The organism is Serratia symbiotica (genome assembly GCF_000821185.2).
Classification (GTDB): domain Bacteria; phylum Pseudomonadota; class Gammaproteobacteria; order Enterobacterales; family Enterobacteriaceae; genus Serratia; species Serratia symbiotica.
This window is the reverse complement of record NZ_CP050855.1, coordinates 2,295,553-2,353,223: the sequence shown is the minus strand read 5'-3', so window position 1 is coordinate 2,353,223 and position 57,671 is coordinate 2,295,553. Positions and strand designations below refer to the sequence as shown.

Here is a 57,671-nt window from a genome sequence, read left to right as displayed (position 1 = left end):
TAAGGATGGTCGTTTAGATCAGGCGATGGAACGAGTCAATCAGCCTAACGCCAAGGGCGTGCTGGTCAACGCTCAGGATTACTTGAATCAGTTGCTGGAGATCAAGTATGCCGCCCCTGCGCTCTTTGAGCGCCACAATACGACTTACCAGGCGGTGCAAAATTGGCTATCAGCGGGTGCTGATACAGGTCAATTGAACCAGTATGGACTCAGCGCTGACCAGATGAAAGGTGTCGATAACTATGGCAACGTGCAGTTTACTGGCTATTATACACCAGTGTTGCAGGCGCGCTACACCCAACAGGGGGCGTTCCGCTACCCGCTCTACCGCATGCCGCCGAAAGGCAAAAAACCTTTGCCTAACCGTGCAAGCATCTATTCCGGTGCACTGGACGATCGCTACATCATCGCTTACACCAACTCGCTGATAGATAACTTTATGATGGAAGTTCAGGGTAGCGGCTATGTGGATTATGGCAATGGTCAGCCACTGGTCTTCTTCGGCTATGGGGGCAAAAATGGCCATGCCTACCGTAGCATTGGCAAGGTACTGATCGATCGCGGTGCAGTGGCTCAGGCGGATATGTCGTTGCAGGCGATCCATCAGTGGGCCGCTAGCCATAGCGCGGCGGAATTGCGCGAACTGCTTGAGCAGAATCCCTCTTTCGTATTTTTCCGTCCAGAAGCTTTCGCATCGGTGAAAGGTGCCAGCGCAGTGCCATTGATCGCTAAAGCTTCGGTGGCGTCTGATCGCTCGCTGATCCCGGCTGGCACCACATTGCTGGCTGAAGTACCGCTGCTGGACAATAAAGGTCAATTCACGGGAAAATATGAGATGCGCCTGATGGTTGCACTCGATGTCGGTGGTGCCATCAAGGGGCAGCATTTTGACCTGTATCAGGGCATCGGGCCGGCGGCTGGTCACTCGGCCGGTTACTATAACCACTATGGCCGCGTTTGGGTGTTGAGCGGCACTAGCGGCGCGCAGCTTTCAGTGCCAACCCGCACAGCGGTGGTGTCACTGCTTAACCGCTAAGCGCGTATTGAACGACAAGGGGCGGACTGTCCGCTTGCACTATAAAGGTAATTAAATCGTTATGAGTACAACGTATTCAGCAGCCTATTTACAACGTTTTGGCGGCACGGCACGGCTGTATGGCCATTCGGCGTTGGCGTTGTTTGCGCAGGCACACATCTGCGTGATTGGCATTGGTGGCGTGGGTTCCTGGGTGGCTGAGGCGCTGGCGCGCACTGGCATCGGTGCTATTACCTTGATCGACATGGATGATGTCTGTGTCACCAATACCAACCGTCAGATCCATGCATTGCGTCAGCATGTCGGCCAGTCGAAAACTGAAGTGATGGCGGAGCGTATTCTGGCAATCAACCCAGAATGCCAGGTAACCTGTATCGACGATTTTATTACCCCAGACAATGTCGCTGAGTTATTGGATCACAATTTCAGCTATGTGATCGATGCCATCGATAGCGTGCGTCCCAAGGCAGCGCTGCTGTCTTATTGCCGTCGCTACTCGATCCCGGTAGTGACCACTGGTGGTGCCGGCGGGCAAATTGACCCGACCAAGATAGAAGTGGCCGATCTGGCGAAAACCATCCAAGACCCGCTAGCAGCCAAGCTGCGCGCGCGGCTGAAGCATGATTTCAACGTGGTGAAAAATGGCAAGGGTAAGTTGGGTATCGACTGCGTATTCTCCAGCGAACCCTTGGTCTACCCACAGCCAGACGGTTCGGTATGCGCATCGCGTAGCACAGCCGATGGGCCAAAAAGAATGGATTGCAGCGCGGGGTTTGGCGCTGCGACTATGGTTACCGCCACTTTTGGTTTTGTGGCTGTGTCCCACGTGCTGAAAAAAATGCTGGCAAAAGTGGCGCGTCAGAGGTAGCGGGCAGCGATCGCCTGCACCCCAGCAGCCAACGCCGCTAACCCGCTGGCGCGGGTGGCGCTAAGCTGATGGCATAAAGCCAGGTGATCAAACAACGCCAGTGGTTCCAGTACGGCGAGTTGTTGCGGCGTTTTGCCCTCAACGGCGGTTAGCAATACTGCCAGCAGACCGCGCACGATGCGGCCTTCGCTGTCACCATAAAAATGCAGCGTGCCATCGGACAACCGCTGATGTCCCAGCCAGACCCGGTTCTCACATCCGCTCAACGCCATTTCCGTTTTCCGTAGCGCTTCCGGCAGTGGCGGTAGCCGTTTCGCCAGCATGATCAACTGGCGATAGCGGTCCTCCCATTGGTTTAGCGTGCTGAAGGTCTCGATCAACGCTGTGGTAGTAATCTCACGACCAAAGGGATGGGGAGCGAGCATAGCGTCTCTGGTGGTCAATTTAGTTGGCCAACAGGTCGATAGTGTTGATCAATGCGGACACCAGTGCATCGACATCCTGCGGAGAATTATAGGGCGCAAAGGAAGCGCGCAAAGTGCCGCTGACGCCTAACGCCGCCATCATCGGCTGGGCGCAGTGTTGGCCGTTGCGCAGTGCGATGCCATGTGCAGCCAACAGCGTAACAATGTCGCTGTGATGGATGCCCGCAATATCAAACGCCAGCAGGCTGGAGCCAGAACAGCGGAAACTGCGAAAGCCCGGCAATTGCGCCAGCCGTTGCTCAGCTTGGTCAGCCAAAGCGCGGCTGTAGCGTTCCGCCGCCGACCAATCCTGATCGTCCAGCCAGTTCAGCGCGGCGGCCAGCCCCAGTACGCCGGCAATATTCGGTGTACCCGCTTCAAAGCAATGCGGCGGTTTTTGAGGCGTGAAGCCGCCAAAGGATGCCTGGGTCAGCATTTTGCCGCCACCTTGCCAAGGCGGCATCTGCGCCAGCAGTTCGCTTTTACCATACAGTGCGCCGATGCCAGTCGGGCCATATAGTTTGTGGCCTGAGAAGGCGTAGAAATCGATATCAAGCTGCTGAACGTCGGCTGGGCAATGCACGATGCCTTGGGCACCGTCGATCATCACTCGCGCGCCTGCACTATGCGCCAGAGTGATGGCTTGCGCCAGATCCGGGCAGCCACCGGTGACGTTGGACATTTGCCCCAGTGCCAACAGGCGGGTTTTGTCGTTAAGCAAGGAGGGCAGGCGCGCCAGCTCGGGCAGACGATTGGTACCGATCGGTAGCTTGACAACCTGAGCACCCGTTTGTTCCGCCACCATCAGCCAGGGGATCAGGTTGGCGTGGTGCTCAGCTTCACTCACCAAAATTTCGTCACCCGGTAGCAAGCGCGGCCGGGCGTAGCTTTGTGCTACCAGGTTGATCGCCTCGGTGGTGCCGCGTGTCCAGATGATATCGTCGGCAGAAGGTGCGTTGATCAACGCTGCCACCAGGCTACGTGCCTGCTCAAAACGAGCGGTCAGATCTTGTGCTGCACGGTGCTGGCTGCGGTGCACGGTGGCGGTATCGTCACAGTAACATTGCTTCGTGGCTTCGATCACCGCCAGCGGTTTTAACGCGGTGGCGGCGCTGTCCAGATAAATTCCGCCCTGCGTGAGGGCGGGAAACTGCTGACGAAATATGCTGGGGTTAAAAGGTGTCATACCCTGATTATCATTGGTTTGAGTCAGTGCCTGATCCTGTCCTATTTTGCCAGTGGAAACAAGTTATCAAAACCAAAGGCGAACACCACACTGGCATGGGGCAGCGATCCCTCCATGACGTTGAGCAACGGATCAACCCTATTGAGCCGAAAGAAAAGGGATAAAAGTGACCCGTAAATTTCAGAAAAAAAGCCCAGAAAATCAAGCGATTCTGCATAAAATCACTGCGGAAGGACAGAATAAATATACAGGAAATGAAAAACAGTAAATGAGCTACCCTGACCAGATTACCGGACATGAGGCAAACACAACATCATAACCACAAGCCAAAAGTTCATTGATGTCCTCAACATCGAATCTCTTTTTGTTCCAGCTTAGGTAGTACCATCACTGTAGGTATTTGCTAGCGTATCCTCAACGGAAAAGTATAATGAATCGAATAAAAAATAATGGTAGTGGTTTGTTAGGTTCAACCCATGGCATCCTACACAGGGCTTACCGATTTACGACACCGCATTATTCAACTCATTGTTACATGAAAGTATCTAATTAATTTAATGCCAAAGCGTTTACCCCTCCCTTAATGCGTTGCGTGTGTTCAATGCGGCTGCTCGCCATCTGAGTTTTACCAAGATGCCAGAAGCGCTGTTTGTGACTTAAGCCGCAGGGAGCCACCAGATAAAGTCGCTGGAGGATTTTCTTGGCCTGAAGCTGTTCCGGCGGCGTAACCGCTTGTTGCTGCTGACGGAGGAAGGGCAGAGCTAATACCTTGACATCAAGGAAGCCTTCTCTTCGATCAATGAAGCTATACGCAAGTTGCAGGCGAGGGACACTGGCCGTCAGCCTGCCTCCCAGTTTTGCTATTCAGTGGTTGGTACCGCGTCTTTTCTGCTTTAACTCTGCTTACCCGGGCATCGATGTGCGCATTCAGGCGGTGGATAGTGAAGCAGACAAGCTGGCAGATGCTGTCGATGTGGCGATTTTCTAAGGCCGTAGTAACTGGCCGGGGCTACGTGCTGAATGTCTGTATGCGGAATATCTGCTGTTGGTATGTTCACCGAGTCTGCTGAGTGGCGACCATCCGCTAAAAGAGGCAGGCAATTTGGTTTATCATACCTTGCTACACGGTACTTCACGCTGCGACTGGTTGGTCTATACCCGCCAGTTGGAGTTGCAGCACATCAATATGCAGCAGGGGCCGATCTTCAGTCATAGTGCCATGGTGATACAGGATGCGGTGCATGGGTAGGGGGTGGCGCTAGTGAATAACGTGATGGCGCAAATCGAGATTGAGGCTGGGCGTTTGGTGTGTCCATTCAATGATGTGTTGGTCAGTAAAAATGCTTTTTATCTGGTCTGTCATGACAGCCAGGCAGAACTGGGTAAAATAGCCGCCTTTCGTCGATGGATCTTGGCGATGGCAGCCAGTGAGCAGGAGAAATTCCACTTTTGCTACGAATAACAAGGTCGGTTAGTGCTACATACAGCCGTCCGATTTTCTTTATAGGGTAAATGACGATGAGCAGTCGTTCCATGCTGGTTTTTGCCGCTATCAGCGGCTTGGTGTTTGTCGCGCTGGGCGCTCTCGGCGCACATGTATTGGGTGGTACGATCGGCCCTAATGAAATGGCTTGGGTTCGCACAGCTCTGGAATATCAGGGCTTCCACACGCTGACCATTCTGGCGTTGGCGGTAGTGATGCAATCCCGTGTGAGCCTGTGGTTTTACTGGTGTGGGGCGTTGTTGGCGCTCGGCACTGTTTTGTTCAGCGGCAGCCTGTACTGTTTGGCGCTGTTACACCTAAAGATTTGTGTCTACATCACGCCGGTTGGCGGCGTGTGCTTCTTGATTGGCTGGGTATTGATGTTGGTTGGCGCTTTGCGCCTGAGAACAGAGGCTGGATGCCATGAATAAGATCGTGTTGTATTGCCGCCCCGGCTTCGAGAAAGAGTGTGCCGCTGAAATGACCAATAAGGCGGCTCGGTTAGAGATTTTCGGCTTCGCCCGGCTAAAAGAGAACAGTGGCTATGTGTTGTTCGAATGCTATCAGCCGGATGATGCCGATCGTTTGGCGCGGGAAATCCCGTTACGCGAGCTGATTTTCGCCCGCCAAATGGTGGTGGTGGGAGAACTGCTACGTGATTTGCCGCCGGAAGATCGGGTGTCGCCGATTGTTGGCATGCTGATCGGCGTGATCGATCGCGGTGGTGAACTACGGGTAGAAGTGCCTGACACTAACGAAAGTAAAGAACTGATGAAGTTCTGCCGCAAGTTGACGGTGCCGCTGCGCATCGCCATGCGTGAGCAGAAAGTGCTGATGGCGCGTGAAAACGCGACGCGTCCGGTGGTGCATGTGTTTTTTATCGCCCCAGGTTGCTGCTATGTCGGCTACTCTTTCAGTCACAATAACTCGCCTTTTTATATGGGCATTCCGCGCCTGCGCTTCCCAGCCGATGCACCAAGCCGCTCTACGCTGAAGTTGGAAGAGGCGTTCCACGTCTTCATTCCCGCCGATGAGTGGGAAGAACGTCTGGCCAGCGGCATGCATGCGGTTGATCTGGGTGCTAGCCCAGGTGGCTGGAGCTATCAGTTGGTGAAGCGCAGCATGCTGGTGCATTCGGTGGATAACGGCCCGATGGCAGCAAGCCTGATGGAAACGGGTCAGGTCACTCATCACCGCGTTGACGGTTTTAAATTCGAACCGACCAGCAGCAAAATTTATTGGCTGGTATGCGATATGGTGGAGAAGCCAGCCAAGGTGACCAATTTGATGATCCAATGGCTGGTGAAGGGTTGGTGCCGTGAGGTGATTTTCAACCTAAAATTGCCGATGAAAAAACGTTACGAAGCCGTGTCGCAGAATATGCAAAATCTGCGTGAAACATTGGCGGCGGAGGGCATCAACGCACAGGTGTATGCCAAGCAGCTTTACCACGATCGTGAAGAGATCACTGTGCATGTGCGCCGCATATGGTCGGTTGTTCCCGGCCGCCGCGACGAGCGCGATTGATTATGGGGTAACGCCCTCAATGTATCGGCAAACGTAGTTGCTGCAAGTTACCGTCTAGTGTCAGGTCGGTGCTCAATGTTGCTACTCGTTTGCTGATATAAGCCAGTTCGCGGTGTTGCTGGAGCTTGCTGCGCCATTTCTCCGGCACCTGCTGTAACTGTCGATACAATTCGTCCAGACTTCCCATCTGCTGCAACAGCGACACCGCTGTTTTCGGTCCAATGCCAGCCACGCCGGGGATCTTGCTGCTGCTGATCCCCGCCAACCCCCAATAGTCCGGTAGTTGCTGCGGCGTCACACCAAATTCTTGTTGCACAAACGGCATGTCCAGCCATCGCTTCTGAAAATAATCACGGATCTGCACGCTCGGAGCCAGCAACTGGCAATAGCCTTTATCGGTGGAGATAATCGTGACCTGATGGCCGCCACTGGCGATTTTTGCCGTCAGTGTAGCCGCTAAATCGTCCGCTTCGTTGCCTGGAGAATGCCAACTGGCAACGCCTAGCTTGGCGAACGCCTGTTGCAGTTGCGGCATTTCCTGTCGCAGGTTTTCCGGCATCGGTGAGCGCCCGGCCTTGTAATTGGGTAGGATTTGGTGCCGCCAGCTTGTACTGCGGTCGTCTTCATCGAACACGGCTACCGCGTGCGTTGGCTGGCTGTGCTCAATAAGCTGTTGCAGAGCGAATCGGCAGGCGTGGATACAGGGGGAACCCTGTACGGCGTGAATGCGGCGAATCAGGTTAAGAGCGTCAACAATCAATAGGTGTATAAGCATGTCTCATCGTCTTTCAGGCTATAGCGTTGTCTTATTCGCCCCATTTCCAGGAGCTTGATGCCTTTGGTGTTAGCTCTACACAGGTTTTTTAACTGCAATTTGCAATGCATAGCGTGGCAAAGGTAACAAAGTCAAAAAATCGCGGGTCAGGCCATGATTTCATAGCAGGGCACATAGGCACTGTCCGGTAGTTTCATGCGCTGCTGGGTGATAAAACTTTGCAACAGGCTGTCCATGTATTTCATCACCTGTGGTTCGCCGTGCAGTTTGTAAGGCCCAAACTGTTCAATGGCCTGGATGCCCTTTTCCTTTACGTTGCCAGCTACGATGCCAGAGAATGCGCGGCGCAGCGCGGCGGTCAACTGTTCAACGGGTTGGTTCTGAGACAGGTTAAGGTGCGCCATGTTTTCATGGGTCGGCTCGAAGGGTAACTGCAAATCCGGTGCAATGCGGATCGACCAGTTAAAGCTGTAAGCATCGCCAGTGTTGCGGCGGTTTTCCTTCACCAATGGCATGGCTTCCTTCATTTGCCGCGCTACTTCTACCGGGTCATCAATGATGATGCTGTAGTGCTGGCGTGCTTCGTCTCCCAAGGTGTTCATGATGAATGCATCCAACACGCGGAAGTAGTCGGCGCTCTCTTTCGGCCCGGTAAGGATTAGCGGCAACACCTGCTCGTTGTTCTCAGGGTTTATCAGTATCCCCAGCAGATATAGTAGCTCTTCGGCCGTGCCGACACCGCCTGGGAAGATGATGATGCCGTGGGCGATACGCACGAAGGCTTCCAGGCGTTTTTCGATATCTGGCATGATCACCAGTTCGTTGACCAACGGGTTAGGTGGCTCGGCCGCAATGATCGAAGGTTCGGTTATGCCGATAAAGCGGCTGTTACGGTAGCGCTGTTGCGCATGCCCCACCGCCGCACCTTTCATCGGTGCTTCCATAGCGCCCGGCCCGCAGCCGGTACAGATATTCAACTCGCGCAAACCCAGTTGGCTGCCGACCTTACGTGCGTAGAGGTATTCATTCTCGTTGATCGAGTGGCCGCCCCAACACACCACCATATTGGGATCTTCATCCAGATGCAGCGTGTGTGCATTGCGCAGAATGGAGAATACCAAGTTGGTGATATGAGCCGGGTTTTCCAGATTCAGGTGCTGAGAATGCCCAACGCTGGCGATTTGACCGTATACGAACAGGATGTCGCGCAGCACGGCGAATAGGTTAGCCTGTAGTGAGCGGATAATACGGCCATCGACAAAGGCTTCTTCTGGCGGGTTGACCAGTTCCAGTTTTACTCCACGTTCTCGGCTTAGTACATTGATATCAAAGGTTTCATAGCGGGACAGGAGCTGTTTACTGTTGTCAGTCTGGCTACCGGAATTCAATACGGCCAGCGAACAGTTGCGGAACAAGCGGTACAGGTTGCTGCTGGCGGTACGCTTCAGCATGTTTACTTCCAACTGCGACAACAAATCCATAGAACCAAGCGGGCTGATGTGTGTAATCAAGGTTACTCCTTTTTCACCCAGTACGGGGCAGTAGTAGTCCATGCGCTAGCAGAATAGCATTTCGTTAGGGGTGATGCTCTGGTACTCCTGCATTCAACCTTACCGCTGCCTCTAAACTTTTACCAACACAAACTATTCGTCAGCTCAGTTGTTGAGCAATGCTTCGCACTTGTAGTGGTCAACTAAAACTGGCCACCGCGTTAGAGTTTTTCCAGTATCGGTTTTCCGATTCGTTTGGTGGTAACCCACCGTTATATTCATGCGGCCTGAGCGCGCTGTAATACCCAACGATATAGTCCGTTATTGCGTGGGCTGCATCGCTGAAGTTTATGTAACCCGTCACCGGTACCCATTCGTTCTTCAGACTCCTGAAGAAGCGCTCCATTGGGCTATTATCCCAGCAGTTTCCACGCCGACTCATACTCTGTCTGATCCGATACCTCCACAGTGACTGCCGGAACTGTCTGCTTGTGTAATGGCTGCCCTGATCGCTGTGGAACATCACTCCGGCTGGTTTTCCCCGGGCCTCCCACGCCATCTCCAGCGCTTTGATGGTCAGCCTGCTGTCCGGTGAGAACGACATTGCCCAGCCCACCGGTTTTCTCGCGAACAGGTCGAGAACAACGGCGAGGTAGGCCCAGCGCCTGCCTGTCCAGATATAGGTCACATCGCCACACCACACCTGATTAGGCTCTGTCACTGCGAACTGCCGCTCAAGGTGATTCGGGATAGCGATGTGTTCAAGGCCACCGCATTTATACCGATGAGTGGGCTGTTGACAACTGACCAGCCCCAGCTCTTTCATGAGCCTGCCGGCGAGCCATCGTCCCATCCTGAAGCCCTTCATGGTTGCCATAGTTGCGATACTCCTTGCGCCAGCAGAGCCATGGCTGACGCTATGCAGTTCCAGTACCTGGCTGCGTAATACAGCTCGTCTGCCATCTGGTTTTTCAGGACGGTTTTTCCAGTATTTGTAGCTGCTGCGATGAACCCCGAACACGTGGCAGAGTGTGACCACCGGATAATGCGCTCTGAGTTTCCCGATTATCGAGAACTGTTCAGGGAGTCTGACATCAAGAGCGCGGTAGCCTTTTTTAATATTTCGTTTTCCATTTCAATACGTTGTATTTTTTTCCTCAGCTCACGTATTTCAATTTGTTCAGGAGTAATGGGAGAGGCTTTAGGTATTTTTCCCTGCCGCTCATCACGCAACTGCTTCACCCATCGCGTCATTGTGGAAAGGCCGACATCCATAGCACTGGCTGCATCTGCCACGGTGTAGTTCTGGTCAACGACCAGTTGAGCGGATTCGCGTTTGAACTCTGCACTGAAATTTCTTTTTTTCATTGAAGCACCTGTAATGTCCTGAGGTGAGCATATCACCTCTGTTCAGGTGGCCAAATTCAGTGTGCCACTACAAGGAAAACGCAAGGATCACTCGGCCAGGATGAGCCACAGGAAAAGTTTTCAGGGATTGAGCAGGGAGCACACTGTGTAGCGGGATAGCTATAAAACGAACCGGGGGCACTGGTAACGCGGTGCCCCCAACTTTTATGCCTCGCTTCAAACTTTACGTATCTGTGCAGTCAAATGCCAAATGCCAAATGCCAAATGCCAAATGCCAAATGCCAAATGCCAAATGCCAAATGCCAAATGCCAAATGCCAAATGCCAAATGCCAAATGCCAAATGCCAAATGCCAAATGCCAAATGCCTATCACTGTGGACGTTGGCCCAGGCCGTATTTAGGCTATAAGATGCTACGCTTTGCTGTTAGCCCTATGGCTGAGTCCTATAATTAAAATAGATCGAGAATACAGATGAGTATACATAATCAGGTTCGCGACAATTTGCAGGCGATTGAACAGTCAATGCGTGATTTGGCCTTATGGCAGGCCGCTCCTCCGGAGCCTGAGGCATTTGCCAGCACCGAACCTTTCTGTGTTGACCGCATGCAGGCCGAAGAGTGGCTACAGTGGGTGTTTCTGCCGCGTATGTATGCTTTGCTGGAAGCCTATGCGCCGTTGCCCACGCAATTCGCTGTCACACCGTATTTAGAACTGGCGTTGAAGGGCAGAGAACCCAATTGCCTGCCGCTGCTGTTGGTGGTGCAAAGCCTGGACAACATGTTGAATAAAGAGCCATAAGTAGCCAGGTGGCTGATTTTAGTCAACGGGCAGAGGCCATGTATTCAGGGTAGATGTATTTCCTGAGTTTGCTGGGGTTGAGTTTAGGGCGGCTAACAGTCAGGATAGCTGACAATTTTTAAAAGTAGGAAGGGAGTAGGGGTGATGGCTCAGGTTGGCATCTTCGTGGGAACTGTCTACGGCAATTCGCTGCTGGTGGCGGAAGAGGCAGAAAATATCCTCAATGCGCAAGGTCATGAGGTCAAAGTGTTCGAAGAGGGCATGTTGGATGCCTGGCAGCTATACCGCCAGTATTATGTGTTGGTAATCACCTCTACTACCGGGCAAGGCGATCTACCGGACAGCATTGCACCGCTGTTCCATACTATCCGCGACCAGTTAGGCTATCAGCCGGAGCTGCGCTACGGGCTGATTGCGTTGGGCGACAGCAGCTACGATAATTTCTGCGGGGCCGGGCGCGCGTTCGACGCACTGTTACAGGAACATGGGGCGACCCGCGTAGGTGAAATGTTGGAAATCGACGCAACAGAACAGCCAGAACCGGAAGTGGTTTCCTGCCCGTGGGTCGAGCAATGGGGTCGGCTGTTGGAGTAGGGGTATTTATCCATTTTTCAATCATTTGAAATTAATAGAGTAAAAAAGTAAAAGCTTGTGAGCTGGGTGAACCGGCTCAAGGTTATTTACCACGAGTCAGTTTTTCCAGATCAGATTCGATTTCGGCAATCTTGTGTGACACCACGCCTTTCAGATGATGCAGGTCATCGAGGATTTTACGTTTCAGTTCCATTTCTATTTGATCGCGTTGGCACAGTTGATCCAGTTCGTCGATCACGTAACGTAGGTTTGGATTGATTTCGTGTATTTCCTTGTAACCTAGCCCGGCGTTATCTGCCACCACAGTTTTTCGCTGGCGCGGATATTTGAACTTCACGCTTTTGGCAAAGAACTCGCCTTTATCTTTGTGGAAATAAATCTTGAGAATGTCGTTATTGGCCTCCTGGCGCAGGCTATAGCGTGCGATATCCTCCGGTTGATTGATTCCCAAGCTTTTCAAGTTATCGTACATATTGCGCCCTCTGTTAGGTGATCACCACTGCGATTGTGGCGCAAAGCATGCCATGAGACTGTGATTGCCAACGAAAAGCAGACAAAAAAATAGTGGGTTTATCACCCACTATTATCGATTTTAGTCGATGGTGCGCAATAGTTCGTTAATGCCGACTTTACCGCGTGTCTTGGCGTCAACTTTCTTGACGATCACCGCACAGTATAGGCTGTAAGAGCCATCTTTCGACGGCAGGTTACCAGACACCACTACCGAACCGGCCGGTACGCGGCCGTAGTGCACTTTACCGGTTTCGCGGTCATAGATGCGGGTGCTTTGGCCGAGGTAAACGCCCATGGAAATCACCGAGCCTTCTTCCACCACCATGCCTTCAACCACTTCGGAACGTGCACCGATGAAGCAGTTATCTTCAATGATGGTTGGGTTGGCCTGTAGCGGTTCCAGTACACCACCGATGCCGACGCCGCCGGACAGATGAACGTTCTTGCCGATCTGCGCACATGAACCGACGGTGGCCCAGGTATCGACCATGGTACCTTCGTCAACGTAGGCACCGATGTTAACGTAAGATGGCATCAGTACGGTGTTACGGGCAATAAATGCCCCTTGGCGCACGCTGGCTGGTGGCACTACGCGGAACCCCTCTTTCTGGAAGCGTGCTTCGTCATAGCCAGCGAACTTCATCGGCACTTTGTCGTAATAGCGAGTTTCTGCGCCCTCCATCACCTTGTTGTCGTTGATGCGGAAAGAGAGTAGCACAGCCTTTTTCAGCCATTGATGTGTAACCCACTGACCGTCTCTCTTCTCGGCAACGCGCAGGGTACCGTTGTCCAACAGGCCGATCACCTGGTTTACCGCTTCGCGCGTTACGGTATCTACGTTCGCTGGGGTCATCTCTGCACGGCGTTCAAAGGCGCTTTCAATAACGTTTTGTAATTGCTGCATGCTGTTCTCTGTCCTGATGTTGTCGGTAAAAAAGTCACTTGCCCGGTCATACTTGAAGCTGTGTCTGTATTAGCTCTCCCCAGTCACTGACCTTGAGTCAACTCTTGGGGACTTACGCCCTGGCTACCTTGATACAATTTCAATTATTTAGGATATATCACATTTTATCGTTTGGATTGAGGGCTGCTGTCAACCGTTGTTCCAACTTTCTGCGTGTTCCCTGATCGAGGGCGCGTCGATCGCTGTCAGCCAGAATAAATAAATCTTCGACCCGTTCGCCGATAGTGGAAATACGTGCGCTGTGTAGCGATAGGCCGAGATCGGCGAACACTTCACCCACTTGTGCTAGCAGGCCCGGCTGGTCGAGTGCGCTCAGTTCCAGATAGCTGCGGTGGTCAGTGTGGGCCGACAGGAAGCTGACCTTGGTCGGCACGCTGAAATGGCGCAGTTTACGTGAGGGTTGTCGCCCCTGTGGTGGTTGGTATTCCTGCTGGGTGATGGCCTGCAATAGCGCGTGACGGATCGCCGCGTGGCGATCTTGCGCCAGCGGGCTGCCGTCCGGCTCCAGCACGATAAAGGTATCCATCGCCATGCCATCACGGTTGGTGACGATCTGTGCATCGTGCACGCTCAGGTTGCGCCGATCCATCTCATCGGCCACTGTGGCGAACAGGTAAGCGCGATCCGGGCACCAGATAAATATCTCGGTGCCGCCGCGTGTCGTCTGGCTGCTGACCAGCACCAATGGATGGGGTAAGTTGTGTGACAGCAGGTGGCGAGCGTGCCAAGCCAACTGGCTCGGTGAATGGCGCAGGAAATAATCGGCGCGGCAACGGTTCCAGATGCGGTGCAGCGCCTCTTCGTCGATATTATCCCTGCGCAACAACGCTAACGCTTGCAAACGGTGGTAGCGCACACGCTCGCGCAGATCCGGACTATGCTGCATGCCATGGCGTAGCTGTTTTTCGGTGGCGAAGTACAGCTCGTGCAGTAGGCTCTGCTTCCAGCTATTCCATAGGGTTTCGTTGGTGGCGCAGATGTCCGCTACTGTCAGGCACACCAGATAGCGCAAACGCGCTTCGTTCCGCACTTCGGTGCTGAACTGCTGGATCACCGTTGGATCATGAATGTCGCGGCGCTGGGCGGTGACCGACATCAGCAGGTGGTAGCGCACCAGCCAGGCCACCAGTTGCGCCTCGCGAGAATTGAGGCCGTGCTGCTCGGAGAACGCCAGCGCGTCCTGTGCGCCGAGGATCGAGTGATCACCGCTACGGCCTTTGGCGATATCGTGGAATAGCGCTGCTAATAGCAGCAGTTCCGGGTTAGCCAGACGTGGATACAGCGCTACGCACAACGGGTGGTGCGTGCGCGTCTGCGGATCGGCAAAGCTCTCCAGCTTTTGCAGCACGCGGATGCTGTGTTCGTCGACAGTGTAAGCATGGAATAGATCGAACTGCATCTGGCCGACGATTTTGCCCCATTGTGGCATATAAGCTGACAGCACACTGTGGCGGTGCATCGGCACCAGCGCGCGCGCGACTGCACCAGGGTGACGCAGAATAGCCATAAACAGATCGCGTGCTGCCGGGATGGTGCACAGCGGCTTTTCCAGGTGACGACGCGCATGGCGCAGTTGGCGCACGGTGGTGGAATAAATGCCTGTGATTTCGCGGTTGCATGCCATCAGGTAGAACATGTGTATGATGGCTTCTGGCTGGCGGATGAATAGCGTTTCGTCACGCAGGTCGATCAGATCGCCGCGCAGTTGGAAATCGTCATTCAGTTGGCGTGGTCTCTCGGTGGTGTCCAGTGCCAGTATTGCTTCGTCAAACAGTTGCAACAGCATGTGATTCAGCTCGCTGATGCACCGGGTGATGCGGTAGAAATCTTTCATCATGCGTTCGACCGGTTCGTTGCCTTTGCCTTCGTAACGCAACAAGCGCGCAACGTTAAGTTGGTGATCGAACAGCAACCGGTTGTCGTAGCGTGGCAGCACCAGGTGCAGTGTGAACCGAATGCGCCATAGGAAGCTTTGGCACGCGTTCAGCTCATCGCGTTCCGCTTGAGTGAGAAAGCCGAAGCTGACCATTTCATCTAGCGAGGTAGCGCCGAAGTGGCGGCGTGCTACCCACAGTAGGCTGTGGATATCGCGTAGGCCACCTGGGCTGCTCTTGATATCCGGTTCCAGGTTGTAGCTGGTGCCATGATAGCGTTGATGGCGTTCCTGCTGCTCGTTTAACTTGGCGTGGAAAAATTGGGGCGAGGGCCAGAAGCCGTCGCTGAAGATGTGTTTTTGCATCTGTAGGAACAGCGTGACATCGCCGCAGATCATCCGCGATTCAATCAGGTTGGTGGCCACGGTCAGATCCGCCAGCCCTTCCAACAAACACTCTTCCAGCGTGCGCACGCTGTGACCCACCTCCAACTTGAGATCCCATAGCAGGGTGATGAATTCGCCAATCTGCTGTGATTGCTGTTGGTTCAGCCTATGCTGGCTGAGCACCAACACGTCGATATCTGATAGCGGGTGCAGCTCGCTGCGGCCATAGCCACCGACTGCTACCAGCGCGCTTTCTGGTATCCCTTCAAAGCCGTAGAAAGTCCACAGGCGGCACAGCAGTCGATCGATAAAGTCGCTGCGCGCCGCTATCAGGCTCTCGACACTGGAGCCAGCGTTGAACGCCGCCGCCAACCATTGCTGGAACTGCTCCAGATGCTGCTTCAATGCGGGGCAATTAAGTTCTTCATCGCTATAGGCGTTGGGATCTTCAGGCTGCTCCAGCACGATGAGTGGGGTATCCTGCTGACGAAAATTTTCAAGCATTATATGCTGCTCATCAATTAAAAGGCCGACGAAAGCCGGCCTAAGATATATGCATTGCGGTGGTGAGCTACAACGCTTACACCTCGTGCGTAATGATCTTGGGGATGGTGTCATCCTTGCGCCATGTCATTATCTCACAGCCGTTATCCGTGACCACAATAGTATGCTCATACTGTGCCGACAAGCTGCGATCCTTGGTCTTTACCGTCCAGCCGTCTTTCATGATGCGGATGCGGTAATCACCAGCGTTGACCATTGGCTCAATGGTGAATGCCATGCCTGCTTGCAGTACTACGCCAGCGTCGTCGGCATCATAGTGCAGCACCTGCGGCTCTTCGTGGAATCCCTCGCCGATGCCGTGGCCGCAGTATTCGCGTACTACGGAGAACTTTTCGGCTTCGACAAATTTTTGGATCTCTTTGCCCAAGGTGCGTAGGCGGATGCCTGGCTTCACCATTTTCAGCGCCAGATACAGGCTTTCCTGAGTGATACGACACAGGCGCTCACCCAGGATGGTCGGTTTGCCGACGATGAACATTTTTGAAGTATCGCCGTGGAAGCCGTCTTTAATCACCGTCACATCGATATTGACGATATCGCCATCTTTCAGCATTTTGTCATCGCTTGGAATGCCATGGCACACCACTTCATTCACCGAGATACATACGGATTTCGGGAAGCCGTGGTAGCCGAGGCAGGCGGAGATGGCTTGCTGCTCGTGGGTGATGTGCGCGTGACAAATACGATCCAGCTCGCCGGTGGTCACGCCAGGTTTGACATGCGGCTCGATGATCTCCAGCACTTCGGCAGCCAGATGGCCGGCCACGCGCATTTTTTGGATGTCATCAGGTGTTTTGATTGAAATTGCCATGAAATTCGTCCGCAGGTGTCGTTGTCGTCGACAAAAAATAAGAAGCTGTGGCTTATGGTATCAGCCCGGCTGGGGGCTGCCAAATTTCATTTCCCGGCTATCGGCCAAATGCAACAAAAGTTGGTGTCTAAAGTGAGTTTGTGGTATAAAGCGCGCCGGCAGATCCGCTGTTCTGTGTCCTCGTGACGATGGCGAAAATGGCCGAAAATACTTTAACTGCACTCTCATTGTGTAAATAACACACACGTATCGGCACATCCGCCGGGGTGCTTTGCGGTGACCCGTCACCCCAAAGTCGGCGTTATGGGATACGTGGAGGCATAACCCCAACTAACTCTATAGAGGTTTAATCATGGCAACTGTTTCCATGCGCGATATGCTCAAGGCGGGTGTTCACTTCGGTCACCAGACCCGTTACTGGAACCCGAAAATGAAGCCTTTCATCTTCGGTGCGCGTAACAAGGTTCACATCATCAACCTTGAGCAGACTGTACCCATGTTCAACGCCGCTCTGGCTGAACTGACCAAGATCGCTTCTCGTAAAGGCAAGATCCTGTTCGTTGGTACCAAGCGCGCAGCAAGCGAAGCGGTAAAAGAAGCTGCGCACAACTGCGACCAGTACTTCGTCAACCATCGCTGGTTGGGCGGTATGCTGACTAACTGGAAGACGGTTCGTCAGTCGATCAAGCGTTTGAAGGATCTGGAAATCCAGTCTCAAGACGGCACCTTCGACAAGCTGACCAAGAAAGAGGCGCTGATGCGTACTCGCGAACTGGTCAAGCTGGAAAATTCTCTGGGTGGTATCAAGGATATGGGTGGGCTGCCTGACGCTTTGTTCGTAATCGATGCCGATCACGAACACATTGCGATTAAAGAAGCCAACAACCTGGGTATCCCGGTATTCTCCATCGTTGATACCAACTCTGATCCAGACGGCGTTGACTTCATTATCCCAGGTAATGACGATGCAATCCGTGCAGTTAACCTATACCTGACTGCTGTTGCTACTGCGGTCCGTGAAGGTCGTTCTCAAGATCTGGCCGTTCAGGCGGAAGAAAGCTTCGTAGAAGCTGAATAATAAGGCAAGCTCATCACCACTGAGCCCTTATTAACCAGTTATTGACATATGTTGGTTAGGGGGGCCTTTAGAGGCCCCCCTTTGCTTATCTGAATGAGACCTGTCTCTGTGCGAGATAACCGAGGAAAAAGAAATGGCTGATATTACCGCTGCTCTGGTAAAAGAACTACGCGAGCGTACCAGCGCTGGCATGATGGATTGTAAGAAAGCGTTGGTCGAAGCCAATGGTGACATCGAGCTGGCGATCGAAAATATGCGTAAATCTGGTGCGATCAAAGCGGCGAAAAAAGCAGGTAACGTTGCTGCTGACGGCGTGATCAAAACCAAGATCGAGGGCAACTATGGCATCATTCTGGAAGTTAACTGCCAGACTGACTTTGTCGCTAAAGATGCTGGTTTCCAAGCGTTCGCTGACAAAGTGCTGGATGCTGCTATGGCAGGCAAAATCACTGATGTTGACGTGCTAAAAGCACAGTTCGAAGAAGAACGCGTTGCGCTGGTGGCAAAAATCGGTGAGAACATCAACATTCGTCGCGTTGCTTCCTTGGAAGGCGACGTGCTGGGGAGTTATCTGCACGGCGCGCGCATCGGTGTTCTGATCGCCGCTAAAGGCGCTGATGAAGAACTGGTTAAGCAAATTGCCATGCATGTTGCGGCAAGCAAACCTGAGTTCGTCAAGCCTGAAGATGTCTCTGCTGACGTGGTAGAAAAAGAGTATCAGGTTCAGTTGGACATCGCCATGCAGTCTGGCAAGCCGAAAGAAATTGCAGAGAAAATGGTTGAAGGCCGTATGAAGAAATTCACTGGCGAAGTTTCTCTGACTGGTCAGCCTTTCGTTATCGATCCGAGCAAGACCGTTGGCCAGGTACTGAAAGAGCATCATGCTGATGTTACTCACTTCATCCGTTTCGAAGTGGGCGAAGGTATCGAAAAAGCTGAAACTGACTTTGCTGCTGAAGTGGCAGCAATGAGCAAACAGTCATAATGTTTGTTAATGGAACCGCCGTCTGGCGGTTCTCTATCATCTAGCCAAGTATTCACCGGTGACAAGCCCGATAGCGTAGTACTCAGCTCCGGCGTGTTTTATCGCCTTACCTATTGCCTCTTAGGAAGAACACCATGGCAACCAATGCAAAACCCGTATATCAACGTATCTTGCTCAAACTGAGTGGTGAAGCCCTGCAAGGTGCCGAAGGTTTTGGTATCGACGCTAGCGTTTTGGATCGCATGGCTCAGGAAGTTAAAGAGTTGGTCGAACTGGGAATTCAGGTCGGTGTAGTGATTGGCGGTGGCAACCTGTTCCGTGGCGCAGGTTTGGCACAGGCTGGTATGAACCGCGTAGTGGGCGATCACATGGGAATGTTGGCTACCGTGATGAACGGTTTGGCTATGCGTGATGCACTACACCGTGCTTATGTGAACGCCCGCCTGATGTCGGCAATTCCGCTGAACGGCGTGTGCGACAACTACAGTTGGGCGGAGGCGATCAGCCTGCTGCGCAATAACCGCGTGGTGATCTTCTCTGCCGGTACGGGCAACCCGTTTTTCACCACCGATTCCGCCGCTTGCCTACGTGGCATCGAGATCGAAGCAGACGTGGTGTTGAAAGCCACCAAAGTGGATGGTGTATACTCCGCTGATCCGGTTAAAAACTCGGATGCGACGTTGTATGAGCAATTAACCTATCAGGACGTGCTGGAGCGCGAACTGAAAGTGATGGATTTGGCGGCCTTTACGCTGGCGCGCGATCACAGCCTGCCGATCCGCGTATTTAACATGAACAAGCCCGGTGCGCTGCGCCGTGTGGTGATGGGTGAAAATGAAGGTACCTTGATCTGCAAATAAGTCGGCTAAAAGCCTATCCTAGTAGGCGTACATTGTTGTAGCCAGTTTGGACACCGACAGCGCGCCACAACCGCAGCGTACATGGCGTACGTGAGGAGGGTGAGCACTGCCCAGGGCCAAAAGGGCAAAAATATAGCCTAATGGGATAGGCTCTTATTACCCATTCGCGGGCGCAGATAAATGCCGAGTTGTTATCCGCGTCGCTTGAGTAGAATTCACGGGCGATATTGATGTATCGCCTGCCCAGTAACCAGCTTCCTAGGGTTAGAAACGTGATTAATGAAATCAGAAAAGATGCAGATATACGCATGGAAAAAAGCGTAGAAGCATTCAAAAACCAAATCAGTAAAGTTCGTACTGGCCGTGCTTCTCCAAGCATCCTGGATGGCATCATGGTGGAATACTATGGTGCAGCTACCCCACTGCGTCAGTTGGCCAGCGTTACCGTTGAAGATTCTCGCACCTTGGCGATCAACCTGTTTGACCGTTCTTTGGGTTCGGCAGTTGAAAAGGCTATCATGTCTTCCGACTTGGGTCTGAACCCAAACTCAGCGGGTAGCGTGATTCGCGTTCCGCTTCCTCCTTTGACTGAAGAGCGCCGTAGGGATCTGATCAAAGTGGTGCGCGCTGAAGCCGAGCAGGGGCGCGTGGCGGTACGTAACGTACGTCGTGATGCTAACGACAAAGTGAAAGCCTTGCTGAAAGACAAAGAAATCAGTGAAGATGCTGATCGCCGTTCTCAGGATGAAATTCAGAAAATGACCGATGCCTATATCAAGCTGCTTGATGCCGCGTTGGCAGACAAAGAAAAAGAGCTATTGGATTTCTAATCAATATAGCGTAGAAACAAAGCGTCGCTTGGGCGGCGCTTTGTTTTTTGTCATGTAGATCCCGTTTCCTAGTACTGAAAGATCATTAACAAGTGGTGGCTAAGGTTACACACTGAAACACCTTCGGTCTCAACAGACAGTTATTCAGAGTGGATTCATGAAGCAACTGACTATTCTTGGCTCGACCGGATCGGTAGGGATCAGCACCCTGGCTGTGGTCAAGGAAAATCCTGAGCGTTTTGCAATTAAAGCGTTGGTAGCTGGCCGTAATGTGGCGGTGATGGCGCAGCAGTGTATGGCGTTCCGCCCAGCTTATGCGGCGATGGCGGATGAAAGTGCTGCGCGCGAGCTACGCGTTATTCTGGCGGAAAATGGCCTAGCCACCGAGGTGCTGGCAGGTGAACAGGCTGCCTGTGAATTGGCGGCGTTAGGGGATGTCGATCAAGTGACAGCGGCGATCGTCGGTGCTGCCGGGCTACTGCCGACATTGGCAGCGATCCGAGCTGGCAAACAGGTGTTGCTGGCGAACAAAGAGTCGTTGGTGACCTGTGGTCGCCTATTTATGGAGGCGGTGCAAAAGAGTCAGGCACAGCTACTGCCACTGGACAGCGAGCATAATGCAATTTTTCAGAGTTTGCCTGAGAGCATTCAGCGCCAGTTGGGATACGCATCACTGGACGAGCATGGTGTCTCGCGCATCGTGCTTACCGGTTCTGGTGGCCCGTTCCGCACTATGCCGCTAGATCAGTTCGCCACAATAACGCCGGATCAAGCCTGCGCTCACCCTAACTGGTCGATGGGGCGCAAAATCTCGGTGGATTCCGCCACCATGATGAATAAAGGTCTGGAATATATTGAGGCACGCTGGTTGTTCAACGCCTCTGCCAAACAAATGGAAGTGATATTGCATCCGCAGTCGGTGATCCATTCGATGGTGCGCTACGCCGATGGCAGCGTGCTGGCTCAGTTGGGTACGCCAGACATGCGTACCCCTATTGCCCATGCGATAGCTTATCCGCAGCGGGTAAATTCCGGCGTGGAAGCGCTGGATTTCTGCCGTATTGGTTCGTTAACTTTTACTGAACCGGAGCGCGAGCGTTATCCCTGTCTGTATCTGGCGATCGAAGCTTTCGATACCGGGCAAGCGGCAACCACTGTGCTGAATGCCGCCAACGAGATCGCCGTGGCGGCGTTCTTGCACGAACAGATCCGCTTTACCGACATCGCCAAGGTTAACTGCAAAGTGCTAGAACGCCTGTCGTTGCAGGAGCCGTCCTGCATTGATGCGGTCTTAAAAATAGATTGTCAGGCGCGTGCGGTTGCCAGTGAAGTGGTCAAGTCAATGCGAGTTTGATAACAGGTATTACTCGATTTTATTGATGATTCGCACATGCTGCAGTGGGTCTGTTTGTTCATACCCTGCTGAGCTGTTATAGTTTGCACCAGTTGTTAGCGGTTATACGATTGAATATGTCCTGATTGGCATTTGCCGATGCCGATAGCGGTTCAGAAATTTCGGGTATCGCAGGGAGATATTACAGAACTGTATCGGGCACATGGATTTTTTTATAATAAAAACATGATTTTAAAGAAAAGCAGCTATATATTTCTATTGAGGAAATAAGTACCAGTTATGGTGTCCGCAAATCCACAAGAGGCTAATCCGTTCCACTTAGGGGCACGCCACGTTGCCATCATTATGGATGGTAACGGACGTTGGGCTAAACGTCAGGGCAAATTACGTGTCTTCGGTCATAAAGCAGGGGTGAAATCGGTACGCCGTGCAGTGAGTTTTGCCGCTAGCAACCGTTTAGAAGCGCTGACGCTTTATGCTTTCAGTAGCGAAAACTGGAACCGCTCGATACAGGAAGTTTCCGCGTTGATGGAGCTGTTTGTTCATGCCTTGGATAGTGAATTAATAAGTCTGCATAAGCATAATGTCAGGCTGCGAGTGATCGGTGACATCAGCCGTTTCAGCAAGCGTCTGCAGGAGCGCATTCATCGTTCTGAGCAACTGACGAAAAATAACAACGGCTTGACGCTTAACATTGCTGCCAATTACGGCGGCCGTTGGGATATCATTCAGGGAGTAAAGAAACTGGCTGAACAGGTACAAGGCGGCATGTTGCGCTCGGATCAGATCAGCGAAGAATTATTGAGCCAGTGTGTCTGTATGAGCGATTTGGCACCGGTAGATTTAGTTATTCGCACCGGCGGTGAACATCGCATCAGTAACTTCCTGCTGTGGCAAATCGCTTATGCCGAGCTTTACTTTACCGATGTTCTTTGGCCTGATTTTGATGAACATGTCTTTGAAGATGCGCTGAATGCATTTGCACAACGTGAGCGTCGCTTCGGGGGAACAACACCTATCGTATCGGCACCTATGCCTCTCGGGGGGAACATTTGCTGAAGTATCGCCTCATAACTGCTGTGATTTTAATTCCGCTGGTTATCGCAGTTCTGTTTTTGCTGCCGCCGTTGATTTTTGCCTTGATAACGCTGGTGGTGTGCATGTTAGCCGCTTGGGAATGGGGTCAATTGGCCGGTTTTACTTCCCGCCCGCAACGCATTTGGTTGGCGATAATGTGCGGCTTTCTGTTGGCGCTGATGATGCTCAGCGTTCCCACATATTCCCGTGCCGTTGACCTTCCGCTGATGGGCGGCTCGCTATGGTTGTCGTTGGCCTGGTGGCTGGCTGCACTACTGCTAGTGCTGTTTTATCCCCAGTCGGCAGCAGTCTGGCGTCATTCGCGTTCACTGCGCCTGCTTTTCGGCCTGCTGACCATCGTACCTTTCTTTTGGGGTATGCTGGCGCTACGTCAGTGTGGCTATGTAGAGAACCATTTTACCGGTGCTTGGTGGCTATTGTATGTGATGCTGCTGGTATGGGGCGTGGATTCCGGTGCTTACATGTTCGGTAAACTGTTCGGCAAGCATAAACTGGCACCGAAGGTTTCGCCGGGCAAGACTTGGGAAGGGCTGATTGGTGGGCTGATGACTTCAGCGTTGATCGCATGGCTGTTTGGCCGCTATGCACCACTGAATATAGTGCCGGTCACCCTGTTGGTTTGTTCGGTGATCGCCGCGTTAGCTTCGGTACTAGGTGATCTGGTCGAAAGCATGTTCAAACGTGAAGCAGGTATTAAAGACAGTGGGCGTCTGATACCGGGCCATGGCGGTATACTGGATCGTATCGACAGCCTGACCGCAGCAGTGCCTGTATTTGCCTGCATGATGCTGTTAGTGTTTTAATCCGTCAATGGCGGGGAGTGAAGGGATAATGTTTAGTATGCTCTGGAACCTGTTGGCGTTTTTGGTGGCGCTCGGTGTATTAGTCACCGTCCACGAGTTCGGGCATTTTTGGGTTGCCCGCCGATGTGGTGTGCGTGTAGAACGCTTCTGTATCGGATTTGGCCGTGCCCTGTGGTGCCGCACTGACCGTCAGGGTACGGAGTATGTTATCGCTCTTATCCCGTTGGGTGGCTATGTGAAGATGCTGGATGAGCGGGTGGAGGCAGTTGCGCCTGCACGCCGCCATCAGGCTTTCAACAATAAACCCATCTGGCAGCGCGCAGCGATCGTCAGCGCTGGTCCCATCGCCAACTTCTTATTTGCTATTCTGGCTTATTGGCTGGTGTTCATCATCGGTGTTCCTGCCTTCCGTCCAGTCGTCGGTGAAATCTCGCCGCAGTCCATCGCCGCAAAGGCCGAAATTTCGCCCGGAATGGAACTTAAGTCGGTTGATGGTATCGAAACGCCTGATTGGGAATCCGTTCGTCTGGCGTTAGTGGCGAAGATTGGTGACAGGCAAACTGAGGTGGGTATGGCACCGTTCGGTTCTTCGCAACAGGTGATCAAGACTTTGGATCTGCGCCAGTGGAACTTTGAACCAGATCAACAGGATCCCGTGGTGGCGCTGGGTATTATTCCACGCGGCCCACAGATAGAATCAGTGCTTGCCGAAGTGCAGCCGGATTCAGCGGCGCAAAAGGCAGGGTTACACGTAGGAGATAGGATCGTCAAAATCGATGATCAACGGCTGGATGGTTGGCAAACGTTGGTTAAGCGAATTCACGATAGCCCAGGCAAGCCGCTGGCTTTGGAGATCGAAAGAAACGGCCTCCCCTTGTTTTTGACGCTGATACCAGATACAAAAGCGATGGAAAAAGGCAAATCGGTAGGGTTTGCTGGCATCATTCCGAAAGTGCTGCCTCTGTCGGAAGAGTATAAGACGATTCATCAATATGGATGGCTCCCTGCGCTGTATCAGGCCAGTGACAAAACTTGGTATCTGATGCGGCTTACGGTCAGCATGCTGGGTAAATTGATAATCGGTGACGTAAAGCTGAGTAACCTGAGTGGCCCGATTTCAATTGCGCAGGGAGCAGGGGCGTCAGCCGGGAGCGGATTGGTGTATTATCTGATGTTCCTGGCGTTAATTAGTGTCAACCTAGGGATCATCAATCTGTTCCCTTTACCGGTGTTAGATGGTGGGCATCTCCTCTTCCTAGCGATAGAAAAGTTGAAGGGGAGGCCGGTTTCTGAGCGAGTACAGGATTACAGCTACCGCATGGGTTCGATCATGCTGGTATTGCTGATGGGTCTTGCACTTTTCAATGATTTTTCTCGCCTTTAGGGGCGGGGATAGGTTAGGAAGAACGCATAACAACGATGGCGATGAAAAAGTTGCTCATAGCGTCGCTGCTGTTTAGCAGCGCCACCGTATACGGTGCAGACGGGTTCGTAGTGAAGGACATTCATTTCGAAGGGCTGCAACGGGTCGCTGTCGGTGCGGCGTTGCTTAACATGCCGGTTCGCGTAGGCGATATCATCACTGACGATGATATCGGTAATACCATCCGTGCTTTGTTTGCCACCGGCAATTTCGAAGACGTTCGCGTGCTACGCGATGGTAATACGCTGATTGTTCAAGTTAAGGAACGTCCTACCATCGCCAGCATTACTTTCTCCGGCAACAAGTCGGTAAAAGATGATATGCTCAAGCAGAACCTGGAAGCCTCTGGCGTTCGGGTTGGCGAGGCCCTTGACCGCACCACGATTTCCAGCATTGAAAAAGGGTTGGAAGATTTCTACTACAGCGTCGGTAAATACAGTGCATCGGTGAAAGCCGTAGTGACACCGCTGCCGCGCAACCGTGTCGATCTGAAATTGGTTTTCACGGAAGGGGTCTCTGCCAAGATCCAACAAATCAACATCGTTGGTAACCATGCTTTCACCAATGATGAACTGATCTCACGTTTCCAACTGCGTGACGAAGTGCCGTGGTGGAACTTGGTCGGCGATCGCAAATATCAGAAACAGAAACTGTCGGGCGATCTCGAAAATCTGCGCAGCTTCTATCTAGATCGCGGTTACGCGCGCTTCAACATCGATTCTACCCAAGTTAGTTTGACGCCAGATAAAAAAGGCATCTACATCACCATCAACATGACTGAAGGCGAACAGTACAAACTGTCTGAGGTGGTAGTGAATGGCAACTTGGCGGGGCATTCGCAGGAAGCTGCCCAGTTAACTAAAATTGAACCGGGCGAACTGTATAACGGTGGTAAAGTGACCAACATGGAAGACAACATCAAGACGATGTTGGGCCGTTACGGTTACGCCTACCCGCGTGTCGCCACCCAGCCAGAAATTAACGACCAGGATAAAACCGTCAAACTCCATGTAAATGTTGATGCGGGCAACCGCTTCTACGTGCGTCGTATTAAGTTTGAAGGTAACGACACCAGTAAAGATTCCGTATTGCGCCGTGAAATGCGTCAGATGGAAGGAGCTTGGTTGGGCAACGTTCAGGTCGAACAGGGTAAAGAGCGCCTGAATCGTCTGGGTTATTTCGAGACGGTTGATGTGGAAACCCAGCGTGTGCCGAGTAGCACCGATCAGGTTGACGTCATCTACAAAGTGAAAGAACGTAACACCGGTAGTTTCAACTTCGGCATTGGCTATGGCACAGAAAGCGGTGTCAGCTTCAAAATGGGCATGCAGCAGGACAATTGGCTGGGTACCGGTTATTCCGTCGGCATCAATGGATCTAAGAACAATTACCAGACTTACACTGAACTGTCGGTCACTGACCCGTACTTCACTATGGATGGCGTGAGCTTGGGTGGTCGGGTTTTCTACAACAACTTTAAAGCGGATAACGCCGATCTTTCTGATTATACCAATAAGAGTTATGGGGTTGATGGCACCCTGGGTTTCCCGATCAACGAAAACAACTCGTTGCGTAGCGGTTTGGGCTATGTGCATAACGGTCTGTCGAACATGCAGCCTCAAATCGCCATGTGGCGCTACTTGAAGTCAGTGGGGATGGAGCCGAACACTGTCGATCGCGCCAGCTACTCAGCCGACGACTTTACCTTAAATCTGGGCTGGACTCACAATGATCTAGATCGCGGCTACTTCCCGACTTCGGGTAACCGCACCACGTTGAACGGCAAGGTCACCATTCCTGGCTCGGATAACAAATACTACAAAGTAACCTTGGATAGCGTGCAGTACGTGCCTATCAACAATGATCACACCTGGGTGTTGTTGGGGCGTGGCCGTCTGGGTTACGCCGATGGTCTGGGCGGCAAGGAAACACCGTTCTATGAGAATTTCTATGCCGGCGGTTCGAGCACCTTGCGCGGCTTCCAGTCCAACACCATTGGCCCGAAGGCGGTATACTATAATTCCCACTCGCATAGCTGTGCCGACAAGACAAAGATTTGTAATTCAGATGATGCCGTAGGCGGTAATGCCATGGCGGTCGCCAGCCTGGAATTGATTACCCCAACACCATTTATTAGTGAGAAATACGCCAAATCGGTGCGTACCTCTCTGTTCTTGGATACGGGTACGGTGTGGGATACCAAATGGCAGAATACCGCTGATACTCTCAAGTACGATGTGCCTGATTACAACAAGGTAAGCAATATTCGTGCTTCTTTCGGTGTCGCGTTGCAATGGATGTCACCGCTGGGGCCGTTGGTGTTCTCCTATGCTAAACCGCTAAAAAAACACGATGGCGACAAGTCTGAACAGTTCCAGTTTAACATTGGCAAAACCTGGTAAAGGGTTTCGCCTCAGGCCAAAAAAGAAGTTATACCCTAAATAATTCGAGTTGCAGGAGACAGCAACGCAGTGACAAATCGGTCGGGAACCGATTTAAACAGTGCTTGTGCTGGGCCGCAGGCTGAACCTCAGGAATGAGGTTCATTATTCACAGGCGTTTACACCAGTCAGTGACTGGGGTGAGCGAGGAAGGCTAACGCACAGGCAACGCGAAGTATGATAAGTATTTCAAGAATCGCAAATGCCAGGCATCCGTGAGCGGAGAGTTGCATCTCATTGTGTTTAGCAGGATAAGTCTGGCAGATTGTGTACTTCGGTGTCATATGACACAAATGGGTAGATGGTAAGGAGTCTATAGTGAAAAAGTGGTTGTGTGCCGCAGGCCTCGGTTTAGCAATGGCTGCTTCAGCGGGTGTTCAGGCAGCAGATAAAATCGCTGTCGTTAACGTCTCCAGCATTTTCCAACAGTTGCCAGCACGTGAGACCGTGGCTAAACAACTGGAAAATGAGTTTAAAGGCCGTGCGGGCGAACTCCAGAACATGGAGCATAGCCTTCAGACCAAAATGCAGCGTCTACAGCGGGATGGTGCTACTATGAAAGCCAGCGATCGCAGCAAGTTGGAAAAAGAAGTGATGACGCAGCGTGAGCAGTTCTCTCGGAAAGCACAGGCTTTCGAGCAGGATAACCGCCGCCGTCAGATGGAAGAACGTAACAAAATCCTTAGCCGTATTCAAGATGCGGTGAAATCTGTTGCCAGCAAAGAGGGCTATGACGTAGTGATCGACGCTAATGCCGTTGCCTACGTAAGTTCTTCTAAAGACATCACGGCTGACGTGCTGAAACAGGTTAAATAACAACATGTTTTCAATTCGACTGGCTGATTTAGCGCAGCAGTTGAATGCACAATTGCACGGTGATGGCGAACTCGTCATCATCGGCATTGCTTCAATGCATTCGGCACAGGCTGGCCAAATCACGTTTTTGTCAAACAGTCGCTATCAAGAGCAACTGGCCTCCTGCCAGGCGAGCGCTGTGGTGCTCACCGAGGCAGATTTACCCCACTGCCGTTCTGCGGCGCTGGTGGTTAAAAACCCTTACCTAACTTATGCGTACATGGCGCAGTTGATGGATACCACCCCACTTCCCGCACAGGAAATCGCGCCAAGCGCGGTGATTTCGCCTACAGCAACGCTGGGGCAGCATGTCGCCATTGGGGCGAATACGGTGATCGAACCAGGTGCAGTACTTGGCGATCACGTGGTCATCGGCCCAGGCTGCTTTATCGGCAAATGTGCACGTATCGGCGCGGGTACGCGTCTATGGGCTAACGTCACTATTTATCACGAGGTCGAGATCGGCCAGCATTGTTTGATCCAGTCCGGTACAGTGATCGGTGCTGATGGCTTTGGCTATGCCAACGAACACGGTAACTGGATCAAGATCCCGCAGTTGGGTACGGTGATTATTGGTGATCGTGTAGAGATTGGCGCTTGCACCACCATTGACCGAGGCGCGTTGGATAACACCCTGATTGGGAACGGTGTTATCATCGACAACCAATGCCAGATTGCACACAATGTGGTGATTGGCGACAATACTGCCGTTGCTGGCGGTGTGATCATGGCAGGCAGCTTGAAAATCGGCCGTTATTGCCAGATCGGCGGTGCCAGCGTGCTCAATGGTCACATGGCGATTGCTGATAAGGTAGTGGTCACCGGAATGGGAATGGTCATGCGACCTATCACTGAACCTGGGGTATACTCATCGGGCATTCCGTTACAACCCAACAAGGTGTGGCGTAAAACTGCTGCATTGGTGATGAATATCGATGAGATTAGCAAGCGCTTGAAAGCTGTCGAACGAAAAGTTGGAAAAGACGATACCTGATAAATGGTACGCTGCATTATGGCGGTAACTGAGCGACAAATCAGTCATAAAGCGGTTTGAATAGCGCAGGTGGAGCCTCAGAAAAGGCTCATAATCCCCTGGAGCATAGACTGCTATGTGACTGAGGTGAGCGAAGGCAGCTAACAAAAATGCAGTTTGTCAGATGAAGGGTCTAATCACCTACTCGCCCACCCTGCTGAGTACTAAACGAAGCGCGTTGGTCATGAGACCAAAAGTGTAAAGAGTTACTAATTTGCGGCCTGTACGATGATCTCTTCTGGGGTCAGCGCAGGCCGTGTTGTTAATGTCATCAGTTTTAAAGACAGGAAGAGTATTTTGATTACTGACACTCATACTCTGGATATTGCAGAAATTTTGGAATTGCTTCCTCACCGTTACCCGTTCTTACTGGTTGATCGCGTCCTCGATTTTGAGGAGCACAAGTTCCTCCGTGCGGTGAAGAACGTATCTGTGAATGAGCCGTTTTTCCAAGGACATTTCCCTGGAAAACCGATTTTCCCAGGTGTATTGATTTTGGAAGCCATGGCACAAGCCACCGGCATCTTGGCGTTTAAAAGCGTCGGTAAACTGGAGCCGGGCGAGCTGTACTATTTCGCCGGTATTGACGAAGCTCGCTTCAAGCGTCCGGTAGTGCCTGGCGATCAGATGATCATGGAAGTCACCTTTGAGAAAACCCGCCGTGGTTTGACGCGTTTTAAAGGCGTGGCGATGGTTGATGGTAAAATTGTCTGCGAAGCAACCATGATGTGTGCCCGCAGCCGGGAGGCTTAATCCGTGATTGACGAAACTGCCTTTATCCACCCCAGTGCGATAGTCGAGGAAGGCGCTGTTATTGGTGCCGGTGCATATATTGGTGCCTTCTGCTATGTCGGCTCTCAGGTGGAAATCGGCATTGGCACGGTACTGAAATCTCATGTTGTGGTGAACGGCATAACCAAAATTGGCCGCGATAACCAGATCTATCAGTTCGCCTCCATTGGTGAAGTGAATCAAGATTTGAAATACGCAGGTGAGCCAACGCGCGTTGAAGTGGGTGACCGCAATCGCATCCGCGAAAGCGTCACCATCCATCGCGGTACTGCGCAGGGAACTGGCCTGACTAAAGTAGGTAATGACAACCTGCTGATGGTTAACGTGCACATTGCACATGATTGTGTGGTCGGTAACGCCTGTGTGCTGGCTAACAACGCCACGTTGGCGGGGCATGTGGAGGTCGATGACTATGCCATTATCGGCGGTATGACGGCGATCCATCAATTCTGCATTATTGGCGCGCATGTGATGGTGGGGGGATGCTCCGGCGTTGCTCAGGATGTGCCTCCTTTCGTCATCGCCCAGGGTAACCATGCTACGCCGATCGGTGTTAACGCTATTGGCCTGAAACGCCGAGGTTTTGATAAGGATGAGATGCAGACGATCCGTAACGCTTACAAGATCCTTTATCGCCGTGAGAAAACGCTGGATCAAGCGAAGGCAGAAATCGAAGCTCTGGCTAAAGAGCAGCCAGTGGTACAGCAACTCCTCGATTTTTTCACCCGTTCAACCCGTGGTATCATTCGCTGACCTATGCCAAAGCGCCCACTGACCATTGGATTAGTCGTCGGAGAAACCTCCGGTGATATTCTCGGCACCGGATTAATCCGCGCGCTCAAGGCACGGGTACCCAACGCGCGTTTTGTTGGCGTCGCTGGCCCACTGATGCAGGCCGAAGGCTGTGAAGCCTGGTACGAAATGGAAGAACTGGCGGTAATGGGTGTGGTGGAAGTGCTGGAGTGTTTGCCACGCCTACTCAAGCTCCGCAAGGATTTGACCCGCCGCTTCAGCGACCTAAAGCCGGATGTGTTTGTCGGCATCGATGCGCCGGACTTCAACATCACGCTGGAAGGCCGTCTTAAGCAGCGCGGCATTCGCACTATCCACTATGTCAGCCCATCGGTCTGGGCTTGGCGTCAGAAGCGAGTTTTCAAAATTGGCAAAGCCACCGATTTGGTGCTGGCCTTTCTCCCTTTCGAAAAAGCGTTTTATGACCGTTTCAACGTTCCGTGCCGGTTTATCGGCCACACCATGGCGGATGCTATGCCACTACAGCCGGATCGATTGGCAGCGCGTGTTGCGTTGGGTATTGACCCACAGGTGCGTTGTCTGGCGCTGTTGCCCGGCAGCCGCAGCGCAGAAGTTGAGATGCTGAGCGCTGATTTCCTGAAAACCGCGCAACGGTTGCGTAGCCATTATCCAGATTTGGAAGTGGTGGTGCCGTTGGTCAATGCCAAGCGGCGCGAGCAGTTCGAACGCATCAAGGCCGAGGTGGCTCCGGAGCTGACTGTACATCTGCTGAACGGGCAGGGGCGCGAAGCGATGATAGCCAGCAACGCGGCGTTGTTGGCATCGGGCACTGCTGCGCTGGAGTGCATGTTGGCCAAGTGTCCGATGGTGGTGGGTTACCGCATGAAGTCGTTTACCTTTTGGCTGGCGCAACGGCTGGTGAAGACTCCTTATGTATCACTACCCAACCTGTTGGCGGGACGAGAAATTGTTACCGAGCTACTGCAAGATGATTGCGTGCCGGACAAGCTAGCAGCGGCGTTGATGCCGTTGCTGGAAGACAGCTCGCAGAGTGAAAAACTGAAGCAGACCTTCCTGAGCTTGCACCAAAGTATCCGCTGTGGTGCCGATGAACAGGCCGCTCAGGCGGTGTTGGAACGGGCGTTAGCATGATTAAACCTTTTATCTATCCCGCTGCACTGCTGATTGCCGGTGTAGATGAGGTGGGTCGTGGCCCGCTGGTTGGTGCCGTGGTGACCGCTGCGGTGATCCTCGATCCGGCGCAGCCGATCGTCGGCTTGGCGGACTCGAAAAAGCTCAGTGAAAAGCGCCGCCTGGCACTGTATGAGGAAATTATCGCCAAGGCATTGTCCTGGAGCCTGGGGCGTGCTGAGCCGGAAGAGATTGACCGGTTGAATATTCTGCACGCCACTATGCTGGCGATGCAGAGGGCGGTTGCTGGGTTGCCTATTGTACCGGATATGGTGCTGATCGACGGTAACCGCTGCCCAACGTTACCGATGCGCTCGCAGGCGGTGGTGAAGGGCGACAGCCGCGTGGCGGAAATCAGCGCGGCGTCGATTCTTGCTAAGGTCACACGCGATCGAGAAATGATTGAGTTAGATCGTGTGTTCCCTGGCTACGGCTTCGCGCAGCATAAGGGCTACCCGACCGCCTTCCATCTGGAGCAACTGGCTGTGCTGGGAGCGACCGAACACCACCGCCGCAGTTTTGCCCCGGTGAGAAGGGTGCTGGAGCTATAAGCTGCAATGCGTAAGCGTTAACCTTGGCTCGGTATGCCGAGCCACTTCATTCAGGTATCTGGATATGGCCGAACCCCGTTTCATTCACTTGCGTGTTCACAGTGACTACTCGATGATTGATGGATTAGCCAAGATTGGGCCTTTGGTGAAGAGAGCTGCTGCCTTAGCCATGCCTGCTTTGGCAATCACCGACTTTACCAACTTGTGCGGTCTGGTGAAGTTCTACGGTAGTGCGCATGGGGTGGGGATTAAACCGATCATCGGCGCGGATCTCCATGTGCAAAGCGACGTGCTGGGCGATGAGTTGGCGCAGCTCACGGTATTGGCCACCAACAGCGCAGGCTACCAGAATTTGACACTGCTGATTTCCCGCGCCTATCAGCGTGGCTACGGTGCTGCTGGGCCGATTATCGATCGCGACTGGCTGATCGAACACCGTGAAGGGCTGCTGCTGCTGTCAGGCGCGCGGCACGGCGACGTCGGCAAATTCCTGCTGCGCGGCAACCAGCCGCAGGTTGAGCAGTGTCTGGATTTCTACCAGCAGTATTTCCCTGATTGTTACTACCTGGAACTGATCCGCACCGGCCGTCCAGACGAAGAAAACTATCTGCACGCTGCTGTAGCGTTAGCCACTGAGCGTGGTTTGCCGGTGGTGGCCACCAATGACGTGCGTTTTCTGGAAGAAGACGACTTCGATGCCCATGAAATTCGTGTAGCCATCCACGAAGGCTTTACGCTGGATGATCCCAAGCGCCCGCGCAACTACAGCCCACAGCAATATATGCGCAGTGAAGACGACATGTGCGAGCTGTTCGCCGATATCCCGGAAGCGCTGCTTAACAGTGTCGAGATCGCCAAACGTTGTAACGTGACCATTCGCTTGGGTGAATATTTTCTGCCGCAGTTCCCGACTGGCGATATGACCACCGAAGATTTTCTGGTGCTCAAGTCAAAGGAAGGGCTTGAAGAGCGCCTCACGTTCCTGTTCCCCGATCCTGAAGTGCGCGCCCAGCGTCGCCCGGAATATGACGAGCGTCTGGAGGTTGAGTTGAAAGTGATCAACCAGATGGGATTTCCTGGTTACTTTTTGATCGTCATGGAGTTCATCCAGTGGTCGAAGGACAACCACGTCCCGGTAGGGCCAGGACGTGGTTCTGGTGCTGGTTCACTGGTGGCCTATGCGCTGAAAATCACCGACCTTGATCCGCTGGAATTTGACCTACTGTTCGAACGTTTCCTCAACCCGGAACGCGTTTCGATGCCAGACTTTGACGTCGATTTTTGCATGGAAAAGCGCGATCTGGTGATCGATCATGTGTCGGAGATGTATGGCCGTGAAGCAGTATCGCAGATTATCACTTTTGGCACCATGGCGGCGAAAGCGGTGATCCGCGATGTGGGCCGCGTGCTGGGTCATCCGTATGGCTTCGTTGATCGCATTGCCAAATTGGTGCCGCCTGATCCGGGCATGACGCTGGAGAAGGCGTTTGCCGCCGAACCGCAACTACCTGAAATTTATGAAGCTGATGAAGAAGTCAAAGCGCTGATCGACATGGCGCGCAAGCTGGAAGGGGTGACGCGCAACGCCGGCAAACACGCTGGCGGCGTGGTGATCGCACCGACCAAAATCACCGACTTTGCGCCGCTTTACTGCGATGCCGAAGGCCACCACCCGGTGACCCAGTTTGACAAAAACGACGTAGAATATGCCGGGCTGGTGAAGTTTGACTTCCTTGGCCTGCGTACTTTGAGCATCATCGACTGGGCGCTGGAGATGATCAACGCACGGCGTGCCAAGAGCGGTGAGCCGCCGATCGACATCGCTGCCATCCCGCTGAATGATAAGAAAAGCTTTGACATGTTGCAGCGCTCGGAAACCACTGCGGTGTTCCAGCTTGAATCGCGCGGCATGAAAGACCTGATTAAACGCCTGAAACCCGACTGTTTCGAAGACATGATCGCATTGGTGGCACTGTTCCGCCCTGGTCCGCTGCAATCGGGTATGGTGGATAACTTCATTGACCGTAAACACGGGCGTGAAGAGATCTCCTACCCGGATATCCAGTGGCAGCATGAGTCGCTCAAGCCAGTGTTGGAACCGACCTACGGTATCATTCTGTATCAAGAACAAGTGATGCAGATAGCTCAGGTACTGGCTGGTTATACACTGGGTGGCGCGGACATGCTGCGCCGTGCGATGGGTAAGAAGAACCCGGTCGAAATGGCCAAGCAGCGTGGTGGTTTTGAAGATGGTGCGAAATTACGTGGCATCGACGGTGAACTATCGGTCAAGATTTTCGATCTGGTGGAGAAATTCGCCGGTTACGGTTTCAATAAATCTCACTCTGCCGCCTACGCATTGGTGTCTTACCAAACGCTATGGCTGAAAGCACACTATCCGGCCGAGTTTATGGCGGCGGTAATGACCGCCGATATGGACAATACCGACAAGGTGGTGGGGTTGGTGGATGAATGTTGGCGTATGGGGCTGAAGATCCTGCCGCCGGACATCAACAGCGGGCAGTACCGTTTCCACGTCAACAGTGAGGGTGAAATCGTCTATGGCATTGGCGCGATTAAAGGTGTGGGTGAGGGGCCGATCGAGGCTATTATTGAAGCGCGTAACAGTGGTGAGCAGGGCTACTTTAAAGATTTGTTTGATCTTTGCGCACGTTCCGACATTAAGAAGCTGAACCGTCGCATTCTGGAAAAGTTGATCATGTCTGGGGCGTTCGATCGCTTGGGGCCGCACCGTGCTGCGCTGATGAACTCATTAGGCGATGCGTTGAAGGCAGCCGATCAGCATGCCAAAGCCGAAGCCATCGGCCAGGTAGACATGTTTGGTGTGCTGTCGGAAGCACCAGAGCAAGTGGAGCAATCCTACGCCAACGTGCCCCGCTGGCAGGAGCAGGTGGTGCTGGACGGTGAGCGGGAGACGCTGGGGCTATACCTCACCGGCCACCCGATCACCCAGTATCTGAAGGAAATCGAACGCTATGCCGGTGGTCAGCGTTTGAAAGACATGCATCCGACGGATCGGGGCAAGATGACTACCGCTGTTGGTCTGGTGGTTGCCGCGCGAGTGATGGTCACCAAGCGCGGTAACCGCATCGGTATTTGTACGTTGGATGACCGCTCAGGCCGTCTGGAGGTAATGCTATTCACCGAGGCGCTAGAAAAATACCAGCATTTGCTGGAAAAAGACCGTATCCTGATCGCCACTGGGCAGGTTAGCTTTGATGACTTTAGCGGCGGGCTTAAAATGATGGCTCGCGAGGTAATGGACATCAGTGAAGCTCGTGAAAAATACGCGCGTGGGCTTGCTATCTCGCTGACGGACAGGCAAATTGATGACCAGCTTTTGAACCGTCTCCGCCAGTCGTTGGAACCCCATCGATCGGGGACGATCCCAGTGCACCTCTACTATCAGCGGGAAGATGCTCAGGCCAGGCTGCGTTTTGGCGCAACCTGGCGCGTGACGCCCACTGACCGCTTGTTGATAGATTTGCGGACTTTGCTAGGCAATGAGCAGGTGGAACTGGAATTTGACTAAAATAGGAATGTTATGAGTCTGAATTTTCTTGATTTTGAACAGCCGATTGCAGAGCTGGAAGCGAAAATTGACTCGCTGACAGCCGTCAGCCGTCAAGACGAAAAATTAGATATTAATCTGGACGAAGAGGTTCAACGCCTGCGTGAAAAGAGCGTTGAACTGACGCGTAAGATTTTTGCCAATCTTGGTGCTTGGCAGATCGCCCAACTGGCACGCCACCCGCGCCGTCCTTATACCCTGGATTATATCAAACACATCTTTAGCGACTTCGAAGAGTTGGCAGGCGACCGCGCCTATGCTGATGATAAAGCGATCGTTGGTGGCATTGCGCGCCTGGATGGCCGCCCGGTGATGATTATTGGTCATCAGAAAGGTCGCGAAACCAAAGAGAAAATCCGCCGTAATTTCGGCATGCCGGCACCCGAAGGCTACCGTAAGGCGCTGCGTCTGATGGAAATGGCTTCCCGCTTCAAGCTGCCGATCATTACCTTTATCGACACACCGGGCGCTTATCCGGGGGTGGGGGCGGAGGAGCGCGGACAGTCTGAAGCTATCGCGCGCAACCTGCGTGAGATGTCGCGTTTGAATGTACCGGTGATCTGCACGGTGATCGGTGAAGGCGGTTCCGGCGGCGCGCTGGCGATCGGTGTGGGCGATAAAGTGAATATGTTGCAATACAGCACCTACTCGGTGATCTCGCCGGAAGGTTGCGCATCGATCCTGTGGAAGAGCGCCGACAAGGCACCATTGGCCGCAGAAGCAATGGGTATCACTGCAGCGCGTCTAAAAAAGCTGAAGCTAATCGACTCGGTGATCCCCGAACCGCTAGGTTCCGCTCACCGCGACGTGCCGGCGATGGCTGCCGCGTTGAAAGCACAGTTGTTGGTTGACCTGAAAGATCTCGATGGTCTGAGCAACGAAGAACTGCTGAGCCGTCGCTACCAGCGTCTGATGAGTTACGGCTACTGCTGAGTTTATTCTAGGGCGGCGTTTTGATCGGATGCGCTGCGCTAAGCCACCCTTGAGCTTGTTGCTGGTGTACGTGGTACATCTGCAACAGGCACTTAGGGCCTATCCCATTAGGCTATTTTATTTGCCATTTTGGCCCTGGGCAGTGCTCACGTAGTTCATGTAAACTCCGGTTATTCCGTGCTGTCCTTGTACAAACTGGCTGCAACAATGTACGCCTACTGGGGTAGGCGCTTAGCCAACGATGAGCAGGGCAAAGCGTTTTGACATGGAAGGATGTTGGCACTATGTCAGGTGTGTCCTGCTTCCATTATTGGCTAGGAATACACAGCCAGCATGTTTACGGTGATATCCTGGCTTCAGTGGGAGTGAAGTATCGAACTGTTTTGACTTCTCCACGTTGCCGGTTTGCATCAGCCAACCCAGGAGCCAACGGTTCTTCAGTACTGACCGTTTTGGGTGTAGAAGTGATAAATCTTATCAATGGAAACCAATCAATTAGCGGCTCAGGTCGCGCACCAACTGGGTGAGCATCGGCAATTGCTGGTGGCGTTCAGCGGCGGGCTGGATTCCACGGTGTTGTTGCACTTGCTGGCGCAGTTGCGCCAGCAGCATCCAGAATTTCAGCTCCGAGCAGTGCATGTGCATCATGGCTTGAGTGCGTTTGCTGATACCTGGGCGGATCACTGTGGGCGGCAATGCGCCGCCTGGCGGGTGCCGCTGACGGTGCAACGGGTTCAAGTGGATGCCCGTGCGGGTGGCATCGAAGCAGCGGCGCGCGCAGCACGTTATGCCGCCTTTAACGCAACGCTGAAAGCCGACGAGATCCTGATTACCGCCCAGCATCTTGACGATCAAAGCGAAACCTTTCTGTTGGCGCTCAAACGCGGTAGCGGCCCAGCCGGGCTATCGGCGATGGCGGCGTGTGGCAGGTTGGCTGACCATGTGTTATTACGGCCACTGCTTGGCTGTTCTCGCCTGCGGCTCGAGGCTTATGCACAGCAGCACCAGTTATCCTGGATAGACGACGACAGCAATCAAAATCCGCGTTTTGACCGCAATTTTCTGCGGTTGCAGGTGCTGCCGCTACTGAACCTGCGCTGGCCTCACTTTACATCGGCGGTCGCCCGCAGCGCTAGCCTGTGTGCCGAACAAGAACAATTGTTGGACGAGCTGTTGGCTGACCAGTTGCGCACTTTGTTGGCGGAAGACAACTCACTGGTGATCGAGGGGCTACTGGGATGTTCACCGGCATGTCGTTTTGCCCTGTTGCGCCGTTGGATTGCATGCCATGGTGTCACCCTGCCTTCGCGTGAGCAATTGCAGCACCTGTGGGATGAAGTAGCGCTCAGCCGTGTGGACGCTGTACCCCGGTTGCAACTGGGAACCTATCAAATTCGCCGCTTCCATGGTCGGTTATATTTACTGCCGCTGATGGCGAACCTACGCGACATTCGTCTGAATTGGTCACGAACCGCGCCCTTGACGTTGCCCGATGGGTTAGGCCACTTAATCAGTGGCAAAGGGAAAGTGCATCTGCGCTCCCCGCAGCCCGCACAGCAGGTCAGCGTCCGTTTTAGCGCACAGGGTAGCGTCCGCATCGTCGGGCGCGCCCATTCGCGGCCGATTAAAAAGCTGTGGCAGGAGTTGGACGTTCCCCCTTGGCTGCGTGAACGCATCCCCCTGATCTATTATGATGAGCAGCTTATCGCTGCGCTGGGCGTATTTGTCTGCGAAGAGGGGCGGGTGCCAGAGAAGGAACAACCGTGGCGGCTGCATTGGGATAAGAATCATAACTTTAAGGCGCAATGATGACATGCACCAACGTGCTGCTGCCATCCATGATGAGGGCAGCCGATAGGCTGCCACACGGTTGGCATGAAGTTACTGTCGTTGTCAGTCCGAGAGGCTGACGACAACAGTACCGATTTTCGGATGAGTGAAACTGAGGATGTGATCCAGACGTAAACTGAGAGCATTGCCAGCCTGATCGATAATCAGGTACTCGATACCCTTGGTAAATTTCAGTTCGTTGGCTTTGCCTTCGAGTTTTTCTCCATCGCGTAATTCTAGCTTCAGAGTGTAGTTATGCTGGCAGGCGAGTTCCAGGCTTTCATAGTCATCGCAATTGATGGATTGGTACTCATCATTCATCAACATAGTCGCTCACCAATAAGTTAGCGGCGGCAAAGGCCGCCTGTTCCCTAACGGAGGACGGTAGCGCGTTATCCGCAGCGACATCGTCCAGTACCTTTATATCTATGCGAGCATATCAGGCATGTAGCCAAGATCTCCACTGCCATTCTCTGCGTAAAAACGGCGTACTAGCTCACAGTAATGATTGTTGCACAGTTTTTTTCCCTTAAGAACGTCTGCTTCATCGAAGACCAATGTAGCGATGAAGCGTAGGTTCATGGAATTTTCCCCTATCTGGACGACTATAGCACAGCCATTGTGGAGTTATTAGCCCCTCCACGCTGCCAGATCAAGTACACTGCCACCTGATAAAATGATGAGGTTCCCTATGGCGCTGAAAGCAACCATTTATAAAGCCACGGTCAATATCGCTGATATGGATCGCCACTTCTACTACGATGCCACGTTGACTTTGGCACAGCATCCTTCTGAAACACCACAGCGCATGATGTTGCGCCTGCTGGCTTGGATTTGTCATGCTGACGAGCGGCTGGTGTTTACCAAGGGCCTGAGCGTTGAAGACGAACCGGATATTTGGCAGCGTAACGACCACAATGGGTTGGAAATGTGGATCGAAATGGGTCTGCCGGATGAAAAACGCATCAAAAAAGCCTGCAACCAGTCACTACGAGTGGTGGTTTATGCCTATGGCGAGCGTGCCGGACACGTCTGGTGGCGAAGCATGCAGGGCAAGGCGGCTAGCTATAAAAACTTGAGCGTGCGTTTTCTGGATGATGAGCAGCTGGCGCGGCTGACGGCGTTAGCTAACCGCAATTTGCAACTGCAAGCCTCGCTGCAAGAGGGGACTATCTGGCTATCTGACGCCCAGAATAGTCTGGAAATCCAGTTTGCCCAGTGGCAACAGGCGCAGGGTTGATCCGTGCTGGCACTGTCAAGAAATGTCGCCATTCCAGATAATGAACTGGAGTTGACGGCGATCCGTGCGCAGGGTGCGGGTGGCCAACATGTGAACAAAACTTCAACGGCAATCCACTTGCGCTTTGACATCCGCGCCTCCAGCCTGCCGGAGTATTATAAGGAAAAGCTGCTGGCCTTTAATCATCATTTGATCAGTGCTGCGGGCGTAGTGATTATTAAAGCGCAGGAATATCGCAGTCAGGAATTAAACCGCGATGCGGCGTTGGCCCGCTTGGCGGCGTTGATCCAGCAGGCGATGTTGGTGGAAAACACACGCAAAGCGACCAAGCCCAGCAGAGGGGCTAAATTACGTCGTTTGGAAGGTAAAGTGCGTAAAGGTGCCATCAAAGCGCTGCGTGGCAAGTTCCGCACGTAGGAATATTAGGAGAATAGTTGTGAAAAAAGTGACTATAGCCCTGTTTTTGGCAGCAGGGGCGATCTCATTGTTGGGATGCAACAATCATTATCAGCTGAAAGAACACCGGTTTCAGCCGATGCAGCAAAGCTATCAGGGCTTGCTGCCCTGTGCTGACTGCACCAGTCTGGACACCGCCCTGTTCTTGGATAAGGACGGTACTTTTTTACTGCAAGAAACTTATCGCGACAGCAAAAACGGTGATCAGACCTTTGTCAGTAATGGCAAATGGGCGTGTACCGCTGATAAGTTGGTGCTGACTGATAGCACAGGCGAAAAGCGCTACTTCCGCCCGGCAGGTAAGAGCCTGGAGATGTTGGATCAAAGTGGTGCGCCGATTGAGTCCAAGCTGAACTATCGCCTGAACCCGAGCGAGCAACCGTGGCCTAAAACGCGGGGGGGGGGGGGGCTGAAGAGCAGCGATACCTCCATGGCAGATACAGCGCTATTTAAAGATATGCTATCGGCAACATCTTTCCGCTAGACAATAACACTGCGCTGGAACAGGGGGGTATTGAAGCGCATAAAACACCGGGCGAGCCGGTGTTCCTGACGATCAGTGCTTAATCTGTCTTAGCAGGAAATTGACGATTTCCTCGGTTTTGATCATTTGCTTCTCGCCGATGCGGCGATTTTTGTATTCGATTTCTTCACTGTCAAGATTGCGGTCACCGATAACGATGGTGTGTGGCACGCCGATCAATTCCATATCAGCGAACATCACGCCAGGGCGTTCTTTACGGTCATCAAGCAGCACGTCGATGCCGTGGGAACGCAGGGTGGTGTACAGATCTTCGGCTAGCGCCTGCACGCGGAAGGACTTATGCATGTTCATTGGCAGGATCGCCACCTGGAAGGGCGCGATCGTATCTGGCCAAATGATACCGCGTTCGTCATGGTTTTGTTCGATGGCAGCAGCCACCACGCGGGTTACCCCGATGCCGTAGCAACCCATGGTTAGCACCTGATTGCGGCCATCTTCGCCTTGTACGGTAGCTTTCATCGCTTCCGAGTATTTGGTGCCAAGCTGGAAGATATGGCCCACTTCGATACCACGTTTGATCAACAGTGTCCCTTGGCCATCCGGGCTAGCATCACCTTCCACCACATTACGGATATCGGCAACCTGTGGCAGCGGCAGATCGCGCTGCCAGTTAATGCCGAGGTAATGTTTACCCTCAATGTTGGCACCTGCGGCAAAATCGCTTATCGCCGCCACGCTGCGGTCGGCAATGATCGGCACCTGTAGCTTGATGGGGCCTAGCGAACCAGGTCCAGCACCGTTAACGGCGCGGATTTCTTCTTCAGTGGCAAAGGTGAGCGGCACGGCAACGTGCACCAGCTTTTCAGCTTTGATTTCATTTAACGTATGATCTCCGCGCACCAATAGGGCGACTAACTTATGGCCGCTGTCTTCAGTGGCGTGCACCAGCAGCGTCTTGACGGTTTTCTCCACTGGTAGTTGGAACTGTTCAACCAGTTCGGCGATGGTTTTGGCGTTCGGCGTATCGACCATGCGCAGCGCCTCGTTGGCTGCTGCACGCGGATGGGCAGGGGCTAGCGCTTCCGCCAGCTCAATATTGGCCGCATAGTCAGAACCGGTGGAGAACACAATATCGTCTTCACCGCTGTCAGCCAGCACCTGGAACTCGTGCGAGGCACTGCCACCGATCGAACCGGTATCAGCATGTACCGGACGGAAATCCAGCCCCATGCGGCTGAAGATCTTGTTGTAGGCTTGGTACATTGCATCGTAGGTCACCTGTAGGGAGTCTTGTGAAGTATGGAACGAATAGGCATCTTTCATCAGGAACTCGCGGGAACGCATGATGCCGAAACGTGGGCGCACTTCATCACGGAATTTGGTCTGGATCTGGAAGAAGTTCAGCGGTAGCTGTTTGTACGAGCTGATTTCGTTACGGATCAGATCGGTGATCACTTCTTCATGGGTTGGGCCGAGCACGAACGGACGGTCACCACGATCGACAAAGCGCAGCAGCTCTGGGCCATACTGCTCCCAGCGGCCGCTTTCTTGCCATAGATCGGCAGGCTGAACTACCGGCATGGAAACTTCGATCGCGTTAGCATTGTTCATTTCTTCGCGAACAATGTTCTCTACCTTTTTCAGAACGCGCAGGCCGGTCGGCAACCAAGTGTAAAGACCGGAGGCCAGCTTGCGAATCATCCCGGCACGCAGCATCAGTTGGTGGCTGATCACTTCAGCATCGGCAGGGTTTTCCTTCAGGGTGGAGAGCAGATATTGGCTAGTACGCATGGTGTTTTGGTTCCGTTAGAACTGCAAATTGCAACCGGCTGCCAGAGAGGGGCCGCCAAAATTTTCAAAAGTAATTTAGTCTACCAGCCTGTGTCGGCTGCCAAAAGAGAGACAGTGGAATTTTAACGGAGGTTAAGAGATAACACCTCGGTTCGCTGATTGACCACCCGCCAGCGGACGTTGAAATCCAGCAGCCAAACGGCGTAATCCCGTTTGGTTTCTTCTCCCTTACGATAGGCTGGGCGGGGGTCTTGCGCCAGTACCTGGCTGATAAAACGCCGTAGCTGAGGATAATGCGATTGATGCAGTTGCAGTTGCCGCTCCGCTTCTAGCGTGAAATGTACCGGCATATTGCCGCTGGGGGCGGCTTGGGCAAAACCAGCACGAGCCTGCGGCTGGCTCTCAGCAAATGGCAAATAGGGTTTGATATCCACCACCGGCGTCCCATCAACCAGATCGAGGCTACCTAGCTCCAGCACCACGTTGCTGCCCTGAACGCGCATGCCTTTCAGCGCGATTAATGACATGCCTAATGGGTTAGGGCGGAAGGGCGAGCGGGTAGCAAACACGCCCATTCGCGCATTGCCGCCCAGACGTGGTGGCCGTACTGTCGGCCGCCAGCCGCCTTCCATGGTTTGATGGAAAATAAATATTATCCACAGATGGCTGAACTCGCTGAGGCTACGCACTGCGTCCGCCTGATTGTAAGGCGGCAGCAGCACCAGTTCTCCCCCACCGTCTTCGACCAATCCCGGTTGGCGGGGAACTGCGAACTTTTCTTTATACGGTGAGCGAATAATACCGATCTGATTGAAAACAAACTCGGTCATTTAGATGACATGTTAAGCGCTGAACCTTGACATATTGCTTGTTGGTAACAACCAGCGACGCCGCTGGTAATCTGGCAGTCGTGCAGCAACACGGCATTGGCCTTCATATAAGCGGCGCGGATTTGCATGTGCTTGCGGGCAGTGGCCAGATTTGGCGGTGAATCTTGAACGGTGCTCTGGCAGTCTCCTCCAGAGACTTCACCCAGATCACGGAAAGGCTTGCCCACCAGATCTTCTGCTTTTTTGTACAGTTTTACTGGCACCGGAGGTGCTGCTGACTCGGCCTTGGCCGGTGCGCTTGCAGCAGGTTTAATGGTGGTGCTTATTGAGGTTGGTACGATACGCTGCGATGAACATCCGGCCAGCGCTAACAAACAGAGAGGTAAAACACGCATTGAGATTCCTCTGTCTTAATGAACGTGGTGTTATTGAAGCAATCTATGGCGGAAATAACAAGACGAGCCGCAACCCGTCTTGTAAATAATTAGGAATAAAGCGGGGGCTTAAACGCTTACCAGCCTTTAACGGCACCACCGCTGAATATTTTGTTGGCCGCTTCGTTAACCTCGTCAGACTGGTAGGATTGAACGAACTTCTTCACGTTTTCCGCTTCATCATTATCTTCACGTGCAACCATCAGGTTGACATAAGGCGAGTCTTTGTTTTCAACAAACAAGCTGTCTTTTGTCGGAGTCAAGCCAATTTGACTGGCGTAGGTGGTATTGATCACCGCCAGTGCGATTTGCTGATCGTCCAGAGAGCGCGGTAGTTGTGGTGCTTCCAGCTCTACCAGCTTCAGGTTTTTCGGATTCTCGGTCACGTCCAACTTGGTTGGCAGCAGGCCAACCCCCTCTTTTAGCGTGATCAGTCCCACCTGCTGTAGCAGCAGCAGCGAACGGCCCAGGTTGGTCGGGTCGTTTGGCAAAGCTATCTGGGAACCGCTTTTCAGCTCATCAAGCGATTTGATTTTTTTAGAGTAACCGGCGATGGGATAGACAAAGGTGCTACCAACCGACACCAGCTTGTAGCCGCGATCCTTGATCTGCTGATTAAGATAAGGTTTGTGCTGAAAGATGTTAAGGTCGATATCGCCCTTACTCAGCGCTTCGTTAGGTAACACGTAGTCGTTGAAAGTTACCAGTTCGACGTCTAGTCCGTATTTTTCTTTTGCTACTTTTTGGGCTATTTCAGCGACTTGCTGCTCAGCACCGATGATAACGCCGACTTTGATATGGTTCGGATCTTTTTCATCCTGGCCGCAGCCTGCCAGAGCTAGAGTGCCGATCAGTGCGCCGATTGCCGCGATGGATTTAAATTTTAACGACATATCTTTTCCTCATTAGACTCGCATTATTATAGATACGCTGGGTAAGCGCGGTTGCTGTGAAACCTATTTGTGGGTGACGGCTTTAACGATCCGATCGCCACAGAACTGGATGAGATAGACCAGCACTATCAGTAATACTAATACGGTATTCATTACTGTAGCGTTATAACCGATATAACCATATTGATAGCCGATCTGTCCTAAGCCACCGGCACCAACCGCGCCACCCATGGCCGAGTAGCCCACTAGAGTGATCAGGGTAATGGTGGCGGCATTGACCAAGCCCGGTAGGGCTTCAGGCAGTAATACCTTCTTAATGATCTGCATCGGTGTGGCACCCATGGCACGTGCTGCTTCCAGCAGGCCAGGTGGGATCTCCAACAGGGCATTTTCCACCATGCGGGCGATAAACGGCGCAGCGCCAACGGTAAGCGGCACAATGGCCGCTTGCAGGCCGATGGAAGTGCCGACAACCATACGGGTAAAGGGAATCATCCATACCAGCAGAATAATGAACGGGATAGAACGGAAGATATTCACCAAGCCCGATAGCACCTTGTACAGGGTATTGTTGGCGATAATCTGCCCTGGGCGAGTCACGTATAGTAGTACGCCAACCGGCAGGCCGAGCACGAAACCGAAAAAGCCGGAAATAAAGGTCATCATGAAGGTTTCCCCTACGCCGCGCCCCATTAACCACATCATTGCCTCAGACATAACCCAGCACCTCTACCTTCACCTGATTTTCCTGTAAGAATTTAATTGTTGCCAATGCGTCTTCGTCACTGCCTTGCAGTTCTGCCAGCATCACGCCAAATTTCACCCCGCCCGCGTAATCCATCTGAGCGCTGATAATGTTGTTGTTGACGTTAAAGCGGCGGGCGGCTTCTGACAGCAAGGGGGCATCAACCGACTGGCCAGTAAATTCCAGACGTAATAGTGGTTGGCGATCGTCCTGACGCTCCGGCGACAGACGCTTGGCGTAGTCATCCGGGATATCCAAATGCAAAGTGGACTGAATAAACTGCTGGGCCAATGGGGTTTTGGGATGAGAGAACACTGCGCTGACGCTGTCTTTTTCAATTAACTGGCCCTGGCTTATCACCGCAACTTGGTCGCAGATGCGTTTCACCACATCCATTTCGTGGGTGATCAACAGAATGGTCAGGCCCAAACGTCGGTTGATGTCTTTCAGCAGTTCAAGGATGGCGCGGGTGGTGGCCGGATCGAGCGCGCTGGTGGCTTCGTCGCACAGCAGCACTTTCGGATTGCTAGCCAGCGCACGGGCGATCGCCACGCGCTGTTTCTGGCCACCAGACAGGTTTGCCGGGTAAGCGTCGTGTTTGTCCGCCAGTCCTACCAATTCGAGCAGTTCGGCAACGCGCTTCTTCATATCTACGCGTGAAGTGTTGTCCAACTCAAGAGGCAACGCAACGTTGCCGAACACCGTACGGGAAGACAGCAAGTTAAAGTGTTGGAAAATCATGCCAATCTGACGGCGCGCGCCTGTCAGTTCACTTTGTGACAGCGAAGTCAGATCTTGTCCATCGACCAGCACCTGGCCGGATGTTGGGCGTTCCAGCATGTTGGCGCAGCGAATAAGTGTGCTTTTACCGGCACCGGAAGCGCCGATAACGCCGTAGATTTGCCCGGCAGGAACGTGAAGAGTTACGTCAGAGAGTGCAGTGATAGCACGCGAACCCTGTTGAAACACTTTGGTGATGTTAGAAAGTTTAATCATATTCTTCTTATTCTAGCGTGGCTGTCCGTGGCTTAATAAAAGTAAACCTTGAAATGGAAGCAGGGTATGGTCAGATGTTAAGGTGTCTAGACGTCTAAGTCAATGTTCAACGCCATTCTCAGTGCCCGGTAAAACATGCGATACTGTCGGCGTATTCAGGCTCTCAGGGGTAAACCGGTGACACAACGCGTTCCAGCTATTTTTCTCGATCGTGATGGCACGATTAATGTTGATCATGGGTACGTTCATGAAATTGACCACTTCCAATTTATCGATGGTGTGATTGACGCCTGTCACGAGCTTAAAGAGATGGGCTTTGCGCTAGTTTTGGTCACTAATCAGTCTGGTATCGCGCGCGGCAAGTTCAGCGAAGAACAATTCATGTACCTCACTGAATGGATGGATTGGTCGTTAGCCGATCGTGATGTTGACTTCGATGGCATCTATTTCTGCCCGCACCATCCAGAAGCGCTAATTGAAAAGTACCGCCAAGCATGCGATTGCCGTAAACCACAGCCAGGCATGCTATTACAGGCGCTGCATGAGTTGAACATTGATATGGCTGCTTCTTATATGGTGGGTGATAAGCCGGAAGACATGCAGGCGGCGATGGCGGCTGGTGTTGGCACCAAAGTTTTGGTGCACACCGGCAAGCCGGTAACGGAACAAGGCGAGAAACTGGCCGATTGGGTATTAAATAGCCTGGCAGATCTGCCAGAAGCCATCAGAAAACGGATTTAATAGGTGCCGTGAATAAATAGTGAGCGTTTAGATAAGAAATGCATATTAAGCCTTGTGATTTTGAATCGGAACCCTATAATGCGCCCCCACTGGCCCGGTATTTCGGCAGATACGCTGCCGGATCAGCAAGGGAAAAGTCAAAATAATGGCTTGACTCTTCAGAGGGAAAGCGTAGTATACGCCACCTCAAGTTTGCCGCCGTGCTGCGGCTGACTTACCGCTCTTTAACAATTTATCAGACAATCTGTGTGGGCACTCCACAAGACGATATCCCGTCCCTGTTGGGACGAAAAAATATCAAGTCTTGAAGAGTGACTACCTGAAGTAACATTCATGCAGTAAATCTTTGAGCAGCGCTTCACAAGTTGAAGCATATCAAGCTTTGAATTGAAGAGTTTGATCATGGCTCAGATTGAACGCTGGCGGCAGGCCTAACACATGCAAGTCGAGCGGTAGCACAAGAGAGCTTGCTCTCTGGGTGACGAGCGGCGGACGGGTGAGTAATGTCTGGGAAACTGCCTGATGGCGGGGGATAACTAGTGGAAACGGTAGCTAATACCGCATAACGTCGCAAGACCAAAGTGGGGGACCTTCGGGCCTCACGCCATCAGATGTGCCCAGGTGGGATTAGCTGGTAGGTGGGGTAACGGCTCACCTAGGCGACGATCCCTAGCTGGTCTGAGAGGATGACCAGCCACACTGGAACTGAGACACGGTCCAGACTCCTACGGGAGGCAGCAGTGGGGAATATTGCACAATGGGCGCAAGCCTGATGCAGCCATGCCGCGTGTGTGAAGAAGGCCTTCGGGTTGTAAAGCACTTTCAGCGAGGAGGAAGGGTAATGTGTTAATAAGACATTGCATTGACGTTACTCGCAGAAGAAGCACCGGCTAACTCCGTGCCAGCAGCCGCGGTAATACGGAGGGTGCAAGCGTTAATCGGAATTACTGGGCGTAAAGCGCACGCAGGCGGTTTGTTAAGTCAGATGTGAAATCCCCGCGCTCAACGTGGGAACGGCATTTGAGACTGGCAAGCTAGAGTCTTGTAGAGGGGGGTAGAATTCCAGGTGTAGCGGTGAAATGCGTAGAGATCTGGAGGAATACCGGTGGCGAAGGCGGCCCCCTGGACAAAGACTGACGCTCAGGTGCGAAAGCGTGGGGAGCAAACAGGATTAGATACCCTGGTAGTCCACGCTGTAAACGATGTCGATTTGGAGGTTGCGCCCTTGAGGGGTGGCTTCCGTAGCTAACGCGTTAAATCGACCGCCTGGGGAGTACGGCCGCAAGGTTAAAACTCAAATGAATTGACGGGGGCCCGCACAAGCGGTGGAGCATGTGGTTTAATTCGATGCAACGCGAAGAACCTTACCTACTCTTGACATCCAGAGAACTTTCCAGAGATGGAGGGGTGCCTTCGGGAGCTCTGAGACAGGTGCTGCATGGCTGTCGTCAGCTCGTGTTGTGAAATGTTGGGTTAAGTCCCGCAACGAGCGCAACCCTTATCCTTTGTTGCCAGCGATAAAGTCGGGAACTCAAAGGAGACTGCCGGTGATAAACCGGAGGAAGGTGGGGATGACGTCAAGTCATCATGGCCCTTACGAGTAGGGCTACACACGTGCTACAATGGCGTATACAAAGAGAAGCGACCTCGCGAGAGCAAGCGGACCTCACAAAGTACGTCGTAGTCCGGATTGGAGTCTGCAACTCGACTCCATGAAGTCGGAATCGCTAGTAATCGTAGATCAGAATGCTGCGGTGAATACGTTCCCGGGCCTTGTACACACCGCCCGTCACACCATGGGAGTGGGTTGCAAAAGAAGTAGGTAGCTTAACCTTCGGGAGGGCGCTTACCACTTTGTGATTCATGACTGGGGTGAAGTCGTAACAAGGTAACCGTAGGGGAACCTGCGGTTGGATCACCTCCTTACCGAAAGATATTGATTTGTGTGGCGTGCTCACACAGATTGTCTGATGAAAGTAGCGAGCAGAAATACCTTAATAGGCTTGTAGCTCAGGTGGTTAGAGCGCACCCCTGATAAGGGTGAGGTCGGTGGTTCAAGTCCACTCAGGCCTACCACTTCTCTTCTATGCTGCGTCATAGTACCGCTCGCATATTGAAATATGCGTCGCAACACCATGCCTTGCCTAGAAAAGAAGTTGTGATCTCAAAGGTCTCTGCAAGTGACAGTATGGGGCTATAGCTCAGCTGGGAGAGCGCCTGCCTTGCACGCAGGAGGTCAGCGGTTCGATCCCGCTTAGCTCCACCATAAAGTCCGAGTGCGGTGTTTCACTACTTCAGAGTGTACTGGCAGCAGTATGCTGTGAAGTATTTTGCTCTTTAACAATCTGGAACAAGCTGAAAATTGAAAAATGGCGGCTGAAGCTTATCCCTGCGTAGAGGTATTGGGGTAAGGGTCAAGCTGTCATGGTGACACTCACCTGTTTGCAATGCGAAGTGAGACACCTTCGGGTTGTAAGGTTAAGTGACTAAGCGTACACGGTGGATGCCTAGGCAGTCAGAGGCGATGAAGGGCGTGCTAATCTGCGAAAAGCGCCGGTAAGGTGATATGAACCGTTATAGCCGGCGATACCCGAATGGGGAAACCCAGTGTGATACGTCACACTATCGTTAAGTGAATACATAGCTTGACGAAGCGAACCGGGGGAACTGAAACATCTAAGTACCCCGAGGAAAAGAAATCAACCGAGATCCCCCCAGTAGCGGCGAGCGAACGGGGGCCAGCCCAGAACCTGAATCAGCGGGTGTGTTAGTGGAAGCGTCTGGAAAGTCGCGCAGTAAAGGGTGATAGCCCCGTACACAAAAATGCACTGGCTGTGAGTTCGATGAGTAGGGCGGGACACGTGACATCCTGTCTGAATATGGGGGGACCATCCTCCAAGGCTAAATACTCCTGACTGACCGATAGTGAACCAGTACCGTGAGGGAAAGGCGAAAAGAACCCCGGCGAGGGGAGTGAAAAAGAACCTGAAACCGTGTACGTACAAGCAGTGGGAGCACCGTTGAGGTGTGACTGCGTACCTTTTGTATAATGGGTCAGCGACTTATATTTTGTAGCAAGGTTAACCGCATAGGGGAGCCGTAGGGAAACCGAGTCTTAACTGGGCGAAGAGTTGCAAGGTATAGACCCGAAACCCGGTGATCTAGCCATGGGCAGGTTGAAGGTTGGGTAACACCACCTGGAGGACCGAACCGACTAATGTTGAAAAATTAGCGGATGACCTGTGGCTGGGGGTGAAAGGCCAATCAAACCGGGAGATAGCTGGTTCTCCCCGAAAGCTATTTAGGTAGCGCCTCGTGAATTCATCTTCGGGGGTAGAGCACTGTTTCGGCTAGGGGGCCATCCCGGCTTACCAACCCGATGCAAACTGCGAATACCGAAGCATGTTATCACGGGAGACACACGGCGGGTGCTAACGTCCGTCGTGAAGAGGGAAACAACCCAGACCGCCAGCTAAGGTCCCAAAGTCATGGTTAAGTGGGAAACGATGTGGGAAGGCCCAGACAGCCAGGATGTTGGCTTAGAAGCAGCCATCATTGAAAGAAAGCGTAATAGCTCACTGGTCGAGTCGGCCTGCGCGGAAGATGTAACGGGGCTAAACCATGCACCGAAGCTGCGGCAGCGGCGCTGATGCGTTGTTGGGTAGGGGAGCGTTCTGTAAGCCGTTGAAGGTGTCCTGTGAGGGGTGCTGGAGGTATCAGAAGTGCGAATGCTGACATAAGTAACGATAAAGCGGGTGAAAAACCCGCTCGCCGGAAGACCAAGGGTTCCTGTCCAACGTTAATCGGGGCAGGGTGAGTCGACCCCTAAGGCGAGGCTGAAAAGCGTAGTCGATGGGCAACAGGTTAATATTCCTGTACTGGGTGTGACTGCGAAGGGGGGACGGAGAAGGCTAGGCAGGCCGGGCGACGGTTGTCCCGGTTTAAGCGTGTAGGGGGGCGTTTTGGGTAAATCCGGAACGCCATACAGAAACCCTGAGGCGTGATGACGATGCACCAAGGTGCAGAAGCTGTTGATGCCCTGCTTCCAGGAAAAGCCTCTAAGCATCAGGTCACCTTTAATCGTACCCCAAACCGACACAGGTGGTCAGGTAGAGAATACCGAGGCGCTTGAGAGAACTCGGGTGAAGGAACTAGGCAAAATGGTGCCGTAACTTCGGGAGAAGGCACGCTGGCATGTAGGTGAACTCCGTATCGGAGGGAGCTGAAGCCAGTCGCAGAGACCAGCTGGCTGCAACTGTTTAATAAAAACACAGCACTGTGCCAACACGAAAGTGGACGTATACGGTGTGACGCCTGCCCGGTGCTGGAAGGTTAATTGATGGGGTTAGCCGCAAGGCGAAGCTCTTGATCGAAGCCCCAGTAAACGGCGGCCGTAACTATAACGGTCCTAAGGTAGCGAAATTCCTTGTCGGGTAAGTTCCGACCTGCACGAATGGCGTAATGATGGCCAGGCTGTCTCCACCCGAGACTCAGTGAAATTGAACTCGCTGTGAAGATGCAGTGTACCCGCGGCAAGACGGAAAGACCCCGTGAACCTTTACTATAGCTTGACACTGAACATGGAGCCTTGATGTGTAGGATAGGTGGGAGGCAGTGAATCGTGGACGCCAGTCTGCGAGGAGCCACCCTTGAAATACCACCCTTTAATGTTTGATGTTCTAACTTTGCCCCGTGACCCGGGGTGAGGACAGTGTCTGGTGGGTAGTTTGACTGGGGCGGTCTCCTCCCAAAGAGTAACGGAGGAGCACGAAGGTCAGCTAATCACGGTCGGACATCGTGAGTTTAGTGCAAAGGCATAAGCTGGCTTGACTGCGAGAGTGACGGCTCGAGCAGGTACGAAAGTAGGTCTTAGTGATCCGGTGGTTCTGAATGGAAGGGCCATCGCTCAACGGATAAAAGGTACTCCGGGGATAACAGGCTGATACCGCCCAAGAGTTCATATCGACGGCGGTGTTTGGCACCTCGATGTCGGCTCATCACATCCTGGGGCTGAAGTAGGTCCCAAGGGTATGGCTGTTCGCCATTTAAAGTGGTACGCGAGCTGGGTTTAGAACGTCGTGAGACAGTTCGGTCCCTATCTGCCGTGGGCGTAGGAAGATTGAGAGGGATTGCTCCTAGTACGAGAGGACCGGAGTGAACGCACCGCTGGTGTTCGGGTTGTCATGCCAATGGCATTGCCCGGTAGCTAAGTGCGGAACAGATAAGCGCTGAAAGCATCTAAGCGCGAAACTGGCCTCGAGATGAGTCTTCCCTGGGTCTGAGAGGTCCCTGAAGGCACGTTTAAGACGAAGACGTGGATAGGCTGGGTGTGTAAGAGCAGCGATGCTTTGAGCTAACCAGTACTAATGAGCCGTGAGGCTTAACCTTACAACACCGAAGGTGTGTTATAGGCAGGGGTGGAGTTATTTTCAGCGAGTTCCGAGATTGGTTCTGGTGGTTACGTGAGTAACGGCCGAGAATGAAACAGACTTTGCCTGGCGGCGATAGCGCGGTGGTCCCACCTGATTCCATGCCGAACTCAGCAGTGAAACGCCGTAGCGCCGATGGTAGTGTGGGGTCTCCCCATGTGAGAGTAGGACACTGCCAGGCATCAAATAAAGTAGAAAGCCTCATGCGAAAGCATGGGGCTTTTTGCTTTGTGAGTTACCGAGAGTGAATGGCCTGGGCCTGTGCAGGTGAAACGAAAGAGTCGGGAACACGTTAGGCGTTGCTTGACAGTGACCTAAGCAATCAAAGATCGGCGGGTAGCGTGGTACAGGCTATGGCCCGCTGCTGCGCCCGACACATCCCAGGCAAAGTCCTTCCAGCTCCAGCCGGTACCGCCCGCGCGACTGTCATATAGCTCTTTGGCGGCACCTATCCCAATCGAGAATGCCAGTCCAAAGCTGCGGCAGCGTGCTTCATTCCAGTTTTGGTGAGTGCCATAAGCGCTTCCGGCTGCCGCCATTGCGGCAGAGGCGATAAAATGCTGCACTTTATCTTTACCGGTCCAGTTGTCGTTGACCAGATGAGTACAGCCGATGATGAACAATAATAAAGAGGAAATGGCTAGTAAGCAAAGCAGGCGCATAGTGAAGATATCCTGTAGCCATAGCGTATAAATAGCCCCGCATGAGCCGGGGTCTGGCGATAGCTGAATTATAGACGGATTACAGTATGCGGCTAATCAACTTGTCGAGGCGGATGCGTAGCAGACGGCGGATCAGCTTGCGCACCTTGCTGGGGTACTGCTGGATACTTTGCAGCTCCAGATAGTTTCCTACCACAGTAGTATGGGTACGGATGCACTCTAGCTCTTTATGCCGTTGTTCGCGCATTTCCTGTTTAGGATCGTGGATCAGAATAGCGTTCTCCAGATCCAGTCGCCAGGCACGTGGATTGAGGTTGTTGCCAGTGATCAGTTGCCACTCGTCATCTATCCACATGCCTTTCAGATGATAGCTGTTATTGCCGTCTTTCCACAGGCGCACAATCAACTGGCCGGTATCGATATAGCGCTGTAGGCGGCTGAGGAAACGACGCAGATTGATTTCATACAGATAAGGCAGCGCGCCAATAATTTTAAACGGCTGGTCTTCTGGAATAAAAAAATCGTTGGCGGTTTTGTCGCCGACGATGATTTCTACCTGTTTGCCTTGGCGTAGCAGATAAATGATGTTGCGCATCAGCCGCGCTGGTAGGTTGAAATAAGGCGTGCACAACGTCAGCTTCTGATCGGTGCAGGACATCAGATGATGAATGGTGGTATTCAACACGCTTTGCTTGCCAAGCCCCACCAGCGGCGTAACTGCCAGCTCATCGTTGCTCGCTTTATCGCGGAACTGATAACCGGTGCGCCGCAGGCTGAAGCGAAACTGGCGGGTTTCGTTTTTGATCTCCGGGCTTTTCGGGCGATCGTCACGATCTAAACGCTGTACGGCACCGGCAGTCAGTAGATGCTGCTTAATGTAACCGATCATCGTCTCAGCCAGGACGGGGTTGGTGATTAACTGGTAGCGGTCATAACGGTATTTCTCATGCTGATGCAAATAGACATTGTTGATACTGGCACCGCTGTAAATTACGGTATCATCAACAATAAAGCCTTTTAGGTGAAGTACGCCCAGTGCTTCTCGAGTATTGACTGGCACGCCGTATACCGGCACCGACACGTTTTTTGGGTGCTGGTTTGCCATTGAACAATACCAGTCAGCATTGGTGTTAGTGGCAGCGGCACCGATACGCCCACGTTGTGCACGGTGCCAATCGACCAGAATGCAGATCTCCAACTTGGGGCGTAGCTGCTTGGCTTGATAAAGCGCGTTGAGGATCTCACGCCCGGCATCATCATGATCCAGATAGAGGGCGACCAGATAGATGCGCTGGGTAGCGTTAGCGATGGATGCCAATAGCTCGGTACGGAAGTCTGATGGCGCGTACAAAGTATGAATTTCAGCCAACGATTGGGGGAGTTTGGGCAATTGTGCAAGGTGTTGTTGGTGTTTGCTACGTTTAAATTTTGACAACATCACAGTGCGCTTCTTCTCTCATAATGGGATGGCTGGAAGGCCACAGGTATAAAAATATTAAATCGAATAGTCGGGCGATAATACCACTAGTTGCCCCGATTGTGCGTATGTTTTGACGTTAAGTGTTGGATTCGTAGCGCATTGCACACGGCTCACTGCCTGCCGTCAGCATGCAACGGCAGGATTAGATTGACGATGCCATCCTTAAGCTGCACATCGATGTCAAAGTCTAGCCGCTGTGCCAGTGTGATCATACCGCGATTATTGGGCATGGTGATGCCCATTAGGCGGTGCAGCCCGTGGGCGCGTGCATAGGCGATCATTTTTTCTAGCAGTTGGCGTCCCAGCCCCAGTCCCTTCAGATCGGAACGCACCAGTACGGCGAACTCCGCGTCAGTGTTGTCTGGATCGGACATCGAGCGCGTCACGCCGATGATTTCCTCACCGCGCACGGCCACAAATGCCATCTCTCGGTCATAGTCGATCTGCGTCATGTTAGCCAAATCGTCATGGGTAAACTCATTAATCTCACTGAAGTAACGGTAGTAGAGATCTTCCTTGGTGACCCGATCGATAAAGTGCTTCAGTGCTGGTTCGTCCTCCGGCAGGATCGGCCGACACAGGCACTGGCTGCCATCTTTAAGCGCGATGGATTCTTCTAGTTCCTGCGGATAAGGGCGGATGGCCAGTCGCGCTTGCGGGTCTCCACTGAAGGGAGCGATGTGCATGGAAACGTCCAGCAGGGTGAACTCACTGCCGCAGGCCAATACCGGGTGAATATTCAACCGGGTAATCTCCGGGCAGTCCAAAATCAAGTGGGATACCTGTACCAGCAGTCTACTTAGCCCAAGGATGTCTAAAGGCCGCAGCGCACTGCGTCCGTATATTTTTCCGCCTTTCACCGCCTGCAATACCAGATAACGCGCCAGTGCCATATTCAACGGTGGTAGTGCCACTGCGGCCTGGTTCTCATGGCCCCACTCGCTGCCGCCTTCACCCAGCATGATCAATGGGCCGAAAATAGCGTCTTGTTCGACTGTAATGCGCAACTCTTGGGCACCGGCGCGATAGGCCATGTTCTGCACCAGTAGGCCGTGAATACGGGCTAGCGGGTAAGTGTGCTTGACGCGATCGAAAATCGCCTCGGCTGCGTGCTGTACTTCGTTGGCAGTACGTAGGTAGAGCATAACCCCTTGAACCTCGGATTTGTGCGGGATATCCGGCGAGCGCAGTTTTAACGCCACCGGGTAGCCTATCTTTTCGGCGATGTGCACCGCTTCGGCACTGTCTTTGGCTATCCACGTTGGTAGGGTACTGAGATCGTAGGCCAGTAGGATGGGTTGTACCTCATAAGTGTCGAGCTGGGTAGCCCCTTTGGCCAATGCCTGATGAATCAACCGGTGGGCATCTGCGGTGTTGGCGGTCAGGTCGCTCGGCATCGCTGGCGTCTCTTTTAGCTGCTTCTGGTTGCGGCGGTATTCCACCATCTGCATAAAAGCAGTCACTGCCCCTTCTGGTGTGCGGTAGGTTGGAATGCCTGCTTCGGTAAATAGCCGCCGTGCTTGCTGTGAAGAGTATTCACCGCACCAGTTGGTGAGTAGCGTAATGCGTTTGCCTCGTGGATGCTGGCGCAGAGCCTCGATCAGGTATTCTGCGGTGGTTCCGCCCGGCGCTGCAGTGCTTGGCGCGTGGATCAGCAGCAGGGCGTCGTAGTCATGACTGTCAAGCAATGCCTTAATCGCCACCAGATAGCGCTGTGGTGTGGCATCGTCGCGCAAATCGAGCGGGTTATCGGTGCGAATAAACTCTGGTAGTGCGCTGCCGAGCTGTGCCAAGCTTTCTTCCCCCAGTATTGCCAGTTTGCCGTTGCGGCTCAGCAGTTCATCTAGTGCCATCGCTGCTGGTGCCACACCGTTGCTGACGATCATCAGTCGTTCGCCGCGTAGCGGATGCATATGGCTGAGTGTTTCCACCGCTGAGAACAGTTCATGGGTGTCCTGTACACGCAATAGGCCGGCGCGCTGGATCGCGGCATCGTAGGCGGCGTCTAACCCCAAAGGACTGTTAAGCAGTATCTGCGCCTGCTGGCTGCGTCCGCTTTTAATCACCAATATCGGCTTGTTGCGTGAGGCGCTGCGCGCTGCTGACAGAAAGCGGCGCGCATCGCTGATGTTCTCCAGGTACAGGAGGATGGCGCTGGTTTTAGCGTTGCGAGCCAAAAAGTCGAGCAGGTCGTCGATGTTGATATCCAGGCTGTCGCCCAGCGCGATGAAATAAGAAAAGCCGATTTCACGCTGTTGCGCCCAGTCGAGGACGGTATTGGCCACGGCGGCGGATTGGGAAACAAACGCCAGCTTGCCCTTTTGGATGGGCAGTGGTGAGAAGCTGGCGTTAACGCTCTGCCAGGGTGCTAGCAGCCCTAGGCTAT

Annotated in this window: 46 protein-coding genes, 2 tRNA genes, 3 rRNA genes and 3 pseudogenes (2 of these 54 only partly in view); 34 read left to right on the top strand and 20 right to left on the bottom strand. The window is 52.9% G+C overall.

What is annotated here, in order from left to right:
• Positions 1-1,036, top strand: partial view of a murein transglycosylase A gene (mltA, locus tag SYMBAF_RS11815; protein WP_052447851.1) — the 3' portion only. 92 nt of this gene lie to the left of the window's left edge; the window shows 1,036 of its 1,128 coding nt (coding positions 93-1,128); the start codon falls outside the window, past its left edge; the stop codon is at positions 1,034-1,036.
• A gap of 61 nt (positions 1,037-1,097) precedes the next feature.
• Positions 1,098-1,904, top strand: coding sequence for a tRNA cyclic N6-threonylcarbamoyladenosine(37) synthase TcdA (tcdA, locus tag SYMBAF_RS11810; RefSeq protein ID WP_040266762.1), 807 nt, complete (start codon positions 1,098-1,100; stop codon positions 1,902-1,904).
• On the opposite strand, the gene csdE is transcribed toward tcdA, so the two are convergent.
• A complete protein-coding gene (gene csdE / locus SYMBAF_RS11805) occupies positions 1,895-2,329 on the bottom strand; it encodes a cysteine desulfurase sulfur acceptor subunit CsdE (RefSeq protein WP_040266761.1) in 435 nt (144 codons plus the stop codon). The two genes, tcdA and csdE, sit on opposite strands and share 10 nt — an antisense overlap.
• A gap of 19 nt (positions 2,330-2,348) precedes the next feature.
• Positions 2,349-3,554, bottom strand: a complete 1,206-nt coding sequence (csdA, locus tag SYMBAF_RS11800; RefSeq protein ID WP_040266759.1) for a cysteine desulfurase CsdA — start codon at positions 3,552-3,554, stop codon at positions 2,349-2,351.
• 588 nt (positions 3,555-4,142) lie between these two features.
• Between csdA and SYMBAF_RS11795 the strand changes: the two are divergent.
• The 3 genes and pseudogenes from SYMBAF_RS11795 to rlmM all read left to right on the top strand — a co-directional run bounded on the left by SYMBAF_RS11795 (position 4,143) and on the right by rlmM (position 6,564).
• Positions 4,143-5,016 (top strand): annotated as a pseudogene (locus tag SYMBAF_RS11795) (transcriptional regulator GcvA).
• 56 nt (positions 5,017-5,072) lie between these two features.
• The gene (locus SYMBAF_RS11790; RefSeq protein WP_173424357.1) at positions 5,073-5,468 is read left to right on the top strand and encodes a DUF423 domain-containing protein; all 396 of its coding nucleotides are present in this window, start codon (positions 5,073-5,075) and stop codon (positions 5,466-5,468) included.
• Positions 5,461-6,564 carry a 23S rRNA (cytidine(2498)-2'-O)-methyltransferase RlmM gene (gene rlmM, locus SYMBAF_RS11785; RefSeq protein WP_040266757.1) on the top strand — a complete coding sequence of 368 codons (1,104 nt, stop codon included), beginning with the start codon at positions 5,461-5,463 and terminating at the stop codon, positions 6,562-6,564. The genes SYMBAF_RS11790 and rlmM overlap by 8 nt, the downstream gene beginning before the upstream one ends.
• 16 nt (positions 6,565-6,580) lie before the next feature.
• On the opposite strand, the gene xni is transcribed toward rlmM, so the two are convergent.
• From xni to SYMBAF_RS11770, 3 genes are all read right to left on the bottom strand, one after another.
• Complete coding sequence (gene xni, locus SYMBAF_RS11780; protein ID WP_040266755.1) at positions 6,581-7,339, bottom strand: flap endonuclease Xni; 759 nt, start codon at positions 7,337-7,339, stop codon at positions 6,581-6,583.
• A gap of 146 nt (positions 7,340-7,485) precedes the next feature.
• A complete protein-coding gene (gene ppnN, locus SYMBAF_RS11775; RefSeq protein ID WP_040266754.1) occupies positions 7,486-8,850 on the bottom strand; it encodes a nucleotide 5'-monophosphate nucleosidase PpnN in 1,365 nt (454 codons plus the stop codon).
• A 178-nt stretch (positions 8,851-9,028) separates the two neighbouring features.
• Positions 9,029-10,197, bottom strand: a protein-coding gene (locus SYMBAF_RS11770; protein ID WP_152609001.1) for an IS3 family transposase whose coding sequence is annotated in 2 segments (ribosomal slippage) — positions 9,029-9,948 and positions 9,948-10,197 — 1,170 coding nt in all. Because the reading frame shifts where the segments join, the coding sequence is not laid out codon by codon here.
• Positions 10,198-10,669: 472 nt separating this feature from the next.
• Between SYMBAF_RS11770 and SYMBAF_RS11765 the strand changes: the two genes are divergently transcribed.
• The gene (locus SYMBAF_RS11765; RefSeq protein WP_006708911.1) at positions 10,670-10,996 is read left to right on the top strand and encodes a YqcC family protein; all 327 of its coding nucleotides are present in this window, start codon (positions 10,670-10,672) and stop codon (positions 10,994-10,996) included.
• Positions 10,997-11,140: 144 nt separating this feature from the next.
• Complete coding sequence (locus SYMBAF_RS11760; protein WP_040266753.1) at positions 11,141-11,590, top strand: flavodoxin; 450 nt, start codon at positions 11,141-11,143, stop codon at positions 11,588-11,590.
• Positions 11,591-11,672: 82 nt separating this feature from the next.
• On the opposite strand, the gene SYMBAF_RS11755 is transcribed toward SYMBAF_RS11760, so the two are convergent.
• The 4 genes from SYMBAF_RS11755 to map form a co-directional block, all read right to left on the bottom strand.
• Positions 11,673-12,062: a DUF3461 family protein gene (locus tag SYMBAF_RS11755; protein WP_040266751.1), complete on the bottom strand. Its 390-nt coding sequence runs from the start codon at positions 12,060-12,062 to the stop codon at positions 11,673-11,675.
• A gap of 120 nt (positions 12,063-12,182) precedes the next feature.
• A complete protein-coding gene (gene dapD / locus SYMBAF_RS11750) occupies positions 12,183-13,007 on the bottom strand; it encodes a 2,3,4,5-tetrahydropyridine-2,6-dicarboxylate N-succinyltransferase (protein ID WP_040266749.1) in 825 nt (274 codons plus the stop codon).
• Between the two features lie 157 nt (positions 13,008-13,164).
• Positions 13,165-15,831, bottom strand: coding sequence for a bifunctional uridylyltransferase/uridylyl-removing protein GlnD (gene glnD, locus SYMBAF_RS11745; RefSeq protein WP_040266748.1), 2,667 nt, complete (start codon positions 15,829-15,831; stop codon positions 13,165-13,167).
• 76 nt (positions 15,832-15,907) lie between these two features.
• Positions 15,908-16,702, bottom strand: coding sequence for a type I methionyl aminopeptidase (gene map, locus SYMBAF_RS11740; RefSeq protein WP_040266746.1), 795 nt, complete (start codon positions 16,700-16,702; stop codon positions 15,908-15,910).
• Between the two features lie 352 nt (positions 16,703-17,054).
• Here map and rpsB point away from each other — a divergent pair, with 352 nt between their 5' ends.
• The 18 genes from rpsB (at position 17,055) to tilS (ending at position 39,083) form a co-directional block, all read left to right on the top strand.
• Complete coding sequence (gene rpsB, locus SYMBAF_RS11735) at positions 17,055-17,780, top strand: 30S ribosomal protein S2 (protein ID WP_040266744.1); 726 nt, start codon at positions 17,055-17,057, stop codon at positions 17,778-17,780.
• A gap of 133 nt (positions 17,781-17,913) precedes the next feature.
• Entirely contained in the window at positions 17,914-18,765 is an 852-nt protein-coding gene (gene tsf, locus SYMBAF_RS11730) for a translation elongation factor Ts (RefSeq protein ID WP_040266742.1), read from the top strand.
• 134 nt (positions 18,766-18,899) lie between these two features.
• Positions 18,900-19,625, top strand: coding sequence for a UMP kinase (gene pyrH / locus SYMBAF_RS11725; RefSeq protein WP_040266740.1), 726 nt, complete (start codon positions 18,900-18,902; stop codon positions 19,623-19,625).
• Between the two features lie 272 nt (positions 19,626-19,897).
• Positions 19,898-20,455 carry a ribosome recycling factor gene (gene frr / locus SYMBAF_RS11720; RefSeq protein ID WP_040266739.1) on the top strand — a complete coding sequence of 186 codons (558 nt, stop codon included), beginning with the start codon at positions 19,898-19,900 and terminating at the stop codon, positions 20,453-20,455.
• 157 nt (positions 20,456-20,612) lie between these two features.
• A complete protein-coding gene (gene ispC / locus SYMBAF_RS11715; protein ID WP_040266738.1) occupies positions 20,613-21,809 on the top strand; it encodes a 1-deoxy-D-xylulose-5-phosphate reductoisomerase in 1,197 nt (398 codons plus the stop codon).
• A gap of 279 nt (positions 21,810-22,088) precedes the next feature.
• A complete protein-coding gene (gene ispU, locus SYMBAF_RS11710; protein WP_040266736.1) occupies positions 22,089-22,868 on the top strand; it encodes a (2E,6E)-farnesyl-diphosphate-specific ditrans,polycis-undecaprenyl-diphosphate synthase in 780 nt (259 codons plus the stop codon).
• Positions 22,862-23,710 (top strand): phosphatidate cytidylyltransferase, encoded by an 849-nt coding sequence (gene cdsA / locus SYMBAF_RS11705; protein ID WP_040266734.1) that lies wholly within the window; start codon positions 22,862-22,864, stop codon positions 23,708-23,710. Before ispU ends, cdsA begins: the two co-directional genes overlap by 7 nt.
• 28 nt (positions 23,711-23,738) lie before the next feature.
• The gene (gene rseP / locus SYMBAF_RS11700) at positions 23,739-25,094 is read left to right on the top strand and encodes a sigma E protease regulator RseP (protein WP_040266733.1); all 1,356 of its coding nucleotides are present in this window, start codon (positions 23,739-23,741) and stop codon (positions 25,092-25,094) included.
• Positions 25,095-25,129: 35 nt separating this feature from the next.
• Positions 25,130-27,535, top strand: a complete 2,406-nt coding sequence (bamA, locus tag SYMBAF_RS11695; RefSeq protein WP_040266730.1) for an outer membrane protein assembly factor BamA — start codon at positions 25,130-25,132, stop codon at positions 27,533-27,535.
• A gap of 357 nt (positions 27,536-27,892) precedes the next feature.
• Positions 27,893-28,390 carry a molecular chaperone Skp gene (gene skp / locus SYMBAF_RS11690; protein ID WP_006709217.1) on the top strand — a complete coding sequence of 166 codons (498 nt, stop codon included), beginning with the start codon at positions 27,893-27,895 and terminating at the stop codon, positions 28,388-28,390.
• Between the two features lie 4 nt (positions 28,391-28,394).
• The gene (lpxD, locus tag SYMBAF_RS11685; protein ID WP_040266728.1) at positions 28,395-29,423 is read left to right on the top strand and encodes a UDP-3-O-(3-hydroxymyristoyl)glucosamine N-acyltransferase; all 1,029 of its coding nucleotides are present in this window, start codon (positions 28,395-28,397) and stop codon (positions 29,421-29,423) included.
• 336 nt (positions 29,424-29,759) lie between these two features.
• Positions 29,760-30,215, top strand: a complete 456-nt coding sequence (gene fabZ / locus SYMBAF_RS11680) for a 3-hydroxyacyl-ACP dehydratase FabZ (protein WP_149590969.1) — start codon at positions 29,760-29,762, stop codon at positions 30,213-30,215.
• A 3-nt stretch (positions 30,216-30,218) separates the two neighbouring features.
• Positions 30,219-31,007 carry an acyl-ACP--UDP-N-acetylglucosamine O-acyltransferase gene (lpxA, locus tag SYMBAF_RS11675; RefSeq protein ID WP_006709220.1) on the top strand — a complete coding sequence of 263 codons (789 nt, stop codon included), beginning with the start codon at positions 30,219-30,221 and terminating at the stop codon, positions 31,005-31,007.
• Between the two features lie 3 nt (positions 31,008-31,010).
• Positions 31,011-32,159 (top strand): lipid-A-disaccharide synthase, encoded by a 1,149-nt coding sequence (gene lpxB, locus SYMBAF_RS11670; protein ID WP_040266726.1) that lies wholly within the window; start codon positions 31,011-31,013, stop codon positions 32,157-32,159.
• The gene (gene rnhB, locus SYMBAF_RS11665; protein WP_006709222.1) at positions 32,156-32,749 is read left to right on the top strand and encodes a ribonuclease HII; all 594 of its coding nucleotides are present in this window, start codon (positions 32,156-32,158) and stop codon (positions 32,747-32,749) included. Before lpxB ends, rnhB begins: the two co-directional genes overlap by 4 nt.
• A gap of 64 nt (positions 32,750-32,813) precedes the next feature.
• Positions 32,814-36,302 carry a DNA polymerase III subunit alpha gene (dnaE, locus tag SYMBAF_RS11660; protein ID WP_040266724.1) on the top strand — a complete coding sequence of 1,163 codons (3,489 nt, stop codon included), beginning with the start codon at positions 32,814-32,816 and terminating at the stop codon, positions 36,300-36,302.
• A gap of 12 nt (positions 36,303-36,314) precedes the next feature.
• Positions 36,315-37,274 carry an acetyl-CoA carboxylase carboxyl transferase subunit alpha gene (gene accA, locus SYMBAF_RS11655; protein ID WP_006709224.1) on the top strand — a complete coding sequence of 320 codons (960 nt, stop codon included), beginning with the start codon at positions 36,315-36,317 and terminating at the stop codon, positions 37,272-37,274.
• Between the two features lie 480 nt (positions 37,275-37,754).
• Positions 37,755-39,083 carry a tRNA lysidine(34) synthetase TilS gene (gene tilS / locus SYMBAF_RS11650; RefSeq protein WP_040266722.1) on the top strand — a complete coding sequence of 443 codons (1,329 nt, stop codon included), beginning with the start codon at positions 37,755-37,757 and terminating at the stop codon, positions 39,081-39,083.
• 84 nt (positions 39,084-39,167) lie between these two features.
• Here the strand turns inward: tilS and rof are convergent, their stop codons facing one another.
• Positions 39,168-39,431: a Rho-binding antiterminator gene (gene rof / locus SYMBAF_RS11645; RefSeq protein WP_006709226.1), complete on the bottom strand. Its 264-nt coding sequence runs from the start codon at positions 39,429-39,431 to the stop codon at positions 39,168-39,170.
• Positions 39,418-39,623: pseudogene (locus SYMBAF_RS11640) on the bottom strand (YaeP family protein). Before SYMBAF_RS11640 ends, rof begins: the two are co-directional and overlap by 14 nt.
• 172 nt (positions 39,624-39,795) lie before the next feature.
• Here SYMBAF_RS11640 and SYMBAF_RS11635 point away from each other — a divergent pair.
• From SYMBAF_RS11635 to SYMBAF_RS11625, 3 genes and pseudogenes are all read left to right on the top strand, one after another.
• Positions 39,796-40,344 carry a YaeQ family protein gene (locus SYMBAF_RS11635; protein ID WP_040266720.1) on the top strand — a complete coding sequence of 183 codons (549 nt, stop codon included), beginning with the start codon at positions 39,796-39,798 and terminating at the stop codon, positions 40,342-40,344.
• A 3-nt stretch (positions 40,345-40,347) separates the two neighbouring features.
• Positions 40,348-40,761 carry an alternative ribosome rescue aminoacyl-tRNA hydrolase ArfB gene (gene arfB / locus SYMBAF_RS11630; protein ID WP_040266719.1) on the top strand — a complete coding sequence of 138 codons (414 nt, stop codon included), beginning with the start codon at positions 40,348-40,350 and terminating at the stop codon, positions 40,759-40,761.
• 19 nt (positions 40,762-40,780) lie between these two features.
• Positions 40,781-41,361, top strand: a pseudogene (locus SYMBAF_RS11625) (copper resistance protein NlpE N-terminal domain-containing protein); the annotation flags it as partial.
• On the opposite strand, the gene proS reads toward SYMBAF_RS11625, so the two are convergent.
• The 6 genes from proS to metN all read right to left on the bottom strand — a co-directional run bounded on the left by proS (position 41,357) and on the right by metN (position 46,973).
• Complete coding sequence (gene proS, locus SYMBAF_RS11620) at positions 41,357-43,075, bottom strand: proline--tRNA ligase (protein ID WP_040266717.1); 1,719 nt, start codon at positions 43,073-43,075, stop codon at positions 41,357-41,359. The pseudogene SYMBAF_RS11625 and the gene proS overlap by 5 nt on opposite strands.
• Positions 43,076-43,197: 122 nt before the next feature.
• Positions 43,198-43,905, bottom strand: a complete 708-nt coding sequence (gene tsaA, locus SYMBAF_RS11615) for a tRNA (N6-threonylcarbamoyladenosine(37)-N6)-methyltransferase TrmO (RefSeq protein WP_040266715.1) — start codon at positions 43,903-43,905, stop codon at positions 43,198-43,200.
• Positions 43,902-44,300 carry an Rcs stress response system protein RcsF gene (rcsF, locus tag SYMBAF_RS11610; protein WP_040266712.1) on the bottom strand — a complete coding sequence of 133 codons (399 nt, stop codon included), beginning with the start codon at positions 44,298-44,300 and terminating at the stop codon, positions 43,902-43,904. Before rcsF ends, tsaA begins: the two co-directional genes overlap by 4 nt.
• A gap of 116 nt (positions 44,301-44,416) precedes the next feature.
• Positions 44,417-45,232 carry a MetQ/NlpA family lipoprotein gene (locus tag SYMBAF_RS11605; RefSeq protein ID WP_040266710.1) on the bottom strand — a complete coding sequence of 272 codons (816 nt, stop codon included), beginning with the start codon at positions 45,230-45,232 and terminating at the stop codon, positions 44,417-44,419.
• A 63-nt stretch (positions 45,233-45,295) separates the two neighbouring features.
• Entirely contained in the window at positions 45,296-45,949 is a 654-nt protein-coding gene (locus tag SYMBAF_RS11600; RefSeq protein WP_040266709.1) for a methionine ABC transporter permease MetI, read from the bottom strand.
• The gene (gene metN / locus SYMBAF_RS11595; RefSeq protein WP_040265275.1) at positions 45,942-46,973 is read right to left on the bottom strand and encodes a methionine ABC transporter ATP-binding protein MetN; all 1,032 of its coding nucleotides are present in this window, start codon (positions 46,971-46,973) and stop codon (positions 45,942-45,944) included. The genes SYMBAF_RS11600 and metN overlap by 8 nt, the downstream gene beginning before the upstream one ends.
• A 177-nt stretch (positions 46,974-47,150) precedes the next feature.
• Here metN and gmhB point away from each other — a divergent pair, with 177 nt between their 5' ends.
• The 6 genes from gmhB (at position 47,151) to rrf (ending at position 53,324) form a co-directional block, all read left to right on the top strand.
• Positions 47,151-47,714, top strand: coding sequence for a D-glycero-beta-D-manno-heptose 1,7-bisphosphate 7-phosphatase (gene gmhB, locus SYMBAF_RS11590; RefSeq protein ID WP_040266708.1), 564 nt, complete (start codon positions 47,151-47,153; stop codon positions 47,712-47,714).
• A 384-nt stretch (positions 47,715-48,098) separates the two neighbouring features.
• Positions 48,099-49,640, top strand: a 16S ribosomal RNA gene (locus SYMBAF_RS11585).
• Positions 49,641-49,713: 73 nt separating this feature from the next.
• Positions 49,714-49,790: transfer RNA gene (locus tag SYMBAF_RS11580), tRNA-Ile, on the top strand.
• A gap of 114 nt (positions 49,791-49,904) precedes the next feature.
• A tRNA-Ala gene (locus SYMBAF_RS11575) sits at positions 49,905-49,980 on the top strand.
• Positions 49,981-50,190: 210 nt separating this feature from the next.
• Positions 50,191-53,102 (top strand): 23S ribosomal RNA (locus SYMBAF_RS11570).
• A gap of 106 nt (positions 53,103-53,208) precedes the next feature.
• Positions 53,209-53,324 (top strand): 5S ribosomal RNA (gene rrf, locus SYMBAF_RS11565).
• The 16S, 23S and 5S rRNA genes sit together here with 2 tRNA genes alongside, the layout of an rRNA operon.
• Before the next feature lie 133 nt (positions 53,325-53,457).
• Here the strand turns inward: rrf and SYMBAF_RS11560 are convergent.
• The 3 genes from SYMBAF_RS11560 to SYMBAF_RS11550 all read right to left on the bottom strand — a co-directional run.
• Positions 53,458-53,805, bottom strand: a complete 348-nt coding sequence (locus SYMBAF_RS11560) for a YfiM family lipoprotein (protein WP_040266675.1) — start codon at positions 53,803-53,805, stop codon at positions 53,458-53,460.
• A gap of 79 nt (positions 53,806-53,884) precedes the next feature.
• Positions 53,885-55,243, bottom strand: a complete 1,359-nt coding sequence (pssA, locus tag SYMBAF_RS11555) for a CDP-diacylglycerol--serine O-phosphatidyltransferase (protein ID WP_040266673.1) — start codon at positions 55,241-55,243, stop codon at positions 53,885-53,887.
• A 152-nt stretch (positions 55,244-55,395) separates the two neighbouring features.
• A protein-coding gene (locus tag SYMBAF_RS11550) for a bifunctional acetate--CoA ligase family protein/GNAT family N-acetyltransferase (protein ID WP_040266671.1) crosses the window boundary here: on the bottom strand, positions 55,396-57,671 show its 3' portion. 373 nt of this gene lie beyond the right edge of the window; the window shows 2,276 of its 2,649 coding nt (coding positions 374-2,649); its start codon lies off the right edge, out of view; the stop codon is at positions 55,396-55,398.

Excerpts from the sequence above, each read along its gene's own strand:
- tcdA (WP_040266762.1), top strand. The coding sequence starts at position 1,098 with ATGAGTACAACGTATTCAGCAGCCTATTTACAACGTTTTGGCGGCACG.
- csdE (WP_040266761.1), bottom strand. The coding sequence starts at position 2,329 with ATGCTCGCTCCCCATCCCTTTGGTCGTGAGATTACTACCACAGCGTTG.
- csdA (WP_040266759.1), bottom strand. The coding sequence starts at position 3,554 with ATGACACCTTTTAACCCCAGCATATTTCGTCAGCAGTTTCCCGCCCTC.
- SYMBAF_RS11790 (WP_173424357.1), top strand. The coding sequence starts at position 5,073 with ATGAGCAGTCGTTCCATGCTGGTTTTTGCCGCTATCAGCGGCTTGGTG.
- rlmM (WP_040266757.1), top strand. The coding sequence starts at position 5,461 with ATGAATAAGATCGTGTTGTATTGCCGCCCCGGCTTCGAGAAAGAGTGT.
- xni (WP_040266755.1), bottom strand. The coding sequence starts at position 7,339 with ATGCTTATACACCTATTGATTGTTGACGCTCTTAACCTGATTCGCCGC.
- SYMBAF_RS11765 (WP_006708911.1), top strand. The coding sequence starts at position 10,670 with ATGAGTATACATAATCAGGTTCGCGACAATTTGCAGGCGATTGAACAG.
- SYMBAF_RS11760 (WP_040266753.1), top strand. The coding sequence starts at position 11,141 with ATGGCTCAGGTTGGCATCTTCGTGGGAACTGTCTACGGCAATTCGCTG.
- SYMBAF_RS11755 (WP_040266751.1), bottom strand. The coding sequence starts at position 12,062 with ATGTACGATAACTTGAAAAGCTTGGGAATCAATCAACCGGAGGATATC.
- dapD (WP_040266749.1), bottom strand. The coding sequence starts at position 13,007 with ATGCAGCAATTACAAAACGTTATTGAAAGCGCCTTTGAACGCCGTGCA.
- glnD (WP_040266748.1), bottom strand. The coding sequence starts at position 15,831 with ATGCTTGAAAATTTTCGTCAGCAGGATACCCCACTCATCGTGCTGGAG.
- map (WP_040266746.1), bottom strand. The coding sequence starts at position 16,702 with ATGGCAATTTCAATCAAAACACCTGATGACATCCAAAAAATGCGCGTG.
- rpsB (WP_040266744.1), top strand. The coding sequence starts at position 17,055 with ATGGCAACTGTTTCCATGCGCGATATGCTCAAGGCGGGTGTTCACTTC.
- tsf (WP_040266742.1), top strand. The coding sequence starts at position 17,914 with ATGGCTGATATTACCGCTGCTCTGGTAAAAGAACTACGCGAGCGTACC.
- pyrH (WP_040266740.1), top strand. The coding sequence starts at position 18,900 with ATGGCAACCAATGCAAAACCCGTATATCAACGTATCTTGCTCAAACTG.
- ispC (WP_040266738.1), top strand. The coding sequence starts at position 20,613 with ATGAAGCAACTGACTATTCTTGGCTCGACCGGATCGGTAGGGATCAGC.
- ispU (WP_040266736.1), top strand. The coding sequence starts at position 22,089 with ATGGTGTCCGCAAATCCACAAGAGGCTAATCCGTTCCACTTAGGGGCA.
- rseP (WP_040266733.1), top strand. The coding sequence starts at position 23,739 with ATGTTTAGTATGCTCTGGAACCTGTTGGCGTTTTTGGTGGCGCTCGGT.
- bamA (WP_040266730.1), top strand. The coding sequence starts at position 25,130 with ATGGCGATGAAAAAGTTGCTCATAGCGTCGCTGCTGTTTAGCAGCGCC.
- lpxD (WP_040266728.1), top strand. The coding sequence starts at position 28,395 with ATGTTTTCAATTCGACTGGCTGATTTAGCGCAGCAGTTGAATGCACAA.
- lpxB (WP_040266726.1), top strand. The coding sequence starts at position 31,011 with ATGCCAAAGCGCCCACTGACCATTGGATTAGTCGTCGGAGAAACCTCC.
- rnhB (WP_006709222.1), top strand. The coding sequence starts at position 32,156 with ATGATTAAACCTTTTATCTATCCCGCTGCACTGCTGATTGCCGGTGTA.
- dnaE (WP_040266724.1), top strand. The coding sequence starts at position 32,814 with ATGGCCGAACCCCGTTTCATTCACTTGCGTGTTCACAGTGACTACTCG.
- accA (WP_006709224.1), top strand. The coding sequence starts at position 36,315 with ATGAGTCTGAATTTTCTTGATTTTGAACAGCCGATTGCAGAGCTGGAA.
- tilS (WP_040266722.1), top strand. The coding sequence starts at position 37,755 with ATGGAAACCAATCAATTAGCGGCTCAGGTCGCGCACCAACTGGGTGAG.
- rof (WP_006709226.1), bottom strand. The coding sequence starts at position 39,431 with ATGTTGATGAATGATGAGTACCAATCCATCAATTGCGATGACTATGAA.
- SYMBAF_RS11635 (WP_040266720.1), top strand. The coding sequence starts at position 39,796 with ATGGCGCTGAAAGCAACCATTTATAAAGCCACGGTCAATATCGCTGAT.
- proS (WP_040266717.1), bottom strand. The coding sequence starts at position 43,075 with ATGCGTACTAGCCAATATCTGCTCTCCACCCTGAAGGAAAACCCTGCC.
- tsaA (WP_040266715.1), bottom strand. The coding sequence starts at position 43,905 with ATGACCGAGTTTGTTTTCAATCAGATCGGTATTATTCGCTCACCGTAT.
- rcsF (WP_040266712.1), bottom strand. The coding sequence starts at position 44,300 with ATGCGTGTTTTACCTCTCTGTTTGTTAGCGCTGGCCGGATGTTCATCG.
- SYMBAF_RS11605 (WP_040266710.1), bottom strand. The coding sequence starts at position 45,232 with ATGTCGTTAAAATTTAAATCCATCGCGGCAATCGGCGCACTGATCGGC.
- SYMBAF_RS11600 (WP_040266709.1), bottom strand. The coding sequence starts at position 45,949 with ATGTCTGAGGCAATGATGTGGTTAATGGGGCGCGGCGTAGGGGAAACC.
- metN (WP_040265275.1), bottom strand. The coding sequence starts at position 46,973 with ATGATTAAACTTTCTAACATCACCAAAGTGTTTCAACAGGGTTCGCGT.
- SYMBAF_RS11560 (WP_040266675.1), bottom strand. The coding sequence starts at position 53,805 with ATGCGCCTGCTTTGCTTACTAGCCATTTCCTCTTTATTATTGTTCATC.
- pssA (WP_040266673.1), bottom strand. The coding sequence starts at position 55,243 with ATGTTGTCAAAATTTAAACGTAGCAAACACCAACAACACCTTGCACAA.